Here is a 57,671-nt window from a genome sequence, read left to right on the forward strand (position 1 = left end):
AGTAGTGGTTATCTGCCAGAACCCAGCTATCGCGATTGTTAAGACAGGTGTCTTCAACGATGTTGACGGCAACCAGTGCGCTGATGCGGGAATTGATACCATTACCTATACATTCACAGTAACCAATGAGGGCAACGTGAGCCTATCTGGCATCACGGTGACCGACCCATTGTTGCAGTCACCGAACCCAGTAGTTAACATTGTTTACCAAAGTGGTGATACAGATAGCGACGGGAAATTGGATGTAACAGAGACTTGGATCTACACCGCTACCTCGTATACCATCACACAGGATGATATAGATGCAGGTCAAGTAGTTAACCAAGCGACTGCCACAGGAATTGCACCGGACCAAAGTACGGTGAGCGACCTATCGGGAACTGAAATTGGCAATGATGACCAAACAATTGTTGAGCTTTGCCAGAACCCTGACATCGCTATCGTAAAGGTTGGTATTTTCAATGACGAAAACGGAAATGCCTGTTCAGATGTTGATGAGACTATCAGCTATACGTTCACTGTAACCAATGAAGGAAATGTGAGCTTGAGCAATATCATAGTTGATGATCCACTGTTAGGAGGGCCTATTGCAGGACCAGATAGTGGTGATACCGATAACGATGGAGAACTTGATGTTACTGAAATCTGGACTTATACTGGTACATATACCATCACACAAGATGATATAGATAATGGCGAGGTTATTAACCAAGCTACAGCTACTGGTACAGCGCCAGATCAAAGTACAGTAACCGATCTTTCTGGATCAACTACAACAACTGATGATACCACAATAATTGAGCTTTGTCAGAACCCTGCGATTGCAATTGTGAAAACAGGAATCTTTAATGACGAGAACGGAAACGACTGCTCGGATGTTGATGAAACCATCAGCTATACATTCACTGTTACCAATGAAGGAAACGTGAGCTTAAGTAATGTAACTGTAACTGATCCATTGATCACTACAATCACTGGTCCAACCGGTGATACTGACGCAGATGGTGAACTTGATGTAACTGAAACTTGGACATATACTGCAACATACAGTATAACACAAGATGATATAGATGCCGGATTTGTTAAGAACCAAGCTACAGCAGAAGGTACAGCACCTGATGCAACAGTAGTGAGCGATCTTTCTGATGAAAGTAGTGTTCTTGGAAATGACCCAACAATAACTGTGCTTTGTCAGAACCCTGCCATCGCTATCATTAAAACTGGAATCTTCAATGACGAGAACGGAAATGACTGTTCAGATGTTGATGAAACCATCAGCTATACGTTCACTGTTACCAATGAAGGAAACGTGAGCTTAAGCGATGTGATTGTTACTGACCCGCTAATTGCTACAATCACTGGTCCAACCGGTGATACTGACGCAGATGGTGAACTTGATGTAACTGAAACTTGGACGTATACTGGAACCTATGCTATAACTCAAGAAGATATAGATGCTGGCCAAGTAATAAACCAAGCAACTGTAAAAGCGAACGATCCAATGGATAATGCTGTTATTGATCTTTCTGATGAGAGCAGCGTACTGGAAGATGATCCAACAATTGTTGAATTATGTCAAAATCCAGCTATTGCGATTGTGAAAACTGGAATCTTCAACGACGAGAACGGAAATGACTGTTCAGATGTTGATGAAACTATCAGCTATACATTCACTGTAACCAATGAAGGAAACGTGAGCTTAAATAATGTAACTGTAACTGATCCATTGATCACTACAATCACTGGTCCAACCGGTGATACTGACGCAGATGGTGAACTTGATGTAACTGAAATATGGGTCTTCACTGGTTCATATGCTATTACACAAGCTGATATAGATGCTGGACAAGTTACAAACCAAGCTACTGCAGAAGGTACTGCACCAGATACAACTGTTGTGAGTGACCTTTCAGATGATAATAGTGTACTTGAAGACGACCCAACAATTGTTGAGCTTTGTCAAAATCCAGTAATAGCTCTTATTAAAACTGGAGTTGTTAATGATACAAATGGTAACGGTTGTGCAGATGTTGATGAAACTATTACTTATAGCTTCACAGTCTCTAACCCAGGAAATGTTACACTATTCAACGTAACAATCACTGATCCGTTAGTAACTGTAACAGGAGGGCCAATAACATTGGATCCAGGTGCTTCAGATGCAACATCCTTTACAGCAACATACATTATTACACAAACTGATATAGATGCTGGTGAAGTAATTAACCAAGCAACTGCTACAGGTACCGATGCTTCTGGAACAACAGTAACAGATCTATCTGATGATAACAGTGAATTGGAAGATGATCCTACCATTACAGTACTTTGTCAAAACCCTGCAATTGCTCTCATAAAAGTAGGAGTGCCAGCAGATGAGAACGGTAATGGTTGTGCAGATCTTGGCGAAACGATAGTTTACAGCTTCAGTGTTAAAAACACAGGAAATGTAGCATTGACCAACATAACGGTAACCGATCCTTTGGTAACTGTTGTTGGAGGGCCTATCACTTTAGACTCTGGAGCAGAAGACACCACAACATTCACAGCAGTATATACAATTACTCAGGATGACGTTGACGCAGGATTTGTTGAAAATCAGGCTATCGCAGATGGTACAGCACCAAATGGTGATATGGTATCAGACCAATCTGATAATAACAGTTATGTTGAGAATGATCCAACGATTACAAACCTATGCCAGAGTCCATCAATTTCTTTGGAAAAAACTGGAGAGTTTATAGATGAAAATGGAAATGGTGCAGCAGACGTTGGTGAAACAATAGAATACAGTTTCGCTGTAACAAACACAGGAAACGTAACATTGTACAACATAATGATTACAGACCCATTGCCAGGTATTCAAATCTTAGGTGGTCCAATTGCACAATTGCTACCTGGTGAAACTGACAGTACAACCTTCACTGCAATCTATGTGATTAACGATCAGGATATAGGTAACGGAGAAGTTGTTAACCAGGCAACTGTAACCGGAGAGGATGAAAATGGCACTATTGTAACTGACGACTCAGATGATCCAACAGATTTGACCAACAACGATAACAACGGTGATGGTGATCCAGATGATCCAACAGTAGTTATATTACCAGATGTATTGCCAACTACTTTTGAAATATTCAACGGTATCACACCAAACGGTGATGGCCTTAACGAATACTTCCAAATTGTAGGTATCGAAAATTATCCTAACAACAATGTTAAGATATTCAACAGATGGGGTGTACTAGTCTTCGAGACCAATGGTTATGGAGGCTCAGATGGAACTCAGAATGTGTTTAGAGGTATATCGGAAGGACGTGTTACTGTTCAGGAAGATAAGGAATTGCCAACAGGAACATACTTCTATATTCTTACCTTCCCAGCAGATAATCCTGGTAAGGACAGCTATAACGGATATTTATATATTAACAGATAGAAAAATCAAAAAAACTCCTGGGAGGAAATTCCCTCCCAGGATTAAAATACATAACTATGAAACACAGTTATCTAACACTACTAATTTTGATTTTACTTGGCACGTTTTCAAGTAAAGCGCAGCAGGATCCACAGTACACACAATATATGTACAACACGCAGGTGGTAAACCCTGCCTATGCTGGAAATCGTGAAGCATTAAGTTTTGGTTTGCTATACCGAACTCAATGGGTCAATTTTGGTGACGGAGCGCCTAACACGGGAACTTTCACAGTAAATTCACCTGTAGGGAACAATATGGGGCTTGGCCTATCTGTAGTAAATGACAGAATTGGTCCCTCGGTTGAAACTAATTTTAATATAGATTATTCCTATAGCATCAATACTTCAGAATCTGCAAAATTGTCTTTCGGGCTAAAAGCCGGGCTTGACATTTTAGATGTTGATTTCAGTAAATTGAACATTTATGATGGGAATGACCCTTATTTTGATGAAAACAATATAGATAACAAGCTTCAGCCACAGATTGGAGCAGGTATCTATTTTAATACTGAAAAGTTTTATGCAGGACTTTCGGTTCCAAACTTCTTGACTACAAAGCATTTTGATAAAAGCAGCATAGCGAACACAACTGTTGAAACCACCGCAGCTGAGCGTATGCACTATTTCTTGATTGCTGGTTATGTGTTTGACCTTAGTGAAAACTTAAAGTTCAAACCAGCAACATTGTTCAAAATGGTAAGTGGGTCACCTTTGCAAGCTGATGTTTCTGCGAATTTCTTATTGTATGATAAAGTGACACTTGGTGCGGCATACAGATGGAGTGCAGCTATGAGTGGTTTGGTTGGTTTTCAAGCTACGGACCAAATATTCATCGGTTTCGCTTATGATTATCAAACAACAGACATTGAAGCTTACAGTGATGGTTCCTATGAAGTTATGCTTCGCTTTGAATTGTTCAATAAACCAGAACGAGTGCTAACCCCGAGATTCTTCTAAAAAAATCAAGACTATGAATACAATAGTACGCAACATATTACTTTTCGCCTTGGTGGTTTTTACTGCCGGTAGTTCCTTTTCTCAGCAGAAGGATATTCAAAAAGCAAACAAAGAGTTTGACAAGTTTGCTTATATAGATGCTCGCGAAATCTATTTAAAGGTAGTGGCTGATGGTTACGAGTCTGCCGAGATTTTCAAGAAATTGGGAGATACTTATTATTTTAATAGCGATTATACAAACGCTGCAAAATGGTATGATAAACTAGTAAAACAATTTCCTGATCAAACTGAACCTGAATATTATTACAGAGCTGCACAGTCTCTGAAAAGTTTGGGAAAATACAGCGAATCCGATGCGCTTTTAAAAGATTATGTCGCAAAAGGAGGAAATGGTCTGGTTATAAAATCTTATGAAGACGATCCAAATTATTTAAAAAGCACGGTCTTCAAAGCAAGAGACTTCGTTCTTGAGAAAGTAGCTGTGAATTCTTCAAACTCAGATTTTGGGGCATCATTTTATGGAAATGATAAAATTGTATATGCTTCTGCATCTGGAACAGAGGGAATGAAAGTTTCTGAATGGACAAATCAGCCATTTCTTGATTTGTTTATGGCGGATAGAGATTCAACAGGCCAACTTAGTAATGCAATGAGATTGGGAGGAGATATAAACACTCAATATCACGAATCTTCAACCGCCTTTACCAAAGATGGCTATACCGTTTACTTTACAAGAAACAACTTTATAGATGGTAAAAAAGGAAAAGATAAAAATAAAACCATTCGTTTAAAACTATATAAAGCAACCAAAACAGGTGATTATAATTGGACAAATATTGTTGAATTGCCTTTCAATAGCAAAGAATATTCTGTAGCGCACCCAGCCTTAAGCCCAGATGGAAAAAAACTTTACTTTTCCTCTGATATGCCCGGTACCCTTGGAATGTCTGATTTATGGTATGTAGATATTCTTGGAAACGATAGTTATGGAACACCCGTAAATTTGGGTCCAAATATCAATACCGAAGCCCGAGAGTCATTTCCTTTTATAAGTGATAAAAACAATCTTTACTTCTCTAGCGATGGCCGTTCAGGACTTGGTGGGTATGATATTTTTGTAACACCACTAGATGATGCGGGAAAACCCGGAAAAATCACAAACTTGGGGGCTCCTTCAAACAGCGACCAAGACGATTTTGGATTTATTATTAATGAAGATGACCGCATTGGCTATGTTTCCTCAAACAGAGGAGGGGATAGAGGCAGCATTGATGATGACATTTATTTGGTAAAGGAAATATGTTCCATAACCATTCAAGGAAAAGTATTTGATGAAGAAACAAAAGATCCTTTGCCTGGGGCACAGGTAAGTTTATTGGATGAAAACAATCAATTGGTTAGTCAAACTACAGCTAAATATGACGGAACCTATAGTTTTGTAGGTGATTGCGGAACACAATATACTGTAAGAGGTGTAAAAGAAGGATACAATCCATATGAGAAAATGATTGAAACTCCAATGTTATCTGGAACCATAGATGTGCCGCTTCCATTGAAGAGAATTGATCCATGCCCACCAAACGATTTAGGTTGCAAACTAAACCTTCAACCAATCTATTTTGACTTTGACAAATCAAACATCCGTCCCGATGCTGAAATAGAACTGGCTAAAATTCTTGCGGCAATGAGAGAATACCCAGAGTTAATTATCCATATTGAATCCCATACAGATTCACGTGGAAATGATAGCTACAACATGTCTCTTTCTGAACGTCGTGCCCAATCAACACTTAAATGGTTAGTTGGAAAAGGAATTGATAAAAATAGGTTGACCGCCAAAGGATATGGCGAGTCGCAACTTGTGAACCAATGTTCAAATGGTGTGTCTTGTACTGCTGAAGAACATCAACTTAACAGAAGATCAATGTTCATAATAAAAAATTAAATTAACCAAATTAAATTAAGCGAAGCGTTCAATACTAGCTATTGAACGCTTTTTGCTTTTAAAACACTTTCTCTTTTCGTACTTTTGAGGCAAATGGCGCTTTTAAATGAAAGAAGAACAAGTGATACTCGTTAATGAAAACGATGAAAAAATAGGGTTGATGCCAAAACAGGAAGCCCATGAAAAAGGGGTGCTTCACAGAGCGTTTTCAGTTTTTGTTTTTAATGGAAAAAACGAACTGTTGTTACAGCAAAGGGCCTTGCACAAATACCATTCCCCCGGACTTTGGACCAATACTTGTTGCAGCCACCAACGCGATGGAGAAACCTCTTTAAATGCAGGTAAAAGAAGATTGTTTGAGGAGATGGGCTTTAGCACAGATTTAAAAGAAACCACTTCCTTTATTTATAAAGCTCCTTTTGATAATGGATTGACGGAGCACGAACTGGACCATATTCTTATTGGCAATTTTGAAGGCATTCCCCAAATCAATCCAGAAGAAGTAGCCTCATGGAAATGGATGGACTTGGAAGAAGTGAAAAATGATATTCAAAACAATCCTGAAATTTATACCGCGTGGTTCAAAATCATTTTCGATAAATTTTACCAACACCTTCTTGTATGAGTCTGACGGTTTATAGAAAAGCACATTTTAATGCAGCGCACCGTCTTTTCAGAAAAGAATGGAGTGATGCCAAAAACTTTGAAGTTTTCGGTAAATGCAGCAACCCAAACTTTCACGGTCACAACTATGAACTTGAGGTTGGAATCACAGGAGAAATTGACCCCGAAACAGGATTTTTAATGGATCTTAAAATTTTAAGTGATATTATAAAGGATGAAATTGAAGATTGTTTCGACCATAAAAATCTGAACGTTGAAGTTGCCGAATTCAAAAACTTGAACCCAACTGTTGAAAATATTGCTGTGGTTATTTGGAATAAAATCAGAACCCGGATAGATTCAAAATATGGCGTTTCAGTAAAGCTATATGAAACCCCACGAAATTTTGTTATTTATAATGGCCAATGATGATAACAGTCTCTCCCCTATATCCGTTGAAATTCCATCCTATATTGAAACCTAAAGTTTGGGGCGGAAAAAAACTGGCCAAACTGTTTAAAAAAAATGCTGTTGGAAATATTGGTGAAAGCTGGGAAATTTCTGGTGTCAATGAAAATGTTTCCGAAATATTAAACGGTCCTCTAAAAGAGAAATCCCTTAATTGGTTACTCGAAAATTATAAAGAAAAATTAGTTGGCGAAAAGGTTTATAAAGATTTCGGCAATCAATTCCCATTGCTTTTTAAGTTTATTGATGCGCGTGAAGACCTATCAGTACAAGTCCATCCCGACGATATTTTGGCAAAAAAAAGGCACAATTCTTTTGGGAAAACTGAAATGTGGTATATCCTTGATGTAGAAAAAAATGGGAAGCTTATTTTGGGTTTTAATGAAAGGATGGATCAAAAAAAATATTTAAAAGCGCTTTCCGAAAATAAAATCACAAAAGTTTTAAATTCTGAAACTGTCCAAAATGGATATGTTTTTATTATAAAACCGGGAACGGTTCATGCAATTGGGGCAGGGATTTTATTGGCTGAAATTCAGCAAACGTCAGATGTTACCTATCGAATTTATGATTGGGACCGGCCAGATACAAACGGACAAATGCGCGAATTGCACACAGATTTGGCTTTGGAAGCAATTGATTTTACACCAGCAAAAACCAAGTTGGAATATTCTGAAGAAATAAACAAACCCACACATATTGGAACTACCGATTTCTTTTCGGTAAACAAACTAGTACTTTCAGAATCGTTTGTTCGCGATTTGAATGAAATACCTTCATTTACGGTCTATATGTGCTTGGAAGGAGCGGCAATCATTGAAACCGATGATTTTTCCGAAGAAATAAAAAAAGGCGAAACCATTTTAATTCCCGCACAATTGCCTGAAATAAAATTCACTACAAATTCTGCAAGCTTTTTGGAAGTGTACATTCCTTAAATGTTTGTACCTTTGCCGAAATTATAAATATTGATTATTATTTAAAAAACGCTTTAAAGCGGAAAAATTATGGCAAACGTAAGAGACTTAAAGAAAGACATTAACTATGTTTTGGGCGATATTATTGAAGCAGTTTACATTTGGGAACTAACCAACCCAGATAAAGAAAACAAAAAAGCTGAAGCTATTATCGACGAGGCAATCACAACTTTTGATGAACTTATTACAAAAGTGAACCAAAAGGATGTTGACAACAAAAAGAAGCACTTTAAAAGCGTGAACATCGAACTTGAAGAACGCGGCAGAAAACTTATAGATAAAATAAACGCCCTATAAAACAGTATCTGTTTTTTTGCGATTTACAATAAAAGACTCCAATTCCTTACCGTATTTGGAGTCTTTTATTTTTGGTGCAAGTGCATTATACACCGTGTCTAAATATTTTATGTTGGAATTATAAGCTTCACTCAGCATTAAATAAGGCGCCACTTCTTGGTCTTTGTTATTGAGTGCAAAATTTATGGTCGCCAAATATTTACTGGAAATCAAAGCGCGCTGTTTTTGCTCTATCGTTAAATTTAATGAATCATTTTTTCCTTTATTCGTTTTAAAGCGTTGCTCAATCAATTCCAGATTTTTAGAAACATAACGTTGTTTCAACTTGTCATATTCCCGTAAAATACTATCATTTTTTGAACCGTAGACTACTGCCGCACTTCCAAAATTTTTCAAATTGGTTTTTATATTCAAACTACCGTTTTCTGCAAAGAACGTAATGCGATCGTCACGCAAAGTTCCATCCTTCAACCTAACGTATAAATAATAAATTTCTGGGCTTTCCACTTTTTTTGAAAATGAAAAATCTGAATTTCCGTCCACGATAATTGAATCTACAGTAACCAATACCGTATCTTCAAATTTCTGCAGCAGAAGTGTTCCCTTTTTTAGTCCTTTCACGGTGCCTGTTAAATTCATTTTTTCCGTGTCGGTAGAACAACCAATTACGGTGAGAAATAGAAGTACAATTAAAAGAAAGTGGCGCATTTTATTATTTTTAAAAGCCAAATTTACAATGAAAAAAGCTTCAGTTTTTGAAGGTGCAAATATGAATATTTTTTTTGAGAATTTTATCCCGCAGACGCCAATTGCATTAATACCGTGCATAAAATTGCGCCTACTGTGCCAATAGCGTACCCGAAGACAGCCAACAACACTCCAACGGTTGCCAAAGAAGGGTGAAAGGCGGAAGCTACGATAGGTGCAGATGCAGCCCCACCAACGTTAGCCTGACTTCCCACAGCTAAAAAGAAATAGGGAGCTCTAATTAATTTTGCAACCAAAATCATTAAACCGGCATGGATTGCCATCCAGACCAGCCCGATAACTATAAGTCCCATATTGTCAAAAATCAAGGTTAAATCCATTTTCATCCCTATGCTTGCTACCAAAATATAAATGAAAACACTGCCAAATTTACTCGCTCCAGCGCCTTCATAACTTTTCGCTTTTGTGAAGGAAAGCAACACGCCAATGATTGTGGTTATGGTTATCATCCAAAAGAAGCTAGAATCAAGGAAGGTAAAGATATTGCGGGTAATCCCTTTCGGGATTTCCGCGACTACCGAAGTGAAAAAAGCGCTCAGAAAATCTGCTCCAAAATGTGCAAAACTCACAGTTCCAAAAGCTATTGCCGCAAGAATCATCAAATCTGTCAAGCTTGGGTTTCTGTCAACTTTCTTTGCATAGGTAGATACCTTTTCTTTTAGGCTTTCAATGGCAGAAGTATCAGCCTTTAACCATTTATCAATCTTTGCAGATTTACCAATACCGAAGAGAATTACTGCCATCCAAATATTTGCAACAACAATATCCACAAAAACCATCCCGCCGTACAGTTTTTGGTTATAGCCATAAATTTCAAGCATTGCGGTTTGGTTGGCACCACCGCCAATCCAGCTGCCCGCAAGTGTTGAAAGACCTCTCCAAACTGCATCGGGACCAACGCCGCCAACTGTTTCAGGAGAAATTGTTCCCACAATTAAAACAGCTACGGGACCGCCAATAATTATTCCTGCAGTTCCAGCCAAAAACATAATAAGGGCTTTTGGGCCCAGATTAAAAACACCTTTTAGGTCAATACTAAGCGTCATCAAAACCAATGCTGCGGGCAATAAATAACGGCTGGACATATAATACAAACTTGTACTTCCTTTAGAAACTTCACCGGTATCGGAAATAGAAGTCCATTCCGGAGAAATAACGCCTGCGGTAGTAAGCAATGCGGGAAGAAAATAAGCCATGAAAAGTGCTGGGACAACCCCGTAGAATTTTTTCCAAAAACCATCTTCCCGTGAGGAAGTATAGAAAACGAAGCCCAAGGCTATCATTAAAATTCCAAAAACGATAGTATCGTTTGTAAAAAGAGGGGTGGTGTCCTTAATTAAATCGGCGGTAGTATCTTGCATTTTTGATGGTTTTGCTGCAAAATACAATTATTTTTTAATTCAGTTTATTTTTTAATGAAATCACTGATACTATTAATTAATTCAGGCATTACGGGCAGATTGTATATGTTGTAGGATTTGCTGTTTTCCAAATCATTCCCTTCAATTTTTTTGAAAATGTGATTCATGTTTGGGATGATTTCATATTCAGCATCAGGTTTGGCATTTTTTAAAATTTCAGCTTCTGAAATTTGCACTTGAATATCCTTATCGCCATTAATTATTAGCACGGGTATCTGCAACTTTGCTATTTCGTTTTTGGGATTATATTGCATCCAAGTGTAAACGAATGGCTGAATCTCCTTTCTGAAAATGGAAGCCAGCCCGGGGCTATAGTTGTAGGCCACCCCATTTGCGAGAAGATCATCAAAGGAATCCCTCGCGTTTTCCACCAGACCCGGCGCTTGTTTCCCGAGTTGATCAATAATAACATCATCAATTTCCTGTCCCACACCCGCTATGGAGACAAATCCGTCAGCGCCATTTTGGGCGGCTATCATGCCAATTAACGAGCCTTGGCTGTGGCCAATTATATAGATTTTTGAAAAACGTTCGTCATTTTTAAAATAGTTAAGAACAGCAGCGGCATCATCAATAAAATCTCCAAAACGGATATTTTTTTCGTCAATTGTTCTTTTTTTCATTTGTTTCACAATCCGTTTGTCATATCTGAAAGAGGCAATATTGTTCCCATATAATCCTTCGGCAAGAAATTTCAAGGAATTGTTTTCCATCATTTGTTGGTTCCCATTTCTGTCAGTTGGGCCACTGCCGCCAATAATAATTGCCAATGGAAGTTTTTCAGCGGTTGTTGGAACTATTAGCGTTCCATCAATGAGAGGCGTAATGCTTAAATCTTCAGAATTATACTCTTTGTTTTGCGCTGAAACTATTCCGAAGAAAAAAAGAAAAAGGAGAAAACTGTATTTCATCAAGTAAATTTTAAGTTTATTGAAGGTTAGATGGCCATGCTTTAACAAAGAAATTCCAACTATATTGCTTAGCCTGTGGCTTATCCTTAAAATTTAAAGCTATTTCCACTATTAAATATATCAAATAAAAGCGAAATTGTTTTTTTAAAATTTTTGAAAACTTTTGAATTCATAATCTATCAGTGCTACTATCTTTGCCGGATTGATTATACAACTCATTCAAAAAATAAATAATATGAAAAAAATTGTATTGGTAGTATTGGTTTCCCTGTTTTCAAAAGGTCTTTTCGCGGCAGACGATTGGGGCAAAACGGGACACAGGGTGGTTGGTGAAATAGCAGATGCTTACTTGAGCAAAAAAGCGGAAAAGGAAGTTTCAAAACTATTGAACGGCCATTCTTTGGCTTTTGTGGCAAACTATGGCGATGATATTAAAAGTGACCGCCGGTACGATTCTTTCAGTCCGTGGCATTATGTGAATTTTCCGTTTGGCGAAAAATATGAAACTTACGAAAAGAGTGAAAAAGGAGACATAATTCAAGCAATCAACAAATGTATTTCGGTTTTGAAAAACGATAAAAGCCCAAAGGATGAAAAGGTTTTTTATCTAAAAATGCTCGCTCATTTTATGGGTGACTTGCACCAGCCATTGCACATTGGTTTGGCGGATGACAAAGGGGGAAATGATTTTCAGGTGCGATGGTTCAGTGATGGTACAAATTTACATTCTGTTTGGGATTACAAAATGATCGATTCCTATGAAATGTCTTACACTGAACTTGCAAAAAATACAGATGTGCTCTCCAAGGAACAAGTGGAGGCAATCAAGAAAGGTACTGTTTTGGACTGGATGTATGAAAGCCGTGCCCTATGCGAAAATATTTACGGGCATACGGAAATTGGTGAAAAGCTCGGTTATAATTATATGTATGATTATATGGATACGCTGCGTTCCCAACTTCAAAAAGGCGGCATTCGTCTGGCAGGGCTTTTAAATGAAATTTTCAGTTAAAAAACAGCTATTTATAGTTTTCTTAAGTATATAGATAAGCCCAATACATCAATCCAAATTGTAGCGGAAATCTAAGTATTAATATCCATTTTGGCAATTTCATTGCGGCTTTTTCATTCTGGAGCATGTAAATGTGAATAGGTATGAAAAGCAAAAGCATGATTATTATTCCCCAGGCTGCAGCTTCTTGGGTGTTTTTATTCATAATCATAAATCCCAAAATCATTTCCGCTATTCCGCTTAACAAAACCATACTGCTATGTGCCGGAATATATGGCGGCATAATGCGTTCGTATAATTTTGGTTTTCGAAAATGGTTCATTCCAGCTAGTATAAAAAGAACCCCTATAAGATATTGGTGCCAAGGTAACATAGATATATTTTTAGGTTTTAAAAGTAATCCTTTTGAAGTTTTCTCCAAGCTTGAATTTCCTAAAAATAAAAAGCCTCCCTATGTTTCCATAGGAAGGCTTTCCTTAAATTAATAATCTATGAAAAAATACTACTCTTTAATCAAGCGCTTCACAGTGCTTGCGTTGTCACCAATAATCTGAACAACATAAACTCCAGCGGCAAGGGATGAAACATCCACTGCTTTTTCAGCCTGCATATTGCGAAGGTCTGTCTGGTTCACTAGTTTTCCGTTTATGTCATAAATCATCATTTTCTCTAAAGAAATATTGGTTCTATTAACAAGGTTCACCACATTGGCAGCTGGGTTTGGATATAAAGCCACGCCATTTTCCAATGAGTTTTGGTTCACGCCAAGGATTGATTCAATTGTAAGTTCAAAGTTACAAGTTGAAGTGTTTCCATACTCGTCAGTTGCGGTCATAGTGATAGTGTAAACACCATCAGACAATGCTGTACCTGGAGCAGGATCTTGGGTTGTGATTGTTACAGGATCTGTACAGTTGTCATCTGCAGTGGCTTCGCCAGTTGCAAAATAATCCGGTACAATGTAGAACAGGTTACCAGCTCCTGGATCAACAGTTTGATCTGCTGGACAGGTAAGTTCTGGACCTAAAAGATCTACAACTGTAATTACTGAAGTACAAGAAGCTAAGTTACCACTAGCGTCACTTGCAAATACTGTTACCGTAATAGGTGTTCCTATATCTGCACAGCTAACTTCTGTTACATCAACGGCCAGGATTGTTATACCGCAAGCGTCAAAAGACAATGGGCCACCTGGAATCTCTACAAAGAATGCATCTCCGTCAGAATTTGTTAAAGTAAGGTTCCAGTTTGCAGGATCAAATTGACCACTAAAGCCTGGCATAAAGTTGCTTATTACAGTTTCTGTGTTTCCGAAAACGTTATCATCAGTTTGAGAACGGAATCCAAATATATCACCTGGATTCACAGTTATTGCAGCGCTTCCAGATTGGTTTCCTAACCCTGGATCTGTCAATTGAGTATATGTACCATTCAATAAATATCCAAAACTATCGAATCCTGGGTCTGGGTCATTGGATGTATAATCCCAATCAAACGTAATATTGGCAGCTTCGGTTATGTTGACTGCAAAGTCCGTAAACCCTTCACTTCCAGATTGGTTATCACTACCGATCACCATTACCTCATAAGTTGAAGGCAAACTGGCCAATAGTGCCATTGGGTCAATTGTAGCTGTTCCGTCTGGGCCCAATTCTATTGTTGTGTCTTGACAAACTAATATTGGTGCAATGTTATCAATTACGTTCACAACAGCTGTACAGGTAGAAACGTTTCCACTGTCATCGGTAACGGTAACTTCAATAAGGTTTTCGCCTAAATCAGCACAAGTGAAGTCTAGACCACCACCACCGCCTCCGGTTGTGTAATGAATTGCTCCATTCCAAACACGTGGGCTGAAAGCTGGAGCTGTAAAAGGCACGTTTGAAGCAGCGCCCAAAGTCATAGACATATCAGCATTTGAGAAGTTTTGGTTGCTTCCATCACCATTTGTATATGCGTGTGCATGGGTAGCATCTAATACTAACGCCATACCATAAGTTGTATTTGCGCTTAATGTAATTGAAGATGCTAAAACAGCATTTGAAGGGCTGTCAAGACCAGCCGATGTTCCGGATGCAGTAGCCGCAACAGCGCCCCAAGGACCTGGGTTGCCTTCGTTACCAACATACGTTCCAACTAAGGTGTAAATGTCTACTGAAAACGAACCAGCTTCACCGGTGTTCATATCAATATCAGTAATTTCCAAATCACTTGGCCCAACAGTTATATCAAAATAAACAGCACCTCCTGGGTTACCACCATTGTTTGAAGCGAATAAAGTTGAAAGTGATCCCATAGTTCCACCGCCACCGCCACCAGCAGTAATAGTGTATCCGCAAGCTTCGTTAACACCCGTAACAAGATCGTTAGGATCTACACTGGCCATACCATTAGCGTCTAGATAAACGTCAAGACCGCCACCAGCAGTAGCTTCGTAGGTCAACAAGAAGTTGTCAACGCCAGCACCCCAGCCCCATTCTCCATTGTTGTCATCAAAGGTCCAGCGTACTTGGAATGCAGCATTCGCAAATGCAGAAACGTCAAAAGATTCAGTTTGAATGTCTGGGTCTAGATCATCTTCATAAAGAGCTATTTGTTGCCAAGCAGCACCATCCCACACTTCAACTTCAAAGGTTTGTATTCCAGATTCTTGGAAAGCAACATCGTATCCAACAAAAACATTGGAAGCTCCTGTTAAATCATAAACTGCTGAAAGCAAGGAAACGTTACTTGCAGGTGCGCCCAAGCCGCAATCATCATCATCAAAGAGCATTGCTAAGGTTGGAAAATCATCACCTGTTGGCATATCGCCACTGTTTATCCAGTCACAATTTCCTGTATTAACAACTGTAGACCATCCTGAAGGAAGGCCAGCTTCAAAATCTTCAGACTCGCTGAAGCTTCCAAAACCTCCAATACAGAATACTTCAGGTGCGGTAACGTCCTGAACCGTAACTGTAGAAGTACAAGTGCTTGAATTACCAGAGTTATCCGTAACGGTCATTACAACTGTGTTTGGTCCTGCCATAGAACAATCGAAAGTTGAAATATCAAGAGTCATAGAAGCAATACCACAGTTGTCTGTAGAACCGTTGTCCACATCAGCACCAGTAATAGTTACGGTGCCAGTAACTGGGTCAAGATCTAAGGTAAGATCCTGGCATATTGCCACAGGAGCCTCGTTGTCAATTACAGTAACCGTAAAGTCACAGGTAGCAGTGTTTCCATCGCTGTCTGTTACAGATAGTGTTACAAGTGTATCACCTACTGGGAACGTGCTTCCACTCGGTGGAGTTCCTATAATAGAAGAAGAAATGTTTCCATCTTCATCATCCAGTGCAATACCAACATAGTTTGCCACAGCGCCACAAGTTCCTGCGGCATTGTTTATCACAATATCACCTGGGCATACAATAGTTGGAGGATTGCCAAGTATTTCAGAAAAGTTTATGCAATAGCTTAACAAGGTTCCACTATCGCCACCTGCACCGTCACAGATACTTAGGGTCCAGTTGCCATTGATTGGTTGTCCTGCAAAAGTAGCTGCAAAAGTTCCACCCTCTGCTTGGAAAATTCCTGTAAAGGGAGCAACACCAGTAGTGATGCTTGGCGCTCCGTCCATAAATATCGTATTTCTGTAGTTGTCTCCAGAGCCACCATTTCCACTTGAAAGGTCAAGAGAGGTTCCCATTGGTGAAATTAAAGAAATTGAAAGATCTGAATCCCAAGTATGGTTAAGGTCTATCTCAACACTGTCTAAGGTGTAATCTCCTGGGTTTGTTCCAATGTTTCCAGTTGCGGAAACGGTAGCTGGTGAGGTGGTTGGGCCACCAACACAAGGAAAACCACCAGTTCCTGTTACAGGAATTGGCTGTGGATTGCCGGTGCCACATTCTGAAACAGGACCTCCTGAAACAGGCATATCACACATAATGACACCGCCATTAGGAGCAAAACTAAACTGAATACTACAATTTGCTGCGGAACTAGTATTTGTAAAAACAACTTCAAACCATCCAGGTGCAACTGTTGCTGAAAATGATTGAGTGGCAGAACTACCTACATCCCCCAAATAGTTAGCGCCTTGGTTTGCAGGGTCATAAGGTGTAGTGCTTACACCACCTGCACTTTGGTAGAACATTGCATGTCCATTGGTTGCGCAAGGTGTTGCTCCACTGTTAGGATCAAAATTGACAGTAATACATGTTGGAGCGGCGTCAGAATTATAAAAGCGGATAGCTGTATAATTATAAGTAGTTCCCGCATTAAATATACCGGGATATACTTTTGAAGGACATGAGCTAGCTATAGCATCTCTAAAAATTCGTCCTAGCTGTGTACCTGAACGAACAAAAAAACCAGATGGTTCTGCCGAAAGTCCAATTCGAGTCTCTATTGGACTGGTAAGATCATTGCAGTTGCCTTGTGCAAAGGAACTGAGAGTAAACATTGTTAAAAGTAAGAAACTTAGAAAAGTCCTCACTAAGTAATTTTTTTTCATAATTTAATGTATTTTACAGTTAGAGCATTAAATGTATGTTAAAATTTTCACATTTACCTTAATATATTTAATATTTTATGTTAAAAAAAGAGTATACTTCCTTTAATTAATAAAACTGTTATGAAGTCAATAAATAAAAGCCATTCCGTAAATTTGGAATGGCTTTTTAAATTTTAAAAAATAAAAAATATTTACTTAATCATCTCATAACTTCGTTTTATGAATGCTGTAAGCTCTTCTCCTTTGAGTAAATTTTTGCTTAATCTTGCCAAATCGAGCGCTTGGTTTACCAATCTCTCTTTTTTCTTTTCAGTTTTCGTATTCAAAATTTCGCTCACCAATTCGTGATTGGTATTTACAATCAGATTGTACATTTCAGGGAAGCCTCCCATCCCAAACATACCACCGCCACCAGTTTTCTGCATATCTTTCATTCTTCGCATAAACTCGGGTTCGGTGATAATGAATGGATTTGCATTACTGTCCAAAGCTTCTAACTGTACGCTAAATTTTTCCTTTGGAATAACGCCGTCCAAAAAGGTTTTCAGCGTTTCTTTTTCTTCATCTGAAAGTTTTGAAATCTGGGCATCGTCTTTTTTGATGAGGTTTTCAACGTGATCGCTGTCCACACGTAAAAAAGAGATTTTTTCTTCACTACCTTCCACTTTTTGAAGTAGATGCGTTACTATTGGAGAATCCAAAAGCAATACTTCATAGCCTTTCTCTTTTGCCGCTTCAATGTAGCTGTGTTGTTCTTCTTTATTTGAAGCGTAAAGAATCACGGTATTTCCATCTTTATCTGTTTGAATATCTTTTATCTTTTCCTTTAATTCTGAAAAAGTATAAAAAGTGTTGTCAACTGTTGGATAAAGTGCAAAATCCTGCGCTTTTTCGAAGAACTTATCTTCCGTCAACATCCCGTATTCAATAACGATTTTAATATCGTTCCATTTCTTTTCAAAACCTTCACGGTCACTATTGAAAAGACTTTTCAACTTATCTGCAACTTTTCGGGTAATGTAACTTGAAATCTTTTTCACTGCGCCGTCAGCTTGCAAATAGCTTCGCGATACGTTCAGCGGAATATCCGGACTGTCAATTACTCCGCGGAGCATCGTCAAGAATTCGGGCACAATTCCTTCCACGTTATCAGTTACGAAAACCTGGTTTTGATAGAGCTGGATTTTATCTTTTTGAATGCTCATATCGTTCGTCATCTTAGGGAAATAAAGAATTCCGGTAAGATTGAACGGATAATCAACATTTAAGTGAATGTGGAAAAGCGGCTCTTCAAACTGCATTGGGTACAGTTCGCGATAAAATGAATTGTAGTCCTTATCTTCCAATTCAGTTGGCTGCTTAGTCCAAGCTGGGTTTGGATTGTTGATAATGTTATCAACTTCCTGTGTTGGCGCTTTGTCTTCTTCTTTTGCACCTTCGGGTTTTGGAAGTGTTTCGGTGCGCGTTCCAAATTTGATTGGAATAGGCATAAACTTGTTATACTTCACCAACAACTCACGGATACGGCTTTCTTCTAAAAACTCTGTGGAATCTTCCGCAATGTGAAGGATTATCTCAGTGCCTCGTTCTTTTTTATCGGCTTTTTCCAAAGTGAATTCCGGCGAACCATCACAAGTCCAATGCACAGCGGGTTCGTCTTTGTAGCTTTTGGTGATAATTTCCACTTTTTCGGCAACCATAAATGCAGAATAGAAACCAAGGCCGAAATGACCGATAATTCCTGCATCTTTTCCGTTTTTGTCTTTGTATTTTTCAATGAATTCCTCGGCGCCGGAAAAAGCGATTTCGTTGATGTATTTTTCAACTTCGTCTTTGGTCATCCCAATTCCTTGGTCAATAATGCGAAGTTCCTTTTTCTTTTTATCGAGCTTCACTTCAATCATTGGGTTGCCGTATTCCACGCCTTCAGCTTCGCCAATGTTGGCCAAATGTTTCATTTTTAATGTGGCATCCGTTGCGTTTGAAATTAATTCACGAAGAAAAATCTCGTGGTCGCTGTATAAAAACTTTTTTATCAGCGGGAAAATGTTGTCCACTGATACATTGATAGTTCCTTTACTCATATTTTCTATTATTTATTACTTATTATTACTTTGAAATAATACGTAATAGTCAAATAAAATACCATAGCGAAAATTTCTGCCACCTTGTCACAAAAAACTTTAACAAAACTTTGTTTAATCCATTAACAATTTCACTAAACAAAGAGTAGTATCTTTACGAATAGATAATTGAATATAAAATTGCTATGAAAAAGTAAAATATTCTATTATTTAATTGGTTAGGTTGTTTAAGAAGGGCGCATCTTTTGCGCCCTTCTTTTGTTTTAGATGACAGCCCCTCTTTTTTTACTATGCATGCATACTATATAAAGTGCAATTTGTTTCCTTGAAATACAGCAGATACTTATCTTTCCGCTTGATTTAAAACATACATAGATGTACACTTCAAAAATTACTGGTTTGGGTTATTACGTACCCGAAAATGTGGTTACAAATGATGATCTCTCAAAATTGATGGATACGAACGATGCTTGGATTCAGGAGCGCACTGGCATTAAAGAAAGAAGGCATATAAAAAAGGGTGATGGTAATTCTACATCGGTTATGGCGGTTAAGGCCTCAACCGTTGCTTTGGAACGCGCCAAGCTTGTTCCCAATGATATTGATATGATTGTTTTTGCTACGCTAAGCCCAGATATGTATTTTCCGGGCTGCGGGGTAGAAGTGCAGGAAATGATGGGAATGCGCACTATTCCAGCTTTGGATGTTCGCAACCAGTGTACGGGTTTTGTTTATGCACTTTCTGTGGCAGATCAATTCATTAAAACAGGTATGTATAAAAACATATTGGTTATTGGCAGCGAAAACCATAGTGGCGGATTGGATTTTTCAGATAGAGGTAGAAGTGTTTCGGTTATTTTTGGCGATGGCGCTGGTGCTGCCGTAGTTTCAAGAAATGAAACAGGTAAAGGAGGTATTCTCTCCACGCATCTTCACAGTGAGGGCCAGCATAAAAACGAACTTTCACTAAAAGGCCCGAGTACCGCACATTGGGTGCCTGAGATTATTGCCGAAAACAACCAAGAGGACATTCCGTATTATCCTTATATGAATGGACAGTTTGTTTTTAAACATGCCATTGTACGTTTTTCTGAAGTAATAGAGGAAGGCTTGCAGGCCAATAATCTGAACGTAAAAGATATTGATATGTTGATTCCGCATCAGGCCAATCTTCGTATTTCGCAGTTTATACAGCACAAATTGAAATTGACTGATGACCAAGTCTTTAATAACATCCAAAAATACGGAAACACCACTGCGGCGTCCATTCCAATTGCATTGACCGAAGCGTGGGAAGAAGGCAAGATTAAGGAAGGCGATTTAGTGGTTTTGGCTGCCTTCGGAAGTGGTTTTACTTGGGGAAGCGCTATTATTAGATGGTAATTATAATAAAATTGAAAATTAGAAAAGCCTCTCAAAAGTTTGAGAGGCTTTTATTTACCTAAAAAAGGTATAATTCGTTAAAAGGCTAATTCAAATAAATTATAAAAATGAAGTTTTAGGTATTTATTATATAGACGAAAAAACTTCCGTGATAGTTTCACCTCAACACATTATTTAACAGAACAATAACATGGCGAGCCTAAAAAAACAAACCCGAAGCATAAACTTCGGGTTTGGATCTTTACCGCTATTATTAACACTAACCATCAACGTAAAAATTTTCGCAGTAAAGAATAAATTCTAACTACTATATAGACGTCCAAAGTTTCGGAATGTTTCATTGACAATTTCATTTTAACGAACATTTATGAATTGTTGAAAAAGAGTATTGTAATTTTCAGAAAAACACAATAATGAAAAATACATTGGTTCTTGGCGCTAGTCTAAACCCCAGCCGTTATTCAAATCTTGCAATCAATAGATTGGTGAATTATGGACACACCGTAAAGGCTGTTGGTTTAAAAGAGGGAATTGTTGCCGGAGTTGCAATTTCTACTGAAAAAGAAAACTTCAAAAATATTGATACGGTAACGCTTTATTTGAATCCTAAAAGACAGGAGGAGTATTATGATTATATAATTTCGTTAAAACCGAAACGCGTCATTTTCAATCCCGGAACTGAAAATCCCGAGTTTTATGAATTACTTCGAAAAAACAATATTGAAACAGAAGTTGCCTGTACTTTAGTTCTTTTGGGAACGAATCAATACTAGTCCTAAAAAGGTAAGCGCGCCGTTCAATATCAATATGAAAAACCCGAATTCAAAGTTTAAGTATTCGTTGGTAAGATAACTAATTCCATATCCAAAAAAAGGAGTTAAAATAGCAACCATTGGTACGAATTTATCCTTCACATTCCATTGTGTGAAAAGCCCATAAGCATATAAACCAAGCAGCGGCCCATAGGTATAACCAGCAAATACAAAAAGTTTTGCAATCACGGAATCATCTGCGATTATATATTTGAAAATCATGATTACCGCAATCAATACTAAGGAAACCAAAATATGAATTAGTTTACGAACGCGCACTTGTTTCGCTTCGTCATATTTTTTTTCAATTTCAAGTATATCAATGCTGAAAGAAGTAGTCAACGCAGTTAATGCACTATCTGCACTACTATAAGCTGCGGCAATCAAACCTAATATAAATAATACAGCAACGCCAATCCCGAATTCATTCATCATTGCAAGTGTTGGGTAAAGTTGGTCTTTGTGGGCGTCTATTCCGTTTTGAGATGCGTACACTGTCAACAATAATCCCAGAACCAAAAACACGAAGTTTACAATCGTTAGTACAATGGTAAACCAAAACATATTTTTCTGGGCATCTTTTAGATTTCGACATGTCAAGTTTTTTTGCATCATATCTTGATCAAGTCCTGTCATTACAATTGCTATAAAAGCACCGCTTAAAAATTGTTTTATGAAAAAGTCACTTGATTTCCAATCATCAAAAAAGAAAACCTGACTCATATCGCTATCAGCAATAAAAGTAAAAAGTTTGCTTCCTGAAAGCCCTAAATCTGTGGAAACATAATACACGGAAACCCCAACGGCTACTAACATAAAGAGGGTTTGTAGTGTATCTGTCCAAACAATTGTTTTTATTCCGCTTTTGAAAGTGTAAAGCCAAATCAGCAAAATAGTAATCGTAACGGTTACCCAAAAAGGAATGTTAATTGCGTCAAAAATCAAACTCTGCAGCACAACTGCCACTAAATACAGCCGAAAACTAGCGCCCACAACACGTGATAAAAGAAAGAAGGAAGCGCCGGTTTTATAGGAATACTTTCCAAAACGACCTTCCAAATAGGTGTAAATTGAAGTTAGATTCAGCCTGTAATAAAGCGGAAGTAATACCGTGCCAATAACCGCATACCCCACAATATAGCCTAATACAACTTGAAAATAACTAAATTTTGAAGCTTCTACCCAACCAGGAACAGAGATGAAAGTTACCCCGCTCAAAGAAGCGCCAATCATTCCGAATGCAACCAAATACCAAGGTGATTGTTTTCCGGCTTTAAAAAAATCGGCATTGCTTCCGCCTCTGTTGGTTAAAAAGGAAACTAAAATCAGTATCAAAAAATAGCCAACAATTAAAAGGAGTATGTGTAAGGGTTGCATAAAAATTAAGACTTCAATGGTTTAGGTTATTTTTTTTGGTAAAAATACAAAGTTTGTTTACCACACCATTTTTATTTTTAATACTTTTGGAATTCTTGAATTAATAAATACATAACTTCCTAAAATTTAATAAGATGCGTTTTAAACTATTACTTCTTTTTACATTATTTCTTGGTTCTTTTGCCAGTCAGGCGCAAGAATATCTACAAATGATCGATGCCGGTACGTATAAGGTACAGGATATTATTGACAGTGCGGAATCCTATTTTGCAAATAGAGACAAAGGCCGTGGAACTGGTTACAAACAGTTTAAAAGATGGGAATACAATGCCCTGCGTATGGTAAAGGAAAACGGTTACCTTCCAACCACACAAGAGCGTTTGAATGAACTGGAACATTGGAACGCATACTTAAATAACACTGCAGCAAATAGAGCAGTGCTTCCGGATAACTGGCAAGAATTGGGGCCTGTGGAGTGGAACGCTACTTCTGGATGGAATCCTGGAGTTGGAAGAATTACTGGTTTAGCCATTGATGAAGGTGATATAAACCATATGATTATTGGAGCCAATACAGGTGGAGTTTGGAGAACCACAGACGGCGGCCAAACATGGACACCTTTGAGTGACTATTTTTCAAACCTTTCAGTTTATTCTGTAGCAATAGATCCAACAAATTCTGATACATACTTTTTTGGTTCTACAAGTGGAATGATATTTAAATCAACTGATGCGGGAGCAACTTGGAATTTATTGGGAACTATAGGAAATAGTATCGTAAATAAAATATTGATTAACCCTTCAAATACCAATATGATGTTCGCAACTGCGGAAAATGTTGGAATATATAGATCTACAGATGGAGGGGTTAATTGGTCTCAACCTGTGTCTGACAATAGAGGTTATGATATTGAATTTAAACCGGGAGATCTTTCAGTGGTATATGCTTCAGGAAGTGGTTTTCACAAATCTACTGATGGAGGAGCTACGTTTACTACTATAGGTGGCTTTTCGTCTGGAGCCAAAATGATTGGCGTTTCGGCAGATGATCCCAATGTGGTTTATGTTTTGGAAGCTTTAAATAATAGATTTGGCGGTTTTTATACTTCAAGCAATAGTGGTGGCAGTTTTACAAAATTAAACCACGGAAGTCTTAACTTTTTCGGTTATAGCACTAGCGGAAACGACAATAATGGTCAAGCGCCACGTGATATGGGTATTGCCGTAAATCCAAATAATGTAGACGAGGTTCATATTGCTGGTTTGCTTACTTGGAGGTCAACAAACGGAGGTGTTAACTTTACTTGTACTTCTGACTGGATTCCTGGAAACGCCGCTTCACAGAACATTGGCTATTGCCATTCTGATGTTGACGACCTTCAATTTTATGGAACCACTTTGTTTGCAATAACAGATGGGGGAATTTATAAAGCTGAAAATACAGGTACGGTAAACGCAAATTATTACGAAGATCTGACCACCGGATTGGGAATTCGTCAATTTTACAAAATAGGTATTTCCCAAACAGCAGATGTAATTGTTTCTGGTGGATCGCAAGATAACGGAACGTCATTTTATAAAGCAGCAACAGGATGGAAAGACTGGTTGGGAGCAGATGGTATGGAATCTTTTATTGATAAGGACAACATCAATTTGTTTTACGGAACTAGCCAAAATGGTCAAATGTATAGAAGTGGAAATGGCGGAAATTCGTATACTGGTCTTAACGAACCCGGAAATGGTTCTGGAAACTGGGTAACACCTTTTGAACAGGATCCTGTTACTACTAATGTAATTTATGTGGGCTATAACCGTGTTTACAAATCAACAACCAATGGAGGTAGTTGGACGAGCATTTCACAAGATTTTTTAAGCAATTTAAATAATTTGAAAATCTCTCCATCAAACAATCAGGTAATGTATGTTTCGAGAGGTCCATTCCTATATAAAACAGAGGATGCTGGTGCCACAGATTGGGTACAAAAAACATTCCCAGGAGGTACAGTAAATTCAATTGCCATTCATCCAACAAACCCTAACAAAATTGCACTTGCAATTAACGGCAATAGTCGTGTAGTTGTTTCTGAGGATGGTGGAGATACGTGGATAGATTATAAAAAGAACCTTCCAAATTTTAGCGCATTTGCAGTAGTTTGGGATAATAATGGTGAAGATGGACTTTATTTGGGAATGGATTATGGAATCTATTATATAGACAACACGTTCACAGATTGGCAACCATACAGTAACTTATTGCCAAATGTGTATATAAATGAATTGGAAATCAACAACGTAACAAACATGCTTTATGCAGGAACCTATGGAAGAGGTCTTTGGGTTTCTCCTTTAGTAGAAGGTACAGCAGGAGTGGAAGATAGAATTTCCGAAAACAGTATTGCTATATACCCAAACCCTGCAACTTCAGAGTTTACGATCGCATTACCAAAAACATTGAAAGCCGAAGTGAGAGTTTTTGATATCACAGGAAAACTACTTATTTATGAAGCCGATGCATTAATAGCGAACAAGCATACGGTTGACGTTTCATCTCTTTCCGCTGGAACATATTTTGTTCGTCTTAATACGGAAGAAGGAAGCGCAACAAAAAAACTGCTTATAAACTAAGAACCTTTTTATTTATTGGAATGCTTCAGGAAAAATCTTTTTTCTGAAGCATTTTTTTTAACTTGCCCACAGGAATTAGGCTATGGAATTTTCTTCAAAACTTCTTGAAAATGCAGTAAACGAAATGTCCCAACTCCCCGGAATTGGAAAGCGTACCGCTTTGCGTTTAGTGCTTCATTTATTGAAACAACCCAAGGAACAATCACAAAAATTAGCCGCTACTTTGGTTAAAATGCGCGACGAAATAAACTTTTGTGCAAACTGCCATAACATTAGCGATTCAAAACTTTGTGAAATCTGCGCCAATCCGCGCCGCGATGAACAATTGGTCTGCGTGGTTGAAGATATTCGCGATGTAATGGCTATTGAAAATACCAGTCAGTATCGCGGCCATTACCACGTTTTAGGCGGAAAAATTTCGCCAATGGACGGCATTGGCCCCGGCGATTTGACCATTCCATCTTTGGTTGAAAAGGTAAAGGAAGGAAATATCCGTGAACTTATTTTTGCGCTAAGCTCAACAATGGAAGGCGATACCACAAATTTTTATATTTATAAACAAATTGAGCCATACAATATAACCACTACTACCATCGCCCGCGGTATTTCTGTGGGGGACGAACTGGAATATGCAGATGAGGTTACCTTGGGAAGAAGTATTTTGCACCGCATACCGTTTGAAACTTCACTAAAAAGCACCTAATCTTTGAAACTCTCCGTTGTTATACTAAACTATAATGTTCTCTATTTTTTGGAGCAGTGTATCCATTCTGTCCAAAAAGCAATAGAAAACTGGGATGCGGAAATTATTGTGATTGATAATGATAGCAAAGACGATAGCTGCGCAATGGTCAAAACGCTTTTTCCGAATGTTGTTTTAATTGAAAATAAGGAAAACGTAGGTTTCAGCAAGGCAAACAATCAAGCCGTCGCCGTAGCAAAAGGCGAATATGTTTGTATTTTGAACCCAGATACGGCAGTTTCGGAAGACACTTTTAGACTTGCAATTGAATATTCAGAAAGTATTGAAAACATTGGGGCATTGGGTGTTTACTTAATGGACGGCACCGGAAACTTTTTGCCCGAAAGCAAGCGGAATCTTCCCACCCCGAAAGTTTCGTTGATGAAGCTCACCGGCTTTGCAAAAAAATATTACTCAACCCATATTTCAGAAACTTCTGTAGGGGAAGTTGAGGTTTTGGTTGGCGCTTTTATGCTATTAAAAAGAAATATTTATAATGAAGTTGGCGGTTTTGATGAAGATTATTTTATGTATGGCGAAGACATCGATCTTTCCTATAAAATAACCAAAGCTGGTTATAAAAACCATTATTTGGGAAGCACTACGGTTTTGCACTACAAAGGGGAAAGCACCAAAAAAGACGATGCTTATTTTGAACGATTTTACGGCGCAATGCAAATTTTTTACAGAAAACATTTCAATAAAAATTTTCTGTTGGAAAGTTCTGTTTCGGCTGGAGTTGCTTTGGCAAAAAAAGCCCGGAAAATTTCTTCTGAAAAGAAAACAAAGCCAGTTCCAAAACTTGAAAGAAACTATTTTTTTACGGAGAATATTGAGCTGCTTGAAACAATTTCTGCAACTACAGCGACGGTTTTTCAAATGGTTTCAAAAAATATGCATCCACAGATAATGTTGAAAAACAGTCTGTTGGTTTTTGATGCGGAATATATTTCCTATAAAGAAATCTTCAAACTGATGCAGCAATTAAAGGGCAACGGCAATATTTTTAGGATACGCCCGCCCGGCTGCAATTTTATAATAGGGAGCGACCAAAGCGACGAAAAGGGTGGTGTGGTTGTTTTTTAAGAAATTTGAAACCCAAAACGAACAATTTTTAACTAATTTTGCAAGGTTTTTAAAACAAGCACTTTTGTGCACACCAAATTCGACATTGAAATTATATTATGGCAAAATTTGAATTGAAATTACCCAAAATGGGCGAAAGCGTTGCAGAGGCAATACTTACCAACTGGCTAAAAGAAGTGGGAGACACTATTGAGGCAGATGAAGCGGTACTTGAAATTGCGACCGATAAGGTTGACAGTGAAGTGCCAAGTGAAGTAAATGGGGTTTTGGTTGAAAAGTTGTTTAATGTAGATGATGTGGTACAGGTAGGGCAAACAATTGCCATAATTGAAACCGCTGGCGAAAGCAACGGAAGTGAAAAAGCTGTTACTGAAAACGCTCCTTCCGCCGAGATTGTAAAGGAAGTTGAAAAACAAGTTGAAACTGCCAAACAAGCTACTCAGGCTCCAATTGAAAATAACGGCGATCGTTTTTATTCGCCTTTGGTTAAAAATATAGCTGCAGCCGAAAATATTTCACAGGCAGAACTTGATGCAATTTCTGGTACCGGAAAAGATGGCCGCGTGACCAAAAACGATATTTTGGATTATGTTGAAAACCGTTCTTCAGTAAAAGCACAGCCACAGCAAGCCCAACCACAAACAGTAGTTGAAGCCAAAAATCCTGAAACTGCGAAAGCACAAACTTCTGAACCCGCAAAACCAAAAACTCCTGTTTCGGTTAGTGGGGAAGATGAAATTATTGAAATGACCAGAATGGGCAAACTTATTGCGCACCATATGGTTGAGAGCACGCAAACTTCCGCCCACGTCCAGTCTTTTGTGGAGTGTGATGTTACCAACGTTTGGAACTGGAGAAATAAAGTGAAAAATGCTTTTGCAAAACGCGAAGGCGAGAATTTGACTTTTACCCCAATATTTATGGAAGCCGTAGCGAAAGCTTTAAAGGATTTCCCAATGATGAATATTGCTGTTGATGGCAATAACATCATTAAGCGTAAAAATATAAACTTGGGAATGGCTGCTGCGCTTCCGGATGGAAATTTAATAGTTCCTGTAATCAAAAATGCAGATAGATTGAATTTGGTTGGAATGAGCAAAGCGGTAAATGATCTTGCTGGTCGTGCCCGTGAAAATAAATTGAAACCAGACGAAATTCAAGGTGGAACCTATACCGTTACTAATGTTGGAACCTTCGGTAGTATTATGGGAACTCCAATAATCAATCAGCCGCAAGTGGGTATTTTAGCTTTGGGAGCTATCCGCAAAGTGCCTGCTGTAATTGAAACTCCGGAAGGAGATTTCATCGGGATTCGCCATAAAATGTTCCTTTCGCACAGTTACGACCACAGAGTGGTAAACGGTGCTTTGGGCGGACAATTCGTAAAACGGGTTGCTGATTATTTGGAAGCTTGGGATTTAAATAGAGAAATTTAAATTCACACCTATTATAACCTAAAGAGGTTGTTTAAAAAGTAAAATCCCTTCGATTTGTCAGGTCGAGCGCAGTCGAGACCTAATTGTAAGTCTGAAACATAGTGTTCTCGACTGCGCTCGAACTGACTCCAAATTACTTTTTATACAGCTTCTTTTTCTTTTATCTTCCTTCAAAACTTCAATAAAAAGTATCTTTGCACAACAAAACAAAACAATGGAACTTAATTTAAAAAAACCAATCTGTTTCTTCGATCTTGAAACCACGGGAATTAATGTAGCGACGGACAGAATTGTTGAAATAGCAATCTTAAAAGTATTCCCAAACGGAAATAAGGAAAGCCACACTTGGCGCGTAAATCCTGAGATGCCTATTCCGGCAGAGTCTTCTGCAATTCATGGAATTACTGATGAAATGGTTGCCGACGAGCCAACTTTTAAGGAATTGGCTCCCAAAGTTTACACGTTGATAAAAGATAGTGACTTGGGCGGATTTAATTCAAATCGTTTTGACATTCCGTTATTGGCCGAGGAATTGCTTCGTGCAGAAGTGGATTTTGATATGAAAAAAGCAATGTCCGTTGATGTGCAAACTATTTTTCACAAAATGGAAAAGCGAACCTTGGAAGCAGCCTATAAATTTTATTGCGATAAAGATTTAAAAGATGCCCACAGCGCTGCCGCAGATACAAACGCGACCTATGAAGTTTTAAAAGCGCAGCTTGATAAATACGGTGAACTTGAAAATGATATAAACTTTCTGGCAGATTTCAGTTCGCATAGGGATCACGCAGATTTTGCAGGATTTATAAGTTATAACGAAGAAGGTGTTGAGGTTTTTTCCTTCGGAAAATACAAAGGCAGTTTGGTAACAGAAATTATGGAAAAGGATTCCGGCTATTTCGGGTGGTTGCTAAATGCGGATTTCCCGCTGTACACAAAAAAGGTTTTGACGCGAATCCGTCTTCAAAAGTTAAACACAAAACTTTAAAAGTAAAATGAAAATAATCTGTATTGGCCGCAATTACGCAGACCATATTAAAGAACTGGATAACAACAAACCTTCAGAGCCAATTATCTTTTTAAAACCGGACACCGCAATATTGTTAAAGAAGCAGCCGTTCTTTATTCCAGAGTTTTCAAATGATGTGCATCACGAAGTAGAATTGTTGGTCCGAATCAATAAAATCGGGAAACATATCGATCAAAAATTCGCCCATAAATATTATGACGAAATTGGTTTGGGAATAGACTTCACCGCAAGAGATTTACAAGCTGAATTAAAGGAAAAAGGCTTGCCGTGGGAAAAAGCAAAAGCATTTGACGGAGCCGCGGTAATTGGAAATTTCATAAAAAAAGAAAAATTTTCAGATATAAATAATATAGAATTTAGCTTAAAACGCAATGAAAAAATAGTCCAAAAAGGCAATTCTATGCTGATGATGTGGAAAATAGATGCTTTAATCGAATATATTTCAAAATATTTTACACTAAAAATAGGAGACATTATCTTTACCGGAACTCCCGCAGGTGTTGGCAAAGTTGAGGCCAATGATGTTTTGACGGGATTTATAGGTGAAAGCGAAATGTTTTCCATAAAAGTAAAGTAGAATGACAAAGTATTATGCAAAGGAAAATCTTAGTGAAATCGCAGATGGCGATCAAGATTTTTTAGAAATATTGGCCCAGACATTTTTGGATGAAATTCCTCCGGATTTACGTTCCATGGAAGAGGCTATCCAGAATGAAAACAGGGAATTGGCATACCAATTCGCACATAAAATGAAACCGAATATTGAAATGTTCGGGATTGATGCACTTAAAGATATTACCAGCATTGAAGCGTGGTCCAAAACTTCCAAAAGTAAGGCGGCGGTTCTTCCTCACTTGGAAAATGTACTTACAACATTGAATCACGTATTCGTTGAGCTGAAAGAAGATTTCCAATTATAAAAATGCTTGCAGAAATTATAACCATAGGCGATGAGATTCTCATAGGCCAAATTGTTGATACCAATTCAGCATATATTTCCAAAGAACTTAACAAGGTAGGGGTAAAGGTGTATCAAATTACATCTGTTCAGGACGATCGGACACACATTTTACAAGCCTTTGAAGATGCCAAAAAACACGCCGACCTTGTGATTGTTACTGGTGGACTGGGCCCTACAAAGGATGATATTACCAAACAGACTTTTTGTGATTTCTTTGAAGATGTTTTGGTAGAAGACCAAAACGTGATTGAAAACGTAAAACAACTTTTCAAAAAATATCAATTAAATAAACCGTTGCCTGCAAATTTTCAGCAAGCTATGGTTCCCTCAAAAGCTACAGTCCTCAATAATCTCCACGGCACCGCTCCCGGGATGTGGATGGAAAAAGACGAAGTTGTTTTTGTTTCGCTTCCCGGAGTTCCCTATGAAATGAAACATCTTTTGCAAGGTGAAGTTTTGCCTAGAGTAGTAAAGCGTTTCAACCGACCTTTTATATATCACAAAACACTTTTAACATACGGGCTGGGAGAGAGCGCTATTGCCGAAAGAATTGCCGATTGGGAAAACGATTTGCCGGAAAATATAAAACTTGCATACTTGCCTTCCTTGGGAAAAGTTCGTTTAAGGTTGTCATCTAGCGGAAATAATGAGTCGGTTTTACAGGAAAATATTGATTCAAGAATGGAAGTTTTAAGTGAAATGCTTTCAGATATCGCCATTGGTTATGAAGACGAAACTAGTATTGTTGGCAGAATTGCGCACATTCTCAATCAAAAAAATCAGACTTTAAGTCTAGCTGAAAGCTGCTCTGGAGGCGCTATTGCCGAGCAGATTACTTCCGAAGCAGGCGCGTCATCTTTTTTCCTGGGAAGTATTGTTCCGTATAAAACCGAACTAAAAACGCATATTCTTGGGGTTCCTTCTTCCTTAATAGAAGAATATACTGTGGTAAGTATAGAAGTGGCAGAAAGCATGGCGGCGAATTGTTGCAAGCTTTTCAACACAGATTTTGCTATTGCGACTACTGGAATTGCAGGCCCAACAAAAGGCGATGCCGTAGATGAAGTTGGCACGGTATGTATTGCTATTGCTTCGCCCAGAGGAATTGTTTCAGAAAAGTTCAGCTTTGGAAATGACCGTTTTCGCGTTATTAAAAAGACGATAAATAAAGCTTTCGAAATGCTTCTAAAAGAAATTTCAAAAAACTAATTTTCTTTTGTTGTACATCACAAAAGAATTACTTAAATTTGCACCCTGTTTTAAAATAACTTAAAAAAGTTAAGGAAATGTCAAGAGTTTGTGAACTTACCGGAAAGAAAGCGATGGTTGGAAATAACGTGTCGCACGCGATGAACAAAACCAAACGTAAGTTTGATGTAAATTTGCTTAAGAAGCGTTTTTATATTCCAGAAGAAGACAAGTGGGTAACCCTTCGTGTTTCTGCTTCTGCGATAAAAGACATCAATAAAAAAGGTATTTCTGCGGTTATGAAGGAAGCTCGCGAAAAAGGCTTTTTAACTAAATAATTGCAATAATCAATAAAGTCTGTTACAATGGCTAAAAAAGGAAATAGAGTACAAGTAATTTTGGAGTGCACAGAGCACAAAGAGTCTGGCCAAGCCGGAACTTCACGTTACATCACTACCAAAAACAAAAAGAATACACCGGACAGAATGGAGTTGAAGAAATTCAACCCAATTCTTAAGAAAATGACGGTTCATAAAGAGATTAAATAATATAAGTCATGGCAAAGAAATCAGTAGCATCGTTACAAACAGGTTCAAAGCGTTTAACCAAAGCAATAAAAATGGTTAAATCGCCAAAAACAGGAGCTTATACATTTACTGAGTCTATCATGGCTCCAGAAATGGTAAATGACTGGTTAAACAAAAAATAACCAGCTTAAAATATTCAGAAAAAGCCACTTTTTTGCGAAGGTGGCTTTTCGTATTTTTGCTCACCCCTTCCGTCTTTAAAATTGCCCGAAAAGCAATTTTAAAGCCACCTTCCCCTGAATTAGGGTAAGGAGCATAAAGTGGGACAACTGACAACCGAAAACCGACAACTGAAAAAATGAGTTTATTCAAAAAAATATTTTCCAAAGAGAAAAAAGAAACACTTGATAAAGGACTTGAAAAAACAAAGACTTCCTTTTTTGACAAACTAAGCAAGGCAGTTGCGGGAAAGAGTAAAGTTGATGATGATGTTCTGGACAATCTGGAAGAAATACTAGTTTCCAGTGATGTTGGCGTAAATACAACCTTAAAGGTAATCAACAGGATTGAAGCCCGGGTTGCCAAAGATAAATATTTGGGAACGGATGAATTGAACCAAATTCTTCGTGAGGAAATTGCGGGACTTTTAAGCGAAGTAGATTCCGGTAACGCCACAGAGTTTGAAGTTCCGGAAAATAAAAAGCCATATGTAGTGATGGTAGTTGGGGTGAATGGAGTTGGGAAAACCACAACTATTGGAAAGATGGCATATCAGTTCAAAAAAGCTGGTAAAAAAGTAGTTTTGGGAGCTGCTGATACCTTTCGCGCTGCAGCAATTGACCAGCTTCAAATTTGGGCTGACCGCGCAGATGTAACTATTGTAAAGCAAAGTATGGGCAGTGATCCCGCAAGTGTAGCTTTTGATACGTTGCAAAGTGCCGTAAACCAAAATGCCGATGTTGTTATTATTGATACTGCGGGAAGACTTCACAATAAAGTGAACTTAATGAACGAGCTTACAAAAGTAAAACGCGTTATGCAAAAAGTAGTCCCAGATGCACCCCACGACGTACTTTTAGTATTGGATGGCTCTACTGGGCAAAATGCTTTTGAACAGGCAAAACAGTTTACCGCTGCTACCGAAGTTACTTCGCTTGCCGTTACCAAACTAGATGGAACCGCGAAAGGAGGGGTTGTAATTGGTATAAGTGATCAGTTTAAAATTCCTGTGAAATATATTGGCGTGGGCGAAGGAATGGAAGACCTTCAGGTTTTCAATAAATTTGAATTTGTCGATTCTTTTTTCAAATAAATGGAAAGTAAAGCACCTAAAAATTACAAGGATTTTTTCAAATATCTTTTACTGGCCTTGATAGCCTACATTGGTGGATTAACGGGCTATCACAGTTTTAAAATAATTGAATATTTCATAAAACCCGTTCCAAATCCATTAATGCCTTTGGGAATGTATAAATACATGGCATTTCCATACATTTCTTTTATTCCTATTCTTTTGGCTTTATTATTTTTGGGATTTTATTTTTATAAAAAGGAATATTTTAAGAAAGGCCCCATTATTTTTTATATCGTATTAATTCTACTTTTTCATCTTTCGCAAAGTAGCCTCTTAAATTTTTTCGATAGTTTTAATCCGTATGGGTAATAAAAAAAGGGAATTCACGATTGTTTACTAATTCGAGAATTCCCTTTTTTGCTTACAGCTTACAGCTATTTTAAAGTGTTTCTTTCAGCCAACTAAAAAACTCTCTTTGCCAAACAAGCGCATTCTGCGGCTGCAGCACCCAATGGTTTTCTTCGGGAAGATAGAGAAGTTTGCTTTTTATTCCCTTTAACTGTGCTGCTTGAAAAGCGCCCAATCCTTGTTCGATTGGCACACGGTAATCTTTTCCGCCCTGAACAATCATAATTGGAGTGTCCCATTTATCAACATAGGTGATTGGGTTGAATTCATTGAATGATTTTTGTGCAGTGGCGTTGTTTTTATCCCAATATGCCCCGCCCATATCGTGGTTTACAAAGAATAGCTCTTCAGTTGTTCCATACATTGCTCGGGTATCAAAAACGCCGTCGTGGGCGATAAAAGTTTTGAAACGTCCGTCGTGATTTCCAGCCAACCAGAATACAGAATAACCACCGAAACTAGCACCAATTGCACCAAGACGATCTTTATCAACATAAGCTTCTTTTGAAATAGCGTCAATAGCATCGAGGTAATCCTGCATTGCTTTTCCACCCCAATCTCCGCTAATGTCCGCATTCCATTGCACGCCATGGCCTGGCATGCCGCGTCGGTTTGGCGCTACAATAATGTATCCTTCCGAAGCCATCAATTGAAAATTCCAGCGAGTGGAATAGAATTGAGATAAAGCAGATTGCGGTCCGCCCTGTGCATAAAGCAAGGTTGGGTATTTTTTATTTTTATCGAAATTGGGTGGAAGAATTACCCAAACCAGCATTTGCTTGCCGTCTTTGGTAGTAACCATTCTTTTTTCAACTGTTGGCAAATCAAGCTTTCCATAGAATTCATTATTTACTTGTGTAAGTTGTTTGAAAGTTTTGCTTTTCAAATCAAATGAAAAAATTTCCGAAGCATGGTTCATATCCGTGCGCGTAACAATCAACTGGCCGTTGTTTTCGGCAACAATACCCGTAACGTCAAATTGTCCCTGTGAAAGTTGTTCAACAACTGCCATTTTTCGGGTTTTTCCGGGATAATCAACTTTAAAAATTTGTTGCGTTCCGTCAACCGGAGCCGTGAAATAAATATCCTTATTGTTGCTTGCCCAAAGAAATCCGTTAACCGTTCCATCCCATTGAGAAGTAAGGTTTTGTTTTACGCCATTTTCCAAAACGATAATATCATTTTTATCAGCTTCGTAACCCGGAGTTTTCATCTGTAAATATGCCAAAGCTCCAGCTTTTGAAAATGCTGGCTGGGTGTCATAACCTTTGTTTTCTTCGGTTAAATTCTCCGTCTTTTTATCAGAAAGATTGTATTTGTAGATATCTGTATTGGTACTAATTGCATAATCTGTTCCTGCCGACTTTTTACTTACGTAATAAATATTTTCGCCTTTTGGCCCCCAAACATAATCTTCATCGCCGCCGAAGGGCGCTTGTGGGGTGTAATACGGCTGTCCGGGCGTAATATCGGTTTCTGCTCCAGTTTTAGTGTCTTTATAAAAAACGTGATTGTAGCTACCATCATTATAGGTGTCCCAATGTCTGTAATCCAATGATGTATAAACGTAGGCGTCACTTTTAGGCAAATCTTTGTAAATATCTTTTCCAGCTATATCTTTTACGTGAACGGGTTTGTTCATCAAAAGATACTGTCCGTTTGGCGAAAGATTTTTGTTAGCAACTTTTGCTTCGTCTTTTGAAATTTCAGTGAAATTTCCACCCGCTACAGACATTTTGTAATATTTTGAATCAAAACTGTTTTCTACCATATTTGGAGTGGAAACCTTATAAAACAGTTCTTTTCCGTCATTGGAAATTCCAATGGGGCTTACTTTTTTCACCTGCCATAAAAGCTCCGGTGTCATTGTTTTTTGGGCATACAAAAAGCCAGCGCAAAGAAAGGCCAGCAGGAATGTCATTTTTTTCATTTGGATTGATTTTTAAGAAGTGTAAAGTTACTTAAAAAGTGGCAGTGTTCAGTCTTAGTTGGCAGTAATTGGAATTTGGGTCTTCGACAAGCTCAGACTGACAATCTTTTAATTTTGGAATTTGTGATTTGGGATTTGTTTATTTTTTTTAGTGGTATCTTTGCACACTTTTTAAAATTTAGAATTCGGAATTAAGAATTCAGAAGTGAAGAGTGCAGATTCAAAAAAACCAAAAATTCATAATTTATAATTCTGAATTCATAATTAAAAGAAATGCGTACCAAAACCCTAAAGAAGAACAAGATAAATGTTGTAACCCTCGGTTGCTCCAAAAATGTGTATGATAGCGAAGTATTGATGGGCCAACTGCGCGCCAGCAATAAGGAAGTTGTGCACGAGGAGGAAGGCAATATTGTGGTGATAAATACTTGCGGTTTTATTGCAAATGCCAAGGAGGAAAGTATCAACACCATTCTTGAATTTGTTCAGAAAAAGGAAGAAGGTTTGGTAGATAAGGTTTTTGTTACGGGCTGTCTTTCTGAAAGATACAAACCGGATCTTCAAAAGGAAATTCCGAATGTGGATGAATATTTTGGAACAACGGAACTTCCCGGTCTGCTAAAAGCTTTGGGTGCCGATTATAAACACGAATTGATTGGCGAACGTATAACCACAACCCCAAAAAACTACGCATATTTCAAAATAGCCGAAGGCTGCGATCGTCCGTGCTCGTTTTGCGCAATCCCTATTATGCGTGGAAAACACCGAAGCACGCCAATGGAAGATTTGGTGATTGAAGCAGAAAAGCTCGCTGCAAAAGGTGTAAAGGAATTGATTTTGATTGCACAGGATTTAACCTATTATGGGTTGGATTTATATAAAAAAAGAAACCTTGCTGAATTGCTTCAAAAACTTGTAAAAGTTGAAGGAATTGAGTGGATTCGTTTGCACTACGCATTCCCCACGGGGTTCCCGATGGACGTTTTGGAAGTGATGCGCAACGAACCTAAAATCTGCAATTATATCGACATTCCGTTGCAACACATTGCAGACCCAATTTTAAAGTCGATGCGCCGCGGAACCACAAAGGCGAAAACCACAAAATTGTTGGAAGAATTCAGAGCAGCGGTTCCAGATATGACAATCAGAACTACTTTGATAGTTGGTTATCCCGGCGAAACTGAGGAAGATTTCCAAACCCTAAAACAATGGGTAAAAGATATGCGCTTTGAGCGTTTGGGATGTTTTACATATTCTCACGAGGAAAATACACACGCTTACAACCTTGAAGATGATGTACCCGAAGATGTAAAAATGGATCGCGCAAACGAGATCATGGAAATACAAAGCCAGATTTCTTGGGAATTAAACCAACAAAAAATAGGCAAGGAATTCCGTGTTGTGATTGACAGAAAGGAAGGTGGCTATTTCGTTGGAAGAACTGAATTTGACAGTCCAGATGTTGACAACGAAGTATTGATTAATGCCGAAGAAGGGTATTTGCGGACCGGAGAATTCTTTAACGTAAAAATCACTGCTGCTGAGGATTTTGATCTTTATGCTGAACTTATAGTATAAATTTCACTCTCTTCTCTGCGAATCTCCTTACCCTCCGTGTAACTCTGTGAAATAGCTATTACGCTGAGTTACTCAGAGAATCGCTGAGATACACAGAGAAACTTGAAACCCGAAACTTGAAACCCGAACTTGAAACCCGAACTTGAAACAACTTTTAATAATCGGCCATACATTTCCAGAGCCCAGCACCACAGCGGCGGGAAGCAGGATGATGCAGTTGGTTGAATTGTTTCAGGAAGAAAATTACCAAATCACTTTTGCCAGTACGGCAACTTTTTCGGAACGAACTGAAAATCTGGAAACTCAAAATATTTCAGTAAAAAGTATTCTACTGAATGATATTTCTTTTGATGACTTCATTAAAGAATTGAATCCCGAAATTGTAATCTTTGACCGCTATATTACCGAGGAACAATTTGGTTGGCGCGTTTCTGAAAATAGCCCGAATGCCTTAAGGATTCTCGATACGGAAGATTTGCATTTCCTGCGAAAGGCTAGGGAAGAAGCAGTGAAAAAAAATAAATCTGTTTTTGAAGCAAATCTTTTTACGGAAATAGCAAAACGCGAGATTGCGAGTATTTTACGCTGCGATTTGTCACTTATCATTTCAGAATATGAAATGGAACTGCTTCAAAATACTTTTAAAATTTCTTCAGAAATACTTTACTATTTACCATTTTTGGTCGAGACGGTTTCTGAAAACACCACTTCTTTTGAACATCGCCACGACTTTCTCGCAATCGGGAATTTGCTGCATGCCCCAAATGTAGATTCAGTTTTGCAGTTAAAGGAAATTTGGCCAGAAATTAAAAAACAGCTTCCAGAAGCGGAACTTCATATTTATGGGGCGTATGCGCCGCAGCAAATTCTTCAGTTGAATAATACAAAGGAAGGTTTTATCATAAAAGGCTGGGTGGAAGAAGTGGAAAATTTGATGAAAAATTATCGCGTACAATTGGCGCCCCTACGTTTTGGCGCGGGTTTAAAAGGAAAGCTTTTGGACGCGATGCGTTTTGGCTTGCCTTCGGTAACCACGGAAGTTGGCGTGGAGGGAATGTGCGGTGAAGTTCAATTTGGAGGAAGCGTCACCACTTCAAAAGAAGATTTTATAAATGCTTCCGTAAAATTATATTCCGAAGAAAAGCTTTGGAGCCAAGCACAACAAAACGGTTTCGAAGTCATAAAACAGCGTTTTCAAAAAAGCCTTTTTTCAGAAGATTTTAAAAAGCACATTCGCATTCTTTCGTTAAACCTTGAAAAACATCGCCAAGAAAATTTTATTGGGCAAATTCTTCAGCACCACAGTTTGCAAAGCACAAAATATTTGAGCAAGTGGATTGAACTTAAAAACACCAAGTTTTAATTTTAGGATTATAGTTCTGTTCCTAACATTTTTCTATATTTTTAGTTCCAATAAAAACTAAATTAAGGGAATGTTGAGAATGGATAGACCTGTTTTTTCTTTAAGGAAATTATGTTTTTTTTCAATTTTTCTTTTATTTTCTTCAGTTGCTTATTGCTGTACCTGTAAGGATTATAGAAATACCTCCGTTTTGGAACGAATAAACACAACCGATGCGATTTTTGAAGGAACGGTTTCAAAAATTGACACACTGGACAAATCCACAATAAGCATTACTTTTTCAATTACTAGAAAAATAAAAGGAGTTGATTCCCTGAGTTCCATAAAAATCCAGACTGCTAAAAGTGGTTCTTCATGTGGTTCCCATTTTGAAGTGGATGAGCACTGGCTTATTTTTTCAAACTCTCAATATACAGGGCTTTGCTATGGAAATTTACTACTTTACGATAACTCCTTTAAAGACTTTAATCTTGAACCAATTTCAAAAAACTATAAATTTTATTATACCAAACTTAAAAAATTCATCAACCAAATTGCCGATGCAAAAACTGAAATTGAACTGACCGAAGTTGACGAAAACAATACTATAATTGCAAAAGGCAAATTAGATTCAAACAGAAAACCTATGGCCGATTGGTTTTACGTGAAATATATACCCATACCTCACTAAATGAAAAAAATACTACTACTCCTATTTTCAATTTTCCTTCTTTCTTTTGTTGGCTACAATCCAAACTCTGAAAAACCCAAATATTTTGAAGGGCAAATTACCTACGATATTGAATATGCACCCTATGAAAAAAGGTTTAAAGCTGAAAAAATCAAAAAGCATTTAGGTTCAAAAATGGTGCTTACGTTTAAGGACGGGGATTATAAAAAAGAATATTTTGCACCAGATGGCAAGCTATTACAAGTGCGTGCTTTGAATTTAAAGGAAGAAAAAACCTATCTAAAACTTCACGATTCCGATACGATTTTTTGGTTTGATATTACTAAAAATGAATCTTTTACAAAATTTGAGATCTTAAAGGATAGCACGGTTTTTAATTATCCCTGCAAAGTGGTTAAAACAAATACAACTATGACCATTAAAAACTTTAGCAATGAATCAGTTGATTTGGATGCAATGTATCTATATGCAATAGATTTGCCTATTAACGCGGCTTGGTATGAAAACTATTATGAAGGCAATTTTAATGAAATTGCGAAAGTTGGTGAAGGAATAGCTTTACTGTCAATCATTAAAGGACTCTATTGGGAACAGACCATTAAAGTAACTTCTGTTAACAAACGCAAAGTAAAACGGTCTGAATTAACGATTAAAATTGACAAGGATGCTCCGTTAAAAGAGTTATAATAAACGTGAAAAGTAAATATAAAACCATAACAATGAAAAAAACTCTTACAATAATATGCTTACTCTTTTTTTGTTCAATAATCCATTCCCAAACTGATACCTTACAAGTAAAGCTGGATTCCATCATCAAAGAAGCGAATCTATTGTATAGTTATGAAAAGGCTACTTGGAGCGCAACAGATTTGGCTTATGAAGATGAAAGAATCAATACAAATATCGGGGCTTATATTGTCCATCACTCCAACGATTCAATTTTTGTGACTTTTGCCGACAAGGAATATAAAACCCAAACAGCCCAATATTCCTATAATCTGAATAATTTAAGAGTGCCGGCCAAACAGGATTTTGAACCCAAACCTCTTTCGGAAAAGAGCTCCAAGCTTTTTGAAGTTAGAAATGAAATATTACGTCAGTTAAATGCCGATCCCGCAAAGTACGGTTTGAATTTTCAAAAAGATTTTAACCCCAACCCAGTTTTAGTAAGCGCAAACGGAAGCTATAGACTATACTTAATTATTGGCACTGCAGTTCCAGATGTAATTCCCTTTGGAAATGACTATTTGTTTAATGCTGACGAAAACGGAAAAATAACCGATTGGAAAATATTCCATAAAACCCTAATCGCTTCCCAAGTTAAAGGTCCCGAAGGGCAACAAGTAATTTCCGTGGTTCACAGTCATTTAAAAATGACTCCCTATATTTCCGCCACAGATATTTGTACTTTTAGATTATACGGGGCCGATTTGTTCGGCTTGGAAGAATTTGCAGTGTTGTCAACCGCTTTAAACAAATATTTCACCTATAATGCTTCGCAAAATAAAATTACTGTAACGGATTTATAGAATGAAGGTAAATAAAACATGAAACCCGAAATGAAAACAATAATCACAGCTCTTTTCCTAACACTATTTTGTTCCCTTGCTTCCAAAGCACAGACCAATATGGTTTATGGTGAAATGCACTCCATTTTTTTGGAAACACCAAAAGACTGGGTTCGGGCCACGCATCAACAGTTGCCCTATTTTATAAAACCAGACAAGAGTGATGTTAGTGAAGATACTTATATGTATGTATATGGCTTAGATTACAGCTTCCAGCCGGAAGCTGATGAATGGATTGAGGCTAACAATATATCCATGGTTGAAGCTTTTCCAGACATAAAGATAGAAAGTCTAAACTTAAAGTTTGACAATATCGTTAATGAGGGTTACCTCACAGGAAATTATACAATAGTTACCTATGAATATCCCAATAAAAAAAAGGAAGCATTGTTAGCTATTGAATGCAGAAACACTATCGCCACGGTTGTTTTAGCCGCAAAGGACGCTGCGGAATTTGATAGTTATTTAAACGCGTTTATTGAGTTAGTGGAATCACTTAAAATTTTAAATACTGTTCTGAAAGAGGAATAGTTTTTTGTTGCTATAATAGAAAACCTATAAATGAAACAATATACAAAAGCGTTCGCCTGACCAATCATCTTCTACCAAACTCATTACAAAATTTAAAAAACCTTGAAAGTGAGGGTAGAAAAGCAGCTTGAAATTTTGTACTAAATTTGAATTTATAGCGTATAAGTATATCATTGAACTGAAAATTGAGCAAGACTATGAAAGCGGTAACCGTTATTGGTTGTGGTATTGTTGGTTTAACTTCCGCAATCAAATTGCAGGAAAAGGGATTTCAAGTTACCATAATCGCTAAAGAGCGTTTTGATAAAACACTATCCAGCAAAGTAGGCGCTGTTTGGTTTCCGTTTGAAATCCATCCCAAAGAAAAAGCAAACAAATGGGCCGCACATGCCTATAAAGAATATCAAGCGGATGTAAAAGAAGGAAATGGCGTTGCCTTTTTCCCTTTTGTTACAGCCTATAACGAAGAAAGCAATAATGATTGGACACTGCTTTTGCCAGAGGGAACAGTTAGAAAAGCATTGCCTTCAGAATTGCCAAAGGGAATAAATAATGCTTTTATTTCAACGGTTCCTTTGGCAGAACCACAGTTGTATCTACCTTATTTATTTAAAAGATTTATAGAAAATGGAGGCGTTTTTAAAGATCAGGAAATAACAAATCTGGAAGAAGCATCCACTTTAAATACCTTCGTAATAAACTGTACAGGCTTAGGCGCAAAAGAATTATGTAATGATACTGATTTACAGCCGATGCGTGGGCAAATCCTACGGTGTAAAAAAATGGATATTCCGTCCTGTGCGGATGCTACAAAAAAAGGTGCGTTAAGTTATGTGATCAACCGTAGTGAAGATTGCGTAATCGGCGGTACGGATTACGAAAACGATTGGAATATAAAAGTTGAAAAAAGCGATACGGAATTAATTATAAATAGGCTATTGGACGGCGGCTTATCGCCAAAAGCACCGGAAATAATAGAGGAAATTGTGGGCCTAAGACCAAAAAGAAGCGCCGTCCGTTTTGAATTTGACAAAGACTTCCCTAATATATTTCATAACTATGGTCACGGTGGGGCGGGTTTTACAGTGGCTTGGGGATGTGCTATTGAGCTTGCTGAAATATTCGGTTTTACTTCTTAAACACTAAAATTATGGACATACTTTCAAAAGAAATTTCGGATTACAACAATTCGCAAACAGCAACGGACAAAACAATTTGTGAACTACTCGCAAAGGAAATCTGCACAAATTTGCCCGAGGCTCAAAACAAACTTTGGCACGGCCATCCCGTTTGGTTTTTAGATGGCAATCCAATTGTAGGGTTCAGCAAAGAAAAAAAAGGATTGCGGCTTATGTTTTGGAGTGGTGCCGACTTTAACGAAGAAGGCTTGGAAGTGAGGGGTAAAAAATTTAAGGATGCCTCTAAGTTTTACCAATCAGTAAACGAAATCAATACGGAAGATTTAAAACGTTGGCTGGAAAAATCAAGGGCAATACAATGGGACTATAAAAACATAGTAAAACGAAAAGGGGTCTTGGAACGATTAAAATAAAAAATTACAAACCCATCTTACGCGTTTTATAAAATTTGCCGATTTAAGTTTTTAGGTATATTTGAAATTAGACTATAAAACATATACTGTGGATAAACACTATAGTTTTTATGCATATTTAAAAACAAGCCGAACCACGAAAATGGAAGAAATTGGAATTTATATACTCACCATCACACAACTCAAAATTTTATAAAAATGAACATAAAATTTACTTTATTCCTTTTGCTATTATCTAGTTTTACTTTTGCACAAGAATCAGCGCTATTTGATAGAAATTTTCACCATCGTACTGATGACCAAGAAAGCAAGAACAGAAGGGAATATTTGCAAAACGACAGCCTTATTGCAGTTAAGGACTTCTATGAAAATGGATTGGTCAGAACGGGAGAATTTTACGGATTTACCGATCTAAAAAATTTGGATGAATTTATTTGGTATAACGCCAACAGACAATATGATAAAAGTCCGCAATTAAAAATTGAAAATAGAAAGGGAGTGGTGAAATATTATGATAAAAACGGAGCAGTTACTTCGGAACAAATCTTCCGTGAGGACGATGTGAAATACGTACAGTTTTGGAACAACAGCATACCGTGTTTGGTTTACGGAACGGGTAAACTTCAAAGTGCCTCCACCGAGAAAAATGAAGTGCTCGTGAGAATATTCAAAGACTCCGTAGAAACCGAGGGGTATATAATTAGAGAATTAAAAAATGATACTATTTATTATAAAACTGATACCCATGCCTATCCCAAAACAGGATTGCAAGCCTTTTATAGGGACTTGGCGGAAAATGTAAATTATCCAGGCTTTGCAAACCTTCTGGGTATAGATAAAAAAATAACGATAGAATTTATAGTGGATGAAGAAGGAAATTTGATAGATTTTGAACCGGTAAACAACAAAAGTTTGAATTTTGAGAAAAAAGCGATCAAGAAATTAGAAAAGATGCCCAAATGGATTCCGGCAACTTTAAATGGTAGAAATGTAAAAACAAGATTCAGGATCCCGTTAACATTTAAGAATTAAACGCTCCATTCGGTTTAGCTAAGCTGAATCTTTAATTTGTATTTGTAAATTTGGCGCTTAAAAAAAAGCAACAAATTTAACCCAAGCACTTAGCGTGTAATTGAAAAAGAACATGACGCTATTACAAAGAAGACTCTTCATACGCAGAGCATTTACCTTGAAAAAGGGAGAGTTAAATATTAAATCATCAGATTTAACCAGCTCTGAAGAAGTGAATATTTCCTATGAAGAAATTGACACCTCTAAACTTATTTTCAAAAAAGGGACAGACAATATAATGATATTAATCACTGTAATATTTGGAGGATTTTTTGTCATTTATATGTTGAATCCAGATAATTATAAAGAAGCGGGGTGGTTTGGAACTGCACTTTTCATTTTTATTCTTGCATTTTTTAGTGGTTTGATAACCTATGTAAAATCTAAAAACGTGGCGTTAATCCCGACGGTGAACCACGGCTATATTGAAATGTTTAATGGGAAACCAAATCAAATAGAGTTTGATGCATTTTTAAGTGAGCTAACCAGCAGCATAAACTCCTACCTTAAATTAAAATACGGGACCATTGATTTAGATATGCCCCTGGAACCTCAATTAATGGGTTTATCGTGGTTAAAGGATCGTGAGATTATCACCCCAGCTGAATTTGAAAATTTAAAAAAAGAACTTATAAATAATGGGCGAGAGCATAGCGCCATAGGGTTTCATAACTAGTATATGTTACCCTAGGTCGCCGTAGTTACTAGAATCTAAAAATCACTTCATAGCAAAAACCGCTTCCAGCGGTTTTTTTTATTGAAAATTTGGAAAATAAAAATGCCAAATCAAAACCTCTTGTCCCACAGCCGCTCTGGGCCGACTCTATGGTGTTATTGGGCAAGTGATAATTTGCTATCTTAGCAAAGACATGGAAAATAAACTGCATGTTGATATTTATTAGTTGTAAATAATGCGAAAAAAAATACCGATTGAATAAAAAATTGAAAATCTTATTGTCAATTTTCCTAATAATTATTTTAGGTATATTTATCTACGAGGAATATTTTCTCACTAAACGATATGAATTTAAAATTGATAATTATCAAATTAATGTCAAGGCGGATGAATGTGAAACCTGTTATTTAGATTGGACAATTAACAACTATATTAAAATATCTGACTTAACAAATAAAACGAAAACCACAATTGAATTTTATACTGAAGGTCCGAGACTTGAGTTTGGACTGAATGCCGATAAAACTGAACTGATTATTAATTGTCCTGGTTTTGATACTAAAATTGTGGACTTAACTAATCTTAAAGAAATTGAATTTGTAGATTATAACGAAATGCAAAGCAAAATTTCTGACTTTGAAATTATGGTAACAATCAACAGAAAAAAAGAATTGTTCGAATTAGAGCATCCACAACCACCAAGCATAAAGTGGGAATGATTATTAAATTAAAATTAGGCGAAAAGCACTATTTACAACACCGTATATAAGCTATGGCTCGGTCTGTCCACACTTGGAAAATCCTACGGATTTTCCAAAGCCAGTTTTTATCAGGAGAGGATTGTGCCGAGACACGCCACAGCTCATATACAAACACGTTGGCGGTAATTAAAAAATGAACATTCCAAAATACATTCTCGTAATAGCTGCCATAATAATTATTTCAATAATTGGAATGGGAATTTATTTTGTCGGTCAAATTAGCTCAACTTATCCACCTATTGAGACTTATAAACTGAATTACTCAAAACTGCAATTTGAAAACAAATTAAAAAGTATCGAATTGAAAGATGAATATAAAGTGTCATTTACCGATACAACTGGAGTTGACCCTGACAGCGAATACAATTATTATTTTAATATTTTGGATAAGCAAACCAATGACAAATATCTATTGACATTTAAAGCTGACAAAACTTTTTTTAAAGATGAGCAAGTGAAATTATCATTAATTGGACTTACAAATGAAATGACGAATAAAGTTGTTTATGAAATTGATTCCGACTCCGAAAAGGTAAAAGAGATGTTCGAAAATAAACTTTTATTAGAAATTGAGAAATAACTACCGCCAACAATGCATAACCGCAATTACGGCGGATTCGACTGCGTCCGAATCCACGCATAATTGCTACCGTAAGTTCTTATCCGAAAAACATTAAATTTAATCCCGTAGCTGCGGTTATACTAAACGTTATGTGTAATTAAAAAATGAAATGTGAATAATACTAAAATAATAAATTTTATAAAGAATTCAATAGCCGCTTTATCTATAATAGCACTTTATTATATTGTTAATGAATACGATGATATTAACGATTATTACATCCAGAAAAAAGAGAATTATACTGACCTGAAACAACTGAATGCTCAAATATTGGACATTTATAAAATTGACTTGAAATCGAATGAGCAACTTGTTGAATTGAAAATGAAAGTTGATTATGACGAACATATGATTAATGCATCAGAACCCAACACTCAATTTTCTGAATACTATTTATGGATTTTAATTGGTTTGTGTTGGTTGTTTATTTTGAGTAGACGACTTGGGAATTCTAAAAAACCTGCCAAAAATAAAACTGAAATTGAATAAAAAACTACACACAACAATGCATAACCGCAATTAAGGCGGATTCGACTGCGACCGAATCCACGCGTAATTGCTAACTTCCGTGCTTAACTGAAAAACCTCGTATATTTATCCGTAACTGCGGTTATACCAAACGTTAGCAGCAACTCTAACACGACTTTACAAAGATTAAACAGACCGACAATGAAATTGAAAATACTTTTACTTCTGAGCATTTTATCTCTGTTGACATCGTGCAACGGACAGACGCCTGATAAGAAAAATAACTCAAACCAATTTATAAATGGCGATACAGTAAAAGAACTTGGAAGTAGTATAATGGTTGTTTACCAAGACAAAAAAAACGTTTATTGGTTCGGCAGTTGGGAAACAGGAATTTATAGATTTGACGGAAAGGCATTGATTAATTACTCAACAAAACACGGTTTGCCAAACAATAGAATTGATGAAATAAAAGAAGATAAATTAGGGAATATTTACTTCGTTAGCTGTTCCCCTCAATCGACAATTGTTAAATTCAACGGGCAATCATTTACTACAATTAAAGCAACCCAAAGCAATGAATGGAAGCTTCAACCCGATGATTTATGGTTTAGAAATGCTTACCAAACTGAAAAAGTATATAGGTTTGATGGTAATACTTTTTATGAATTGACATTGCCAAAACCACCTAGTCTTCCAAACTCATTTGAAATCTACAGTATTTATCAAGACCAAAAAGGAAATATTTGGTTTGGTACAAACCCTGTTGGTGTTTGCCGATACAATGGAAAATCATTTGAATGGATTACCGAAGAAGATGTGACAGAATTTCGCAACGAAGGTGCAAACGGAGTACGTTCAATTACGGAAGACAAAAATGGAGACTTTTGGTTTAATACCGAAAACCGTTATAGTGTTTACGACAGTATAACATTAAAAAGCAATGAGTTTTATACAAGACACGAAAGCATAGGCAGTTTAGATGGGAAAAACACAAGTGGCCTAAATGAGTATCTTTCAACAGTAAGAGACAACGAGAATAATTTGTGGTTTGTAACTTATCGAAGTGGTGTTTGGAAATACGATGGGACGAAAATTACTCATTATGCCGTTCAAGATAACTCACAAGATATTACGCTATTTAGCATTTACAAGGACAACAATGGTGACCTTTGGCTTGGAACACACGAGAATGGGGCATATAAATTTAACGGTCAAACATTTGAGAAATTTAAACCATAACAGAAAAAAGAGCAGCTGCTAACAGCGTGTTTAAGAAATAGCGGGTTTAGAGCTAAATCAAAGATCGGCGCTTTTAATAAAAGTCAGTACCAAACTGAAAGTGAAGTGCTTTTTAAACCGCTACTACTCATAAAAGCAAAACGTTACCAAACATTAAAAATCCATCTTTAGGCAACAATTTCACAATATGACAATAACTATTAAATTAAGCACCTCAGAAAAAATAATTGTAAGCAAAAAAAAATGACAGATCTTAAAAGTTTCATTCTATTACTATTACTACCATTATTTAATTTAAACGCTAATGCCCAAGAAGCAGAAATGCTGGAGTGTGCAAATCAAGGTACGGTTACGAACGATAATTACAATTCAGAAATTCCATTCCGATATATAGATGGTTATATTTTTATTGACATTGTTCAGAACGGTACGGCATACAATTTTCTTTTTGATACCGGCGCAGAAGCAACAGTAATAGATAAGTCAATTATAGATGAGTTTCAATACAAACCATATTCTACATCAAGTATATCTGGGCCATTAATTACAAACCAAGACGTTAATACAATTACGCTGTCAAGTATGTATGTTTCAAAAGTGGAATTTATCAATATTGGCGCTGTTTCAATTGATATGAAATTTGCAAAGCCTATGTTTTGTGCCAAAGTAGATGGTATAATAGGCAGTACTTTATTAAAAAAATCCAAATGGCAAATAGATTATGAAGAGAAAGTTATTCGTTTTTCAGATGCTATTTCAAAATTACTACCTCAAGAACCAGCATACAAATTAACAACCAGCCTTCCTGCACAAGGGTGGGGAACTGAAACCATAGCACTAAATATAGATGGGTATGTTTCTCAATTTAATTTTGATACTGGAAACGGTCGTGAGAGTATAGTTTTAAAACCGAGCGAATTAAAGAACTTTATTGTAGCGGACAAAAATTCAATCATAGAATACGGATTTACCAAATCTGATTTAGGCTATAAATTAATTGCTGAAAAATTAACCCTTGGAAACCTGCAATTAAGCAATCAAAGTATAAGCTTTCGAAGAGATGTTGGCAACTTTCAACTGGTGGGAAATCGGTTTTTAGAGAATTTTTTAATCACAATTGATTGGGAAAAACATCAGTTATATTTAGAACCCACAAAAAACATGGGTCCAGATGCAATGGTAGGGTTTGAACTGAATTTTAAACCAAACTTTGAAACCAACGAAATAGAAATCGTTACCGGATTAAAAGCTTTTACAAAGAAAAATAAAATAAGAAAAGGAGCTACGCTTTTAAAAGTTAATGAAACCGATATTTCCAATTTTTCACACCAAGAATTTTGTGATTTTTGGAATATGGAGTGGCCCAAAATAGTTGATGCCAAAAAATTAAACCTTGTCATTTTACAAAAGGGAAAGTCTAAAGAAATTAGTATTACTAAAAAGAAACTTGCGTAAAATAACTTGTAGTAGCAACATATATAAGTTATGGTATGGACAGTGGCCACTTAAAAATTTTTAGGAGTTGCTTTCTGCCAATTCGCTGCGCTCGTGTCCTGCGGAAAATCTACACCACCCACAACCGCTCAAGACGGTTTTTTATAGAAGATTGATAACCCAAAAAAGGGGGAAACCCCTTAAAAAAAATGGGGGATTTCCCTCTTGACTGGTATTGATTTATTTTAAAAATTGAGGTATTGTTTAACTTTTAAATTTTAAGCTATGGCAAATTTATCAGAAAACAGACTCAATGAAGTCTTAGACCCCGCAGTGCTCACCACTGCGCTCACCGCCCTTAACGATTTTATGGCAGCCTTACCAGAAGGCGCCCTAAACGATGACCAACGCCGTCGCTACACCGGTATGGATGTGGACAACCGCGTGTTTGTGGAAACCGTGATAAACGTAATGCGCGGCAGTGGCGCCAACGTGCTTCCTGCAAGCTTCCAACTGCTTACCCTGCAGAACGACAACAATTTGTTTGGGCAGATTAAGATGGTTAGCGAGCGCACCATGGCCCTGCAGCGAAAACTGGATGATCTCCTGCGCATTGCCGCACACGAGGCCTACACATTTGCGCTAGCCGTTTACAAAATCTATGAAGCCCTTAGCGAGGCAGGCAGTGAAGAAGCCCGCGCGGGTTATGAACAGATGCGCGAACGTTTTATGGGGCAGGGAGGTTCCCGGCCTACAGATGGCGACGACACCACAACTTAATTTTTAAGACGTGGGAAAAAGCGGTTCTTCCCGAACCGTTTTTTTAGCAACTGGTTTTCATGAAAATCATAGTCTAAAAGTCAATAAAACTTACAATTGGACTAATACTATTGATTATTGGACTAATAAAACTGACCACAAGACTAATTAAATTGACCTTTAAACTAACAATTCTTGCATTTAGACCAATACTATTGACTATCTAACTAATGTAATTGACTGTCTAACTAATAGTATTGACTATCTAACTAATAAAACTGATTGTTTGACTAATAAAATACAGCATTATGGCAACAAATAAGTTTAAAAAACAGAAAAACAGCCCCCACATAGGGGAAATGCTTTCCGAACGCATCAAGAAAAGGCGCATCTCAAAAGCAGCCGTTTCGCGGGTACTGCAACGCGCTCCCGAAACGGTGCACAGGTTTACCAAGCGCCCCTCCTTACAGACCGAAATTTTATGGCAGCTATGCACCGTAATGAAACACAATTTTTTGCAGACCTCGCCGCCCAGCTGCCGCCAGACTTTACCACCAACGCCCCAGACCCCACGCTGCCCTTGCAGGAACGCATTGCTGTGCTGGAGGAGGAAAATAAGGTGTTGAAAACTAAGGTGGAAACACTTATGGCGGTGGTGGGGAAGGGATAAATTTATATATTAGCAGATACATGCGAAATATACTGCATATTGATATGCTAGTTATGGCCAAATTTGATATGAGCAATAAGAAAAAAAACTACTCTACTTTAAAGGAATTTGTTTTAGGTTTAATGATATTCCTTCTTGTATTGTCTTTGTGGTATTATTCGTGGACTTATATTGACCACAATATTTTTTCTTCAGATTTAAATTTAACTGATACAGAATCTAGAGGATTGTTTGGGGATAAATTTGGGGCAGTAAACGCATTATTCTCGGCCCTAGCTTTTGCGGGGATAATCTTTACCATTTTCCTTCAGAGAAAAGAATTAAAGCTGCAAAGACAAGAACTAGTCGAAACAAGAAGTGAATTCAAAATAAATAGATTGACAAACATTTTATTCAGGCAAATAGAGCTTATAAATAATCGAATTTCAGAGTCAAGGTTCTATAAGAGTAATGTTAACGAAATTATTACTGACCAATATTCAATTGAAAAAATAATTTCTGTTTTTGAGGTTATAGAAAGATTGGGAGAGAAAAACAAAAAAGATTTGAATCACAAGATTAATATTAATTCCCCTAAAATCATTGGACTTCTCACTTCGGTTCACTTTTCATTTCAAAGTTTTGAAAAACTGCTCAATCAATCCGGGTTAGAAAAACAGGAATTTGAACAACTCAAGAGTTTGTTGAAGGAGAATATAAATCCAAGTTTGTTCAGCTTACTTAATTACAGATTTCAATATGCCGAAAATATCTCATCAGATGATGCCGATATTCAAGAAATTGCAGAAGGAGTTAAACAAATAGAATTGTCTAAAATGAAATATTTATTGGAATTCTAAATAAATAAACTGGCCACAACAATGGCTACAAGTAGTGGCTTGTTATCGCCAACTTTGAAAATTTCTGCCGAATTTCAAACTTTGTGTATACTTGCAAAATTAAATGCTAAACCACGCTAATACTCATGGCCGAGAACGTTAGCAACACGCTGAATAATTTATGGAAAACAAATTACAATCTGATTTAATTCAAAATTTTACCAATGCTAAAGAACAAAGAGACAATGATTTAAATTTCGCTATCATTTCTTTAGCAATGCAAAACTTTACTGTTTATTTGATTAAAGAAGGTAATGAGGAAATCAAAGAAATCAAAAAAGCATTAAGTTACTATAAAGATTCTTCTATAAGTTTAAAAAAAAATGGAGTCGAATACCAAAAAATATTATTTGACAAGATTTACGTTAATTTCTATCAAATTTTTGAGGAATTCTGTTACAAAAACATGTTATGCTTATTTTTAAGATTACCGAAATTTTTAATGAAGGATGAGATTAATGTGTCATATAAAGACATATTTATGCAAACGGACATTGAAATAATAAAGCAAAATATTGTTGAAAAAAGAGTAAAATCTATTATTCAGAGTTCAAATATTTATGGAATTATTAAAAAATTCAAAACCGTTTTTGGAATAGATTTTAAAATTGATAAAGAATCACAAGATAGGCTGTTTATTATTTCTCAAAATAGAAATCTTTTGATTCATACTAAAGGAATAGTAAATAATATTTATATCAGCGAATTAGAGAAATTTGGTCTAAGAACCGACTTAAAAATTGGAGAACACATTTTAAAAGGATATAACAATTTTTCAGATTTTCACGATATAGAATATTTTATAGAAACGACTATTGAATCAATAACTGCAACTATGCTTGTAGACATTAATAGATTAATAAATTATCATGAAAATTTGAAATAACAATAAAAGCTATTACCCCCCGCTAGCGCGAGCGTCCCGCTCGTGTTTTTTAAACCTTGCAATTACTTATGGAATTTAAAAAAGCTTTTTTCATACTCATTGTTTTTGCAGTTATAAGCTGTGATACTGAAAAGTTTAAAACTGCTGATGGAATTGAATTAGAAGTTTCTTCATTGATTGGAATGGATGTATTCGATATAGCCTATGAATATAGCAGGGTTAGTCCCGAAACATTGACAGGGACAAACAATCGAAGATGGGTTGTTTATTTTTCAGATATAAATGTTACGCTCGAAACGAATAAATTAAATAACATAGTTCAAAATGCAAAAAAGGGAAAAAATCCTAAAGAAAGCACGTGGGCTAATTAATTTTTCCTCCTGGCGCCCCCTGCTAGCGCGAGCGTCCCGCTCGTGCACAATCCAAAAAAATAAATCTTTTAAAATTTCCCCTCGCGCGCTTTTGTAAAGCGTGCCTAGCTATATAAAGCATTTGTAATGCGCTTTACCCACACCACTACGTCAAAGCTTGATTTTTGATGCTTGAAGGGTATTGAATAACTATCTCTATGTACTTTGTAACAAATTAAATCTCAGGCTCGTCTTATCTGAAAATATTAATTTCATGATACAAAACAAAAATCTCCCAATTAAAATTGGAATGGTGCTAGGCACAACCCTAGGCATAGTGGTGATCACCAATGCCATCATACGCTATAAAACAGGTATGATTGTTCGAAACGAACAAATACTAAACTATGTATATTGGACAATATTTGCATTGTCTGTATTTTTTGCCGTATCCAGATTTAGAAAACTTGACCCTTCCTCTTTTTCATTGCGTCAAACAGTAAAAATAGGCCTATTGGCCGGACTCTTGAGTGGGGCATTATATACAATCTATATTGTCATCCTTAACAATTATATTGTTCCAGACCTTTCTTCTCAAGTAGTCGAGTATTATAAGCAGGAGCTTGCCTCAAATAGCTCCGAATTATCTAAAGAAGACATTCTGGATTCAATAGCTGTAACTGAATTAAACCCAGCCGTTAGGGGAGTTATGTATGTATTTGTATGCATGACTTTCGGCATAGCATACGCAACGTTGAGTACTATAATATTGAAGCGACTCAATAGAGTACCACCGGGTGCGCTTTTGTAAAGAGTGACTATATTTGCAATGCGCTCTATCTTTAAGCCTACACAACCCAAAAACTTCTCACTTCTTACAGCTCCCTACTCAAGTTCTATTTTAGTACTTTTGTAAAGCAACGAAAAAGAACAAATGAATTTTAAATTAACTACGGAATATACTCCCTCTGGAGACCAACCCCAAGCCATAAAAGCCTTGGTGGAAGGAATAGAAGCCGGAGAAAAATACCAAACCCTATTGGGCGTTACAGGCTCCGGAAAAACTTTTACCGTGGGCAATGTAGTGCAGCAGGTGCAAAAACCAACCTTGGTGTTGGCGCACAACAAAACCCTTGCGGCGCAGTTGTACACAGAGTTTAAAAACCTCTTCCCCGAAAACGCGGTGGAGTATTTTGTTTCCTATTACGATTATTACCAGCCCGAAGCGTTTATACCAAGCAGCGGCACTTATATTGAAAAAGATCTCTCCATAAATGAAGAGATTGAAAAAATGCGGCTTAGCACCACCTCATCCTTACTTTCGGGCAGGAGGGATGTACTTGTGGTTTCTTCGGTTTCCTGTTTGTACGGTATCGGGAACCCAGCCGAGTTTCAGAAAAACGTAATCAGTTTGGAAAAAGGGCAGATCATCTCCCGCACCAAATTGTTGCACCGTTTGGTGCAAAGTCTCTATTCCCGTACCGAAGCAGAATTCAACCACGGCCGTTTCCGCATAAAAGGGGATACGGTGGATGTGTTTCCAGGGTATGCAGATGATGCTTTCAGAATCCACTTCTTTGGCGATGAAATTGAGGAGATTGAAGTCTTTGACCCTTTGAACAACAATATAAAAGCGAAGTACGACAGACTGAATATTTATCCCGCGAATATGTTCGTAACCTCGCCCGATGTGCTTCAGGGCGCCATCCGAAACATTCAGGATGATTTGGTAAAACAGGTTGATTATTTTAAGGAAATAGGAAAACATCTGGAGGCCAAACGCCTTGACGAGCGCACCAATTTCGACCTTGAAATGATTCGCGAACTTGGGTATTGTAGCGGGATTGAAAACTATTCGCGCTATTTGGATCAACGTCTGCCCGGCACGCGCCCGTTCTGTTTGCTGGATTACTTCCCGAAGGATTATTTAATGGTTGTGGATGAAAGCCACGTTTCCATTCCGCAGGTTGGTGCAATGTACGGCGGCGACCGTTCCCGAAAGGAAAACTTGGTGGAATACGGTTTTCGTTTACCAGCCGCGATGGACAACCGCCCATTAAAGTTCGAGGAATTTGAAGCCCTGCAAAACCAAGTAATCTACGTAAGCGCCACGCCCGCCGATTACGAACTTGAAAAAAGCGGCGGTGTTTATGTGGAACAGATTATTCGTCCCACAGGTTTGCTGGACCCACCAATTGAAGTACGCCCAAGCCTAAACCAGATTGATGATTTGTTGGAGGAAATTCAGCTTCGCATAGAAAAAGACGAACGCGTTTTGGTTACCACGCTTACCAAAAGAATGGCAGAGGAATTGACCAAATATTTAACCCGAGTACAAATCCGCACCCGCTACATCCACAGTGATGTGGATACCTTGGAACGCGTGGAGATTATGCAGGATTTGCGTCTTGGTTTGTTTGATGTTTTGGTAGGAGTGAACCTTTTGAGAGAAGGATTGGACTTGCCGGAAGTTTCCTTGGTAGCCATTCTCGATGCCGACAAGGAAGGATTTTTGCGAAGCAACCGCTCCCTGACCCAAACCGTTGGTCGTGCTGCCCGGAACTTGAATGGAAAGGCGATTATGTATGCCGATAAAATAACCCGCAGTATGCAGGAAACCATTGATAGTACAAATTACAAAAGAGAAAAACAGATTGCTTACAATCAAGAGCACGGCATTACGCCAACACAAATCAAAAAGTCTTTTGAAAACTCACTGACAAAATCAAAACAAGCGGCTTACACGTTTGAAAACGCCGAAAGTCTTGCCGCAGAAGCTGAGGTGGAATATTTAACGAAAGCCCAGATAGAAAAGAAAATCCGCGACACGAGAAAAGCCATGGAAACAGCCGCAAAGGATTTGGATTTTATGATGGCGGCCAAGTTGCGGGATAAGATTAAAACGTTTCAGAAACAGTTGGAGGAAGTTTAAGTTCAATTTTCAATGTTCAATGTTCAATTTTCAATTTTCAATTTTCAATTTTCAATTTTCATTTTTATTAACCTGCAACCTGCAACCTGCAACCTGCAACCTGCAACCTGTAACCTGCAACCTGCAACCTGCAACCTGAACCCCCTAATCCCTATTCGCTCTTCGCTAATTCCTAAATCCTAATTTTACAATGCCTTTAACGTACCTTACTGTCCCTATTTTGTATTTTGCCTGTTATATGTTACCAGCGCAAAACATCAATTTGGACAATAAGATTATTCCCGAAAGCATCAAAAAGGAAGTTATTGAGGCAATTACCTTTTACCCTGAACTTTACGATACTGCAATAGAATTCAAATTCAAGGACAATATAAAAAAATCAACCATGCAGGCGCAGCCGCGGTTTGCAAGCTTTTTTAAGGCGAAGGAGAATCGGGAATATGTAATTTTGATCAGCAGAAACATTCAGATTGAAGGTGAGCATTTCACAATGGAAGATATACCTTCCGACGTAAAAGTAGGGTGGATAGGCCATGAACTTGGTCATATTATGGACTACCGCGATCGCACTAATATGGGGATGCTGATTTTTGGTATAAAGTATTTGCTTTCCCCTTTGCACATTAAGGAAGTGGAGCGCACGGCAGATACCTATGCCATACAGCACGGAATGGGGGATTATATCTTGACTACGAAAAACTTCATTTTAGAGAACGCCCATCTTTCCGAAAAATACAAAGAGCGAATCCGTAGGCTCTACATTTCTCCAGAAGAAGTAATGGAGCTCATTAATAAAAATAAAGTGGAAGAGGAACCTGAGATTGTTGGGGAGGGATAGTTGGATTGTTAGATTGTTAGATTGTTGGATTGTTAGATTGTTGGATTGCTGGAAGGCCCTTGACCCTTCGACTGAACTTTGACTATGCTTATGGCGACAAGATTTAAAATTTTGTATTTTTCATTACTAATTACTAATTACTCACTACTCACTACTCATTACTCAATTTGAGTTTTCACAAAAGCTTCCCATTCCGAAAACTTTTCTTCACCCATTACCTTTTCCATTTTAACCTGTCCGCCTTTCTTTTTGTTTTTGGCATTCCACTCGTGAAAAACAGCTGGATTCACGGTAGTAACTTTTACACCTTTTAATGCTTTTGAGCGCGCAACTGCGTAATTTTTATTCGCTTCTTTTAAAGCTTCGTCCAATGCATCCGCTATTTCTTTGGAATTTTTTTTGGACTCAGTTCCCAAATACCAATGATGGTAAAATTCGTCCTCAATTTTGACTGCCGCCAGTGTAAATTCAGGAATCCGAATATCAAATTTCTCCTCCATTTCACGTAAGGCGACTTCCATTTTGTTCACTGAAAGTTGCGAGCCCACCACATTTAAAAAGAATTTGGTGCGCCCCGTGATTTTTATTTCGGCCTTTTCAATATCG

General features: G+C 37.4%; 55 protein-coding genes (1 of these 55 running past the window's edge). 46 read left to right on the top strand and 9 right to left on the bottom strand.

Annotation, left to right across the window (positions count from 1 at the left end):
• From A7A78_RS02665 to A7A78_RS02695, 7 genes are all read left to right on the top strand, one after another.
• A partial coding sequence (locus A7A78_RS02665; protein WP_131811091.1) for a DUF7507 domain-containing protein occupies positions 1–3,433 on the top strand: 3,433 nt, incomplete at its 5' end.
• 56 nt (positions 3,434–3,489) lie between these two features.
• Complete coding sequence (locus A7A78_RS02670) at positions 3,490–4,431, top strand: PorP/SprF family type IX secretion system membrane protein (RefSeq protein WP_068760905.1); 942 nt, start codon at positions 3,490–3,492, stop codon at positions 4,429–4,431.
• Between the two features lie 13 nt (positions 4,432–4,444).
• Positions 4,445–6,376: an OmpA family protein gene (locus A7A78_RS02675; protein WP_068760906.1), complete on the top strand. Its 1,932-nt coding sequence runs from the start codon at positions 4,445–4,447 to the stop codon at positions 6,374–6,376.
• A 106-nt stretch (positions 6,377–6,482) separates the two neighbouring features.
• Positions 6,483–7,001, top strand: coding sequence for an isopentenyl-diphosphate Delta-isomerase (idi, locus tag A7A78_RS02680; protein WP_068760907.1), 519 nt, complete (start codon positions 6,483–6,485; stop codon positions 6,999–7,001).
• Positions 6,998–7,408: a 6-pyruvoyl trahydropterin synthase family protein gene (locus A7A78_RS02685; protein WP_068760908.1), complete on the top strand. Its 411-nt coding sequence runs from the start codon at positions 6,998–7,000 to the stop codon at positions 7,406–7,408. The genes idi and A7A78_RS02685 overlap by 4 nt, the downstream gene beginning before the upstream one ends.
• Positions 7,405–8,385 carry a type I phosphomannose isomerase catalytic subunit gene (locus A7A78_RS02690; protein WP_341271711.1) on the top strand — a complete coding sequence of 327 codons (981 nt, stop codon included), beginning with the start codon at positions 7,405–7,407 and terminating at the stop codon, positions 8,383–8,385. Before A7A78_RS02685 ends, A7A78_RS02690 begins: the two co-directional genes overlap by 4 nt.
• Before the next feature lie 69 nt (positions 8,386–8,454).
• Entirely contained in the window at positions 8,455–8,721 is a 267-nt protein-coding gene (locus A7A78_RS02695) for a hypothetical protein (protein ID WP_068760910.1), read from the top strand.
• Here A7A78_RS02695 and A7A78_RS02700 read toward each other — a convergent pair.
• From A7A78_RS02700 to A7A78_RS02710, 3 genes are all read right to left on the bottom strand, one after another.
• Positions 8,716–9,429 (bottom strand): DUF4369 domain-containing protein, encoded by a 714-nt coding sequence (locus A7A78_RS02700; protein ID WP_068760986.1) that lies wholly within the window; start codon positions 9,427–9,429, stop codon positions 8,716–8,718. The genes A7A78_RS02695 and A7A78_RS02700 overlap by 6 nt on opposite strands.
• A gap of 83 nt (positions 9,430–9,512) precedes the next feature.
• Positions 9,513–10,850 (bottom strand): DUF819 family protein, encoded by a 1,338-nt coding sequence (locus A7A78_RS02705; protein WP_068760911.1) that lies wholly within the window; start codon positions 10,848–10,850, stop codon positions 9,513–9,515.
• A gap of 44 nt (positions 10,851–10,894) precedes the next feature.
• Positions 10,895–11,821, bottom strand: coding sequence for an alpha/beta hydrolase family protein (locus A7A78_RS02710; RefSeq protein WP_068760912.1), 927 nt, complete (start codon positions 11,819–11,821; stop codon positions 10,895–10,897).
• Positions 11,822–12,056: 235 nt separating this feature from the next.
• On the opposite strand from A7A78_RS02710, the gene A7A78_RS02715 reads away from it, so the two are divergent.
• Entirely contained in the window at positions 12,057–12,833 is a 777-nt protein-coding gene (locus tag A7A78_RS02715; protein ID WP_068760987.1) for a S1/P1 nuclease, read from the top strand.
• A 22-nt stretch (positions 12,834–12,855) separates the two neighbouring features.
• Here A7A78_RS02715 and A7A78_RS02720 read toward each other — a convergent pair whose 3' ends face one another.
• The 3 genes from A7A78_RS02720 to htpG all read right to left on the bottom strand — a co-directional run bounded on the left by A7A78_RS02720 (position 12,856) and on the right by htpG (position 19,418).
• Entirely contained in the window at positions 12,856–13,206 is a 351-nt protein-coding gene (locus tag A7A78_RS02720) for a DoxX family protein (RefSeq protein WP_068760913.1), read from the bottom strand.
• A 129-nt stretch (positions 13,207–13,335) separates the two neighbouring features.
• Positions 13,336–17,283: an HYR domain-containing protein gene (locus A7A78_RS02725; RefSeq protein WP_068760914.1), complete on the bottom strand. Its 3,948-nt coding sequence runs from the start codon at positions 17,281–17,283 to the stop codon at positions 13,336–13,338.
• A gap of 242 nt (positions 17,284–17,525) precedes the next feature.
• A complete protein-coding gene (gene htpG / locus A7A78_RS02730) occupies positions 17,526–19,418 on the bottom strand; it encodes a molecular chaperone HtpG (protein WP_068760915.1) in 1,893 nt (630 codons plus the stop codon).
• Positions 19,419–19,793: 375 nt separating this feature from the next.
• Between htpG and A7A78_RS02735 the strand changes: the two genes are divergently transcribed.
• Both A7A78_RS02735 and A7A78_RS02740 read left to right on the top strand, forming a co-directional pair.
• Entirely contained in the window at positions 19,794–20,801 is a 1,008-nt protein-coding gene (locus A7A78_RS02735; RefSeq protein ID WP_068760916.1) for a 3-oxoacyl-ACP synthase III family protein, read from the top strand.
• A gap of 413 nt (positions 20,802–21,214) precedes the next feature.
• The gene (locus A7A78_RS02740) at positions 21,215–21,574 is read left to right on the top strand and encodes a CoA-binding protein (RefSeq protein ID WP_068760917.1); all 360 of its coding nucleotides are present in this window, start codon (positions 21,215–21,217) and stop codon (positions 21,572–21,574) included.
• On the opposite strand, the gene A7A78_RS02745 is transcribed toward A7A78_RS02740, so the two are convergent.
• A complete protein-coding gene (locus tag A7A78_RS02745) occupies positions 21,545–22,990 on the bottom strand; it encodes a sodium:solute symporter (RefSeq protein WP_068760918.1) in 1,446 nt (481 codons plus the stop codon). The two genes, A7A78_RS02740 and A7A78_RS02745, sit on opposite strands and share 30 nt — an antisense overlap.
• A gap of 134 nt (positions 22,991–23,124) precedes the next feature.
• On the opposite strand from A7A78_RS02745, the gene A7A78_RS02750 reads away from it, so the two are divergent.
• From A7A78_RS02750 to A7A78_RS02810, 13 genes are all read left to right on the top strand, one after another.
• Positions 23,125–25,614 (top strand): T9SS type A sorting domain-containing protein, encoded by a 2,490-nt coding sequence (locus tag A7A78_RS02750; protein WP_094746012.1) that lies wholly within the window; start codon positions 23,125–23,127, stop codon positions 25,612–25,614.
• A gap of 82 nt (positions 25,615–25,696) precedes the next feature.
• A complete protein-coding gene (recR, locus tag A7A78_RS02755; protein ID WP_068760920.1) occupies positions 25,697–26,317 on the top strand; it encodes a recombination mediator RecR in 621 nt (206 codons plus the stop codon).
• 3 nt (positions 26,318–26,320) lie between these two features.
• Positions 26,321–27,442 carry a glycosyltransferase family 2 protein gene (locus tag A7A78_RS02760; protein ID WP_068760921.1) on the top strand — a complete coding sequence of 374 codons (1,122 nt, stop codon included), beginning with the start codon at positions 26,321–26,323 and terminating at the stop codon, positions 27,440–27,442.
• A gap of 98 nt (positions 27,443–27,540) precedes the next feature.
• On the top strand, positions 27,541–28,878 hold the full coding sequence (locus A7A78_RS02765) for a dihydrolipoamide acetyltransferase family protein (protein WP_068760922.1): 1,338 nt from the start codon (positions 27,541–27,543) through the stop codon (positions 28,876–28,878).
• Between the two features lie 214 nt (positions 28,879–29,092).
• On the top strand, positions 29,093–29,866 hold the full coding sequence (locus tag A7A78_RS02770; RefSeq protein ID WP_068760923.1) for a 3'-5' exonuclease: 774 nt from the start codon (positions 29,093–29,095) through the stop codon (positions 29,864–29,866).
• A gap of 7 nt (positions 29,867–29,873) precedes the next feature.
• On the top strand, positions 29,874–30,485 hold the full coding sequence (locus A7A78_RS02775) for a fumarylacetoacetate hydrolase family protein (protein WP_068760924.1): 612 nt from the start codon (positions 29,874–29,876) through the stop codon (positions 30,483–30,485).
• A 1-nt stretch (position 30,486) separates the two neighbouring features.
• Positions 30,487–30,828 (top strand): Hpt domain-containing protein, encoded by a 342-nt coding sequence (locus A7A78_RS02780; RefSeq protein WP_068760925.1) that lies wholly within the window; start codon positions 30,487–30,489, stop codon positions 30,826–30,828.
• A 2-nt stretch (positions 30,829–30,830) separates the two neighbouring features.
• Positions 30,831–32,078, top strand: coding sequence for a competence/damage-inducible protein A (locus A7A78_RS02785; RefSeq protein ID WP_068760926.1), 1,248 nt, complete (start codon positions 30,831–30,833; stop codon positions 32,076–32,078).
• Positions 32,079–32,155: 77 nt separating this feature from the next.
• Positions 32,156–32,395, top strand: a complete 240-nt coding sequence (rpmB, locus tag A7A78_RS02790) for a 50S ribosomal protein L28 (RefSeq protein ID WP_014782807.1) — start codon at positions 32,156–32,158, stop codon at positions 32,393–32,395.
• 27 nt (positions 32,396–32,422) lie between these two features.
• Positions 32,423–32,605: a 50S ribosomal protein L33 gene (rpmG, locus tag A7A78_RS02795; RefSeq protein WP_014782808.1), complete on the top strand. Its 183-nt coding sequence runs from the start codon at positions 32,423–32,425 to the stop codon at positions 32,603–32,605.
• Positions 32,606–32,613: 8 nt separating this feature from the next.
• Positions 32,614–32,766, top strand: coding sequence for a DUF4295 domain-containing protein (locus A7A78_RS14845; protein ID WP_094746013.1), 153 nt, complete (start codon positions 32,614–32,616; stop codon positions 32,764–32,766).
• A gap of 176 nt (positions 32,767–32,942) precedes the next feature.
• Complete coding sequence (gene ftsY, locus A7A78_RS02805) at positions 32,943–33,896, top strand: signal recognition particle-docking protein FtsY (protein WP_068760928.1); 954 nt, start codon at positions 32,943–32,945, stop codon at positions 33,894–33,896.
• Entirely contained in the window at positions 33,897–34,247 is a 351-nt protein-coding gene (locus tag A7A78_RS02810) for a hypothetical protein (protein WP_068760929.1), read from the top strand.
• 70 nt (positions 34,248–34,317) lie between these two features.
• On the opposite strand, the gene A7A78_RS02815 is transcribed toward A7A78_RS02810, so the two are convergent.
• Positions 34,318–36,216 carry a S9 family peptidase gene (locus tag A7A78_RS02815; protein WP_068760930.1) on the bottom strand — a complete coding sequence of 633 codons (1,899 nt, stop codon included), beginning with the start codon at positions 36,214–36,216 and terminating at the stop codon, positions 34,318–34,320.
• Positions 36,217–36,489: 273 nt separating this feature from the next.
• Between A7A78_RS02815 and rimO the strand changes: the two genes are divergently transcribed.
• The 23 genes from rimO to A7A78_RS02930 all read left to right on the top strand — a co-directional run bounded on the left by rimO (position 36,490) and on the right by A7A78_RS02930 (position 57,065).
• The gene (rimO, locus tag A7A78_RS02820) at positions 36,490–37,794 is read left to right on the top strand and encodes a 30S ribosomal protein S12 methylthiotransferase RimO (protein WP_068760931.1); all 1,305 of its coding nucleotides are present in this window, start codon (positions 36,490–36,492) and stop codon (positions 37,792–37,794) included.
• A 142-nt stretch (positions 37,795–37,936) separates the two neighbouring features.
• A complete protein-coding gene (locus tag A7A78_RS02825) occupies positions 37,937–39,157 on the top strand; it encodes a glycosyltransferase (protein ID WP_068760932.1) in 1,221 nt (406 codons plus the stop codon).
• A 190-nt stretch (positions 39,158–39,347) separates the two neighbouring features.
• Positions 39,348–39,827, top strand: a complete 480-nt coding sequence (locus A7A78_RS02830) for a hypothetical protein (RefSeq protein ID WP_131811092.1) — start codon at positions 39,348–39,350, stop codon at positions 39,825–39,827.
• Entirely contained in the window at positions 39,828–40,514 is a 687-nt protein-coding gene (locus tag A7A78_RS02835) for a hypothetical protein (RefSeq protein ID WP_068760934.1), read from the top strand.
• Between the two features lie 32 nt (positions 40,515–40,546).
• Positions 40,547–41,356: a hypothetical protein gene (locus tag A7A78_RS02840; protein ID WP_131811093.1), complete on the top strand. Its 810-nt coding sequence runs from the start codon at positions 40,547–40,549 to the stop codon at positions 41,354–41,356.
• 30 nt (positions 41,357–41,386) lie between these two features.
• On the top strand, positions 41,387–41,926 hold the full coding sequence (locus tag A7A78_RS02845; protein WP_131811094.1) for a hypothetical protein: 540 nt from the start codon (positions 41,387–41,389) through the stop codon (positions 41,924–41,926).
• Between the two features lie 197 nt (positions 41,927–42,123).
• Complete coding sequence (locus A7A78_RS02850) at positions 42,124–43,065, top strand: FAD-dependent oxidoreductase (protein ID WP_068760937.1); 942 nt, start codon at positions 42,124–42,126, stop codon at positions 43,063–43,065.
• An 11-nt stretch (positions 43,066–43,076) separates the two neighbouring features.
• Complete coding sequence (locus A7A78_RS02855; protein WP_068760938.1) at positions 43,077–43,478, top strand: DUF1801 domain-containing protein; 402 nt, start codon at positions 43,077–43,079, stop codon at positions 43,476–43,478.
• Between the two features lie 198 nt (positions 43,479–43,676).
• Positions 43,677–44,510, top strand: a complete 834-nt coding sequence (locus A7A78_RS02860; protein ID WP_068760939.1) for an energy transducer TonB — start codon at positions 43,677–43,679, stop codon at positions 44,508–44,510.
• A 112-nt stretch (positions 44,511–44,622) separates the two neighbouring features.
• The gene (locus tag A7A78_RS02865; RefSeq protein WP_131811095.1) at positions 44,623–45,225 is read left to right on the top strand and encodes a hypothetical protein; all 603 of its coding nucleotides are present in this window, start codon (positions 44,623–44,625) and stop codon (positions 45,223–45,225) included.
• A gap of 266 nt (positions 45,226–45,491) precedes the next feature.
• Positions 45,492–45,944, top strand: coding sequence for a hypothetical protein (locus A7A78_RS02870; protein WP_131811096.1), 453 nt, complete (start codon positions 45,492–45,494; stop codon positions 45,942–45,944).
• A 175-nt stretch (positions 45,945–46,119) separates the two neighbouring features.
• The gene (locus A7A78_RS02875) at positions 46,120–46,566 is read left to right on the top strand and encodes a hypothetical protein (RefSeq protein WP_068760942.1); all 447 of its coding nucleotides are present in this window, start codon (positions 46,120–46,122) and stop codon (positions 46,564–46,566) included.
• A gap of 153 nt (positions 46,567–46,719) precedes the next feature.
• Entirely contained in the window at positions 46,720–47,097 is a 378-nt protein-coding gene (locus A7A78_RS02880; protein WP_068760943.1) for a hypothetical protein, read from the top strand.
• Positions 47,098–47,277: 180 nt separating this feature from the next.
• Positions 47,278–48,318, top strand: coding sequence for a ligand-binding sensor domain-containing protein (locus A7A78_RS02885; RefSeq protein ID WP_068760944.1), 1,041 nt, complete (start codon positions 47,278–47,280; stop codon positions 48,316–48,318).
• 243 nt (positions 48,319–48,561) lie between these two features.
• Positions 48,562–49,773, top strand: a complete 1,212-nt coding sequence (locus A7A78_RS02890; protein WP_094746014.1) for an aspartyl protease family protein — start codon at positions 48,562–48,564, stop codon at positions 49,771–49,773.
• A gap of 264 nt (positions 49,774–50,037) precedes the next feature.
• The gene (locus tag A7A78_RS02895) at positions 50,038–50,532 is read left to right on the top strand and encodes a hypothetical protein (RefSeq protein WP_068760946.1); all 495 of its coding nucleotides are present in this window, start codon (positions 50,038–50,040) and stop codon (positions 50,530–50,532) included.
• A gap of 460 nt (positions 50,533–50,992) precedes the next feature.
• Positions 50,993–51,181 (top strand): hypothetical protein, encoded by a 189-nt coding sequence (locus tag A7A78_RS02900; protein ID WP_068760947.1) that lies wholly within the window; start codon positions 50,993–50,995, stop codon positions 51,179–51,181.
• Positions 51,182–51,249: 68 nt separating this feature from the next.
• The gene (locus A7A78_RS02905) at positions 51,250–52,020 is read left to right on the top strand and encodes a hypothetical protein (protein WP_131811097.1); all 771 of its coding nucleotides are present in this window, start codon (positions 51,250–51,252) and stop codon (positions 52,018–52,020) included.
• Positions 52,021–52,180: 160 nt separating this feature from the next.
• Complete coding sequence (locus A7A78_RS02910) at positions 52,181–52,945, top strand: hypothetical protein (RefSeq protein ID WP_068760949.1); 765 nt, start codon at positions 52,181–52,183, stop codon at positions 52,943–52,945.
• A 68-nt stretch (positions 52,946–53,013) separates the two neighbouring features.
• A complete protein-coding gene (locus tag A7A78_RS02915; RefSeq protein ID WP_068760950.1) occupies positions 53,014–53,316 on the top strand; it encodes a hypothetical protein in 303 nt (100 codons plus the stop codon).
• A 253-nt stretch (positions 53,317–53,569) separates the two neighbouring features.
• The gene (locus A7A78_RS02920; protein WP_068760951.1) at positions 53,570–54,106 is read left to right on the top strand and encodes a DUF4199 family protein; all 537 of its coding nucleotides are present in this window, start codon (positions 53,570–53,572) and stop codon (positions 54,104–54,106) included.
• A 123-nt stretch (positions 54,107–54,229) separates the two neighbouring features.
• Positions 54,230–56,227: an excinuclease ABC subunit UvrB gene (gene uvrB / locus A7A78_RS02925; RefSeq protein WP_068760952.1), complete on the top strand. Its 1,998-nt coding sequence runs from the start codon at positions 54,230–54,232 to the stop codon at positions 56,225–56,227.
• Positions 56,228–56,417: 190 nt separating this feature from the next.
• On the top strand, positions 56,418–57,065 hold the full coding sequence (locus tag A7A78_RS02930; protein ID WP_094746015.1) for a hypothetical protein: 648 nt from the start codon (positions 56,418–56,420) through the stop codon (positions 57,063–57,065).
• Between the two features lie 158 nt (positions 57,066–57,223).
• On the opposite strand, the gene A7A78_RS02935 is transcribed toward A7A78_RS02930, so the two are convergent.
• Positions 57,224–57,671, bottom strand: partial view of a GH3 family acyl-acid amido synthetase gene (locus A7A78_RS02935; RefSeq protein ID WP_068760954.1) — the end only. The gene runs 1,079 nt beyond the window's last position; 448 of the gene's 1,527 nt are visible here — the last part of the coding sequence; its start codon lies beyond the right edge, outside the window; its stop codon occupies positions 57,224–57,226.

Source organism: Aequorivita soesokkakensis, assembly GCF_001641085.1.
Lineage (GTDB): Bacteria > Bacteroidota > Bacteroidia > Flavobacteriales > Flavobacteriaceae > Aequorivita > Aequorivita soesokkakensis.

Bases quoted from the DNA above. Each gene is read 5' to 3' on its own strand.
- A7A78_RS02745 (WP_068760918.1), bottom strand. From the start codon at position 22,990: ATGCAACCCTTACACATACTCCTTTTAATTGTTGGCTATTTTTTGATA.
- A7A78_RS02860 (WP_068760939.1), top strand. From the start codon at position 43,677: ATGAACATAAAATTTACTTTATTCCTTTTGCTATTATCTAGTTTTACT.
- A7A78_RS02690 (WP_341271711.1), top strand. From the start codon at position 7,405: ATGATGATAACAGTCTCTCCCCTATATCCGTTGAAATTCCATCCTATA.
- A7A78_RS02670 (WP_068760905.1), top strand. From the start codon at position 3,490: ATGAAACACAGTTATCTAACACTACTAATTTTGATTTTACTTGGCACG.
- A7A78_RS02675 (WP_068760906.1), top strand. From the start codon at position 4,445: ATGAATACAATAGTACGCAACATATTACTTTTCGCCTTGGTGGTTTTT.
- A7A78_RS02720 (WP_068760913.1), bottom strand. From the start codon at position 13,206: ATGTTACCTTGGCACCAATATCTTATAGGGGTTCTTTTTATACTAGCT.
- A7A78_RS02765 (WP_068760922.1), top strand. From the start codon at position 27,541: ATGGCAAAATTTGAATTGAAATTACCCAAAATGGGCGAAAGCGTTGCA.
- A7A78_RS02905 (WP_131811097.1), top strand. From the start codon at position 51,250: ATGAGCAATAAGAAAAAAAACTACTCTACTTTAAAGGAATTTGTTTTA.
- A7A78_RS02775 (WP_068760924.1), top strand. From the start codon at position 29,874: ATGAAAATAATCTGTATTGGCCGCAATTACGCAGACCATATTAAAGAA.
- uvrB (WP_068760952.1), top strand. From the start codon at position 54,230: ATGAATTTTAAATTAACTACGGAATATACTCCCTCTGGAGACCAACCC.
- A7A78_RS02705 (WP_068760911.1), bottom strand. From the start codon at position 10,850: ATGCAAGATACTACCGCCGATTTAATTAAGGACACCACCCCTCTTTTT.
- A7A78_RS02785 (WP_068760926.1), top strand. From the start codon at position 30,831: ATGCTTGCAGAAATTATAACCATAGGCGATGAGATTCTCATAGGCCAA.
- A7A78_RS02865 (WP_131811095.1), top strand. From the start codon at position 44,623: ATGACGCTATTACAAAGAAGACTCTTCATACGCAGAGCATTTACCTTG.
- A7A78_RS02740 (WP_068760917.1), top strand. From the start codon at position 21,215: ATGAAAAATACATTGGTTCTTGGCGCTAGTCTAAACCCCAGCCGTTAT.
- A7A78_RS02885 (WP_068760944.1), top strand. From the start codon at position 47,278: ATGAAATTGAAAATACTTTTACTTCTGAGCATTTTATCTCTGTTGACA.
- A7A78_RS02700 (WP_068760986.1), bottom strand. From the start codon at position 9,429: ATGCGCCACTTTCTTTTAATTGTACTTCTATTTCTCACCGTAATTGGT.
- A7A78_RS02850 (WP_068760937.1), top strand. From the start codon at position 42,124: ATGAAAGCGGTAACCGTTATTGGTTGTGGTATTGTTGGTTTAACTTCC.
- A7A78_RS02735 (WP_068760916.1), top strand. From the start codon at position 19,794: ATGTACACTTCAAAAATTACTGGTTTGGGTTATTACGTACCCGAAAAT.
- ftsY (WP_068760928.1), top strand. From the start codon at position 32,943: ATGAGTTTATTCAAAAAAATATTTTCCAAAGAGAAAAAAGAAACACTT.
- rpmB (WP_014782807.1), top strand. From the start codon at position 32,156: ATGTCAAGAGTTTGTGAACTTACCGGAAAGAAAGCGATGGTTGGAAAT.
- A7A78_RS02780 (WP_068760925.1), top strand. From the start codon at position 30,487: ATGACAAAGTATTATGCAAAGGAAAATCTTAGTGAAATCGCAGATGGC.
- A7A78_RS02890 (WP_094746014.1), top strand. From the start codon at position 48,562: ATGACAGATCTTAAAAGTTTCATTCTATTACTATTACTACCATTATTT.
- A7A78_RS02875 (WP_068760942.1), top strand. From the start codon at position 46,120: ATGAACATTCCAAAATACATTCTCGTAATAGCTGCCATAATAATTATT.
- A7A78_RS02725 (WP_068760914.1), bottom strand. From the start codon at position 17,283: ATGTTTACTCTCAGTTCCTTTGCACAAGGCAACTGCAATGATCTTACC.
- htpG (WP_068760915.1), bottom strand. From the start codon at position 19,418: ATGAGTAAAGGAACTATCAATGTATCAGTGGACAACATTTTCCCGCTG.
- A7A78_RS02920 (WP_068760951.1), top strand. From the start codon at position 53,570: ATGATACAAAACAAAAATCTCCCAATTAAAATTGGAATGGTGCTAGGC.
- A7A78_RS02855 (WP_068760938.1), top strand. From the start codon at position 43,077: ATGGACATACTTTCAAAAGAAATTTCGGATTACAACAATTCGCAAACA.
- A7A78_RS02835 (WP_068760934.1), top strand. From the start codon at position 39,828: ATGAAAAAAATACTACTACTCCTATTTTCAATTTTCCTTCTTTCTTTT.
- A7A78_RS02750 (WP_094746012.1), top strand. From the start codon at position 23,125: ATGCGTTTTAAACTATTACTTCTTTTTACATTATTTCTTGGTTCTTTT.
- A7A78_RS02915 (WP_068760950.1), top strand. From the start codon at position 53,014: ATGGAATTTAAAAAAGCTTTTTTCATACTCATTGTTTTTGCAGTTATA.
- A7A78_RS02685 (WP_068760908.1), top strand. From the start codon at position 6,998: ATGAGTCTGACGGTTTATAGAAAAGCACATTTTAATGCAGCGCACCGT.
- A7A78_RS14845 (WP_094746013.1), top strand. From the start codon at position 32,614: ATGGCAAAGAAATCAGTAGCATCGTTACAAACAGGTTCAAAGCGTTTA.
- A7A78_RS02845 (WP_131811094.1), top strand. From the start codon at position 41,387: ATGAAAACAATAATCACAGCTCTTTTCCTAACACTATTTTGTTCCCTT.
- recR (WP_068760920.1), top strand. From the start codon at position 25,697: ATGGAATTTTCTTCAAAACTTCTTGAAAATGCAGTAAACGAAATGTCC.
- rimO (WP_068760931.1), top strand. From the start codon at position 36,490: ATGCGTACCAAAACCCTAAAGAAGAACAAGATAAATGTTGTAACCCTC.
- A7A78_RS02815 (WP_068760930.1), bottom strand. From the start codon at position 36,216: ATGAAAAAAATGACATTCCTGCTGGCCTTTCTTTGCGCTGGCTTTTTG.
- A7A78_RS02695 (WP_068760910.1), top strand. From the start codon at position 8,455: ATGGCAAACGTAAGAGACTTAAAGAAAGACATTAACTATGTTTTGGGC.
- idi (WP_068760907.1), top strand. From the start codon at position 6,483: ATGAAAGAAGAACAAGTGATACTCGTTAATGAAAACGATGAAAAAATA.
- A7A78_RS02840 (WP_131811093.1), top strand. From the start codon at position 40,547: ATGAAAAAAACTCTTACAATAATATGCTTACTCTTTTTTTGTTCAATA.
- A7A78_RS02710 (WP_068760912.1), bottom strand. From the start codon at position 11,821: ATGAAATACAGTTTTCTCCTTTTTCTTTTTTTCTTCGGAATAGTTTCA.
- A7A78_RS02770 (WP_068760923.1), top strand. From the start codon at position 29,093: ATGGAACTTAATTTAAAAAAACCAATCTGTTTCTTCGATCTTGAAACC.
- A7A78_RS02930 (WP_094746015.1), top strand. From the start codon at position 56,418: ATGCCTTTAACGTACCTTACTGTCCCTATTTTGTATTTTGCCTGTTAT.
- A7A78_RS02810 (WP_068760929.1), top strand. From the start codon at position 33,897: ATGGAAAGTAAAGCACCTAAAAATTACAAGGATTTTTTCAAATATCTT.
- A7A78_RS02900 (WP_068760947.1), top strand. From the start codon at position 50,993: ATGGCAGCTATGCACCGTAATGAAACACAATTTTTTGCAGACCTCGCC.
- A7A78_RS02910 (WP_068760949.1), top strand. From the start codon at position 52,181: ATGGAAAACAAATTACAATCTGATTTAATTCAAAATTTTACCAATGCT.
- A7A78_RS02715 (WP_068760987.1), top strand. From the start codon at position 12,057: ATGAAAAAAATTGTATTGGTAGTATTGGTTTCCCTGTTTTCAAAAGGT.
- rpmG (WP_014782808.1), top strand. From the start codon at position 32,423: ATGGCTAAAAAAGGAAATAGAGTACAAGTAATTTTGGAGTGCACAGAG.
- A7A78_RS02895 (WP_068760946.1), top strand. From the start codon at position 50,038: ATGGCAAATTTATCAGAAAACAGACTCAATGAAGTCTTAGACCCCGCA.